Raw genomic sequence first — 57,671 nt, forward strand, 5'->3', positions numbered from 1 at the left:
GACGCTTAATCCGGCGGGCGCCTGCTGTTGTGTCGTGACACTGAGAGAATACCGGGTTGCGGGCTGCAACTCGTTGACGGCCACACAAATGACTTGGACACCCGCCGGGTATGCGCGTCCAGTCATTTCGATCTGCTCGTTGAACTGGTATCGTAACCGGCCAGCCCAGTTGGCATCCCAGCCGATCAGATCATTGCCCAGCCCGTCAGCGGCGAGTTTGTTCCAATTGCCGTCGAACCGTGCTCGAAAATCCCGCGGATTGGTGCCGTACAAGCTGCGGTTGCGCAGGGACAACGCCACGCCGACCACGCGCGCCTGCCGTGCTTCGCCGTCGCTACGGTCGGCGATGGCGCGGGCGACGGCGTCCCTGCACGACCCGTAGAATTTCGGCTTGTTGCCACTCCACGTGGATAGCACGCCGCTGCGCACCAATGACTGGTACGCGTGGTCGATTGACGCTTCGCCCCACCCTTGCGCGGGTGCGGCACCATACTGCTTGTTGTCGAACAGATACAAGGCGTCATTGTCCGGCATCGGTCCACCCGACCCTGATATTCCCGCCCCTTGTGATCCAATGCCCGCCATGGCGGTGCCAGACGGGATGATCATGGCCGCGACCAGCATAATGGCCACGGCGGCGACGAATCGAATTCGGTTCATCATTCCCCCAAATATCAACGAAAGCCTCAGCTTTCACTTGTTCCCCGATGGGCTTGCCCCGACCACGGCATGCTCCCCGCATGTCGGTTGAACGGTCTATACGCACAACATTTCCGCGTCATGCCTGCTAATCGGTACGCCAGCGCCCCTCCGGCTGAACCAGACAGTATCGGCAATCCCCATTGCCGAATAAGACCCTTCATTGCCAGCGTACCATACCGGTCCCACGCCGACACGACGGATACGATAATGCCGCCACACCAAGAGGTGTGACGGCATGCTGGTGGGCTTGATGGGATTCGAACCCACGACCTTCTGTTCCGGAGACAGACGCTCTATCCACTGAGCTACAAACCCGTGCGGCAATCCACTGTACAGACATGTCCAGACACGTATCCGGACAATGGACTGTCTGCGGGTTCCACGTACCGCTTCGCTCAGTACATCAGCGTCGCCAGCCGGCGGCGGGCGCGCTTGAGCCGCTCATCGCCCGACTCAGGAATAGCGAAATACTCCAGCAGACGCTTGCGTACCGGTTCAATCTGGTCGCGGTGCCCTGCGGCAAGATAATCCAGCAGACGTCCGAAAGTGTCTTCGATTTGCCCACCGATCATATCGATGTCCGCAACCGCCAGCTGGGCTTCGACATCATCCGGATGCGCTGCCGCGGTAGCACGCACAGCGCGGACATCGGCGTTGCCGGAACGGGCGAGCAGCAGCGCTTTGGCGCGTTCACGCGCGGCGAGCGCATCGTGCGGATCGGACTCCAAGACACGCTCATATGCCGCGGCGGCACCCGCATAATCGCCTTCCTGGGCGAGGCGGTGCGCTTCGGCATGCTCGGGCGGTACAGCGTCGGCGGCAGGGGTATCAGCGGTCTGTTGGGCATCCGGATCACCGGAATATGGTGCGGTACCGTTGACCCCGGCCTTATGTGCCACTTCAATGAGCTTAGGAATAACCTGGTCGACGATCTGCTGCTGTTCCTCGGCGCTTGGCAAGCCTTCAAGCAACGGCATCGGACGACCGCCAATCAGCCCGAACAATGCCGGGATTCCGCGCACTTGGAACGCTTGGGCGATGGTCGGCGACGCGCCGGCATCGATACGGACCAGCTGAATCTGACCGTTGAGCTTGTTCACCGCATCGGCGAGTGCGCGAGCCATCGGGAACAGGCGGTCATCGGTCGGCGTCCACAAGAGCAGCAGAATCGGGAATGTGGCCGAGGTCTGCACCATTGCTTCAAAGGTGTGCTCAGACACGTCGACCACGTACGCGCCAGCAGCGGGAGCGCCGCCAGCCTGACCGGGTTCGGCTTTCACCTGATGCTGCATCGATTCAAGATCAACGGCCCCGGCGAGGGAAATACCGGGATTGATTTTCTGGTCTGCCATGTCGCCTCCATAATCCTTTGACTAGCAATCCTGCGACTCTTTTCAACTTAGTGTGGCGGCCGGCCGTACGCGGCTGCTTCTCCGCGGAGCTAAAGCGCAGCGGCGGCCGTATCCGTACCGGCGGTCAAATCGCCTCGACTTTGACCGGCTGACGTTCCGCTCCGACCGCGGTGATTTTCTGGTGGGATCCGGCCGGCGGCACGTACAGGGCGATGACGTTGACATACGTGACTTTCATCGTGCTGGTTGCCGTACCATTGCCGAACAGCGCTTTCTCAGAGTCGGAAGCCGGCTGGGATTCACGCCCTTCACCGGCTTGGCGGGTCCACTCCGAGTTGATTTGCGCGACCACCAGATCACCGCCATCGCTCGAACGCATGACTTTGATTTGCCCGTTGACCGCTTCGAAGGTCTGCTGCTGGGTTCCGGCGTTGCGTTCCATACCTTCCTGAACGGTTTGGGAAAGTTTGGTCAACTCCTGACGGAAATAGTCGTCAGTGAATTTCGAAGCGTAGGGGCTGCTTGAACCGTTTTGCAGCACGTCCGCGTATTGGGTGACCGCTTGTTGCGGTGTGGCCACCAGTCCGGTGTCTTTGGCGGTGCCCATTTGCGCGCCGATGGAGGTGACCGGGAATTTCGGCAGTTTCGCACCTTGGAAAAGTCTGGCTACTCCCCACAGCTTGTAGTTGCTGTGCGCGTTGTCCTGCACCATGACCAGCAGGCGCTGGGACTGCTGATCTGAGGTGGTTGTGGTGATGGTGAATATCGAACGCGGCCAGCCTGAATCCGTGGGGATGACAGCCTGGGTCATCTTCGAAGGAATATTGGTTTTCGCGTCAAGCGCACCCGTGGTTTGGGCGATGGTGATTTCACTGGTGCGGATGGCCAGTTCGGGGCCTGACATGCGTTCGTCGAGTCCGTCAACGCTTTTCGCACCGTTCGCCGCATTGACGACCTTGAGTATCTTCGCGCGAATCCGCCGCTCTTGGGCCGCCGTCACATCCGGCTTGTCGGTATGTTCGGCGCTGGCGGCGGGTTGCGGGATCTGGCCTTCGCACCCGGCAACCGTCATCATGCATACTGCGGCGAGTGCAGCCGCTGCGATCCTGGTGATACGTGAGGTCATGCTACTCCTTGATGCTCTCCTGTTCGCCGCCGTCGGCCCCATCGTGTTCCTGCTGTGCCGCCCATCGTGCGAAATACGCTTGCAGTTCCTTGGGGTCGATCACCGAAGTCGCTTCGACATTGACCTGTGCGGGAGCGTGCGTGCGAGCGCTGCGCAATCCGGTGGACTGCGACGACGTGGGGTTGGCGGTCGCATCGTCTTGGGGTTGGGCTTCGGCAGCCTGCTTGGGCTCGTCGTTCTCGCCTGGCGTGTCCGCGGCGGCGGGTTGCGCACCCGCTTGGACGCTTTGGGCGCTGCCCGGATACCATGTTTCGTTGAGCGAAGCGTAGGAATGTGCGGCATCGGCGGATACCTGCCGATCGTGGTCGCCGGGATGCTCAGGGCGCACATGATGCGGGTGACGGCGAGGCTGATAGGCGGCCGGAGGATTGTCGCTCCCAGTTGTCTCGGCGTCGTCCGCCGGTTCGGCGGCATCATGCCCGGTATGGTCTGCGGATGCGGGTGATGCGTGTTCTTCTGGTTCGCCTACGGGTTGCGGTTGTTCGGCCGGTTGCGCCTGCTGGATGTCAGCCACCAGGTTGCGTGACAGCGGGTCGATGACGACCGGTGTGCCGGCATCATGCGTCTCATCGGCGTTCGACGCTGCGGTTTCTTCAACAGGGGTACCGGCGGCATGGCGCCTGCGCGGCTTGGAGCTTCGGCGCGGCGCCAACTTGTGTTTGAGCTGCCGCCAACTGCCGGCGAATGCTTCAGCAATGGTGATTTCTTCAGGCTCGACCGGCTTGGGTTCGCTGGCGCCCTTGCGTCGCTTGCTGATCGGCATCGCGAATACTGATGCGGAGAGCACCGTCATCACGGCGAGCAGGCCGGCGATGAAATACAGGGGGGTCGCGAAATCCGGAAGCTGTTCACGCACCCAATGGATGGTCACCGTTGATTTCGCTTTGGCCGATCCGGTATCGATCAACGCGATAACATCGGAGGTTGCAGCTGTCGCCGGCAAGGTCACATGCCCGTCGTCACTGCATGTGACCGACCGCCACATATCCGAGGATTCAAACGTCACCGACTGGTCATCCTGTATTGCGGTCCCCGAGGCCTTCTGACGGCTCGTCGTCAGCGTCTGCCAATCCGACATGCCGGTGATACGGGTGTACGTGTGGCCGGCCAGCCATCCTGCGGCGTCTTTTCGTGTCGCCAAGGCGACACAGGCACGGGTTTTCGCTGAACCGTTGTCGCGTACCACCAGTGTGGAGCGGCTGCTTACCATGGACAGCACTCCCGGGTCGGTCATCATATATCTGCCGGACACGTCCGCCGACGCGGCAATCTCACTCGATGGACGCCATACCGTGGCATTGAGCGCGCCGAATGCGACGCACGCAACGGCAAGCAGACCGAACACCGGTGCGACGATACCACGCATGATCCTGGCATGACGAGACGGCCGCTCGAATGCGACATGATCTTCGTGTGCTTCACGTGTTTTCGTCATAACCCCTATATTCTACAGGTACCTCCACACTTCACCTGCGCCCCGGGCGTACCTCCACCAGGCCGCCCCACCTCCACGGCGACACCCGTGCGCGAGAGCATTCATCATCTTGGGGGCATCCGGCGGCTTATCATGGTCGACGTCTACTGTGGTACGCATGCATATCTCACCAAGACTGCGTCATGCAACGGCGCGCATCGTCTCCATCGTATGTGTCGCCGGCCTGTGCCTCGGCGTATCAGCATGCGGTTCCGGCGATTCATCATCCTCCGCTTCCGCCTCATCATCGTCTTCGGCAAGCTCCAGCTCTTCGAGCTCCACCATGAGTCAGATCGCGGGCGTCACTGCAACCGGTGAGCCGGGTAAGAAGCCGACGGTGAAATTCCATACCCCGATGACCGTGCAAAACAACACGTACGCCGTCTTGCAGAAAGGCAACGGTGCCACCGTACAGGACGGCGACCGTCTGTGCACGCAAGGTACCGTGTACAACGCGAAAGATGGTTCCCAGACCATGAGCACGTGGGAAAAGAACACGCCGGACTGTTCCATCGTGCTCAATACGAATACGACGAACGAATCCTACTACAAGGTATTCGTCGGGCAGAAAGTCAACGCGACCATCGCTTTTGGCGTCAATGACCAGAATTCGTCCGGTACCTCGTATCTCATGGTGATGACCATCATCTCCCGTGCGAAGGCTTTGAGCCGGGCTGAAGGCAAGACAGTCACCAACATCCCGTCGAATCTGCCGAAAGTGACGCTCGCCAGCAACGGTAAGCCTTCCTTGGAGCTCAACGGCTACCAGCCTGACGGCAAGCTTGTCGTCCAGCCGCTGATCAAAGGTGAGGGTGCTGCCGTCAAGTCCACACAGACCGTCGATGCACAGTACACCGGCTGGTATGCGAACAGTGACGGCACATTGCACCAGTTCGACTCCTCGTGGGATCGCGGATCATCAGCGCAATTCTCACTGTCCCAGGTCATCACCGGATGGAAGAACGGCTTGACCGGGCAGACCATCGGCTCTCAGGTGCTGCTCGTCATCCCACCTGATCTGGGGTACGGGTCGACCGATCAGACTGACAGCTCGACCGGCAAGGTGACCATCCCGGCGAATTCGACCCTGTATTTCGTGGTCGATATCCTCTACGCCTACTGATTGCCGGCAATTCGCGAGGATCGGCGGTGGCGGTGACACCATTGCGCGCCGCCACCGACCCTTATATACCAACTGGTTACGCTGAGCGGGCGCTCAACGTAACCAGTTGGTATATATGGGGACTTAGAAGAGACGCAGAGTCCCGTCTTCCTGCCCCTTCATATCGTCATAATCCAAAATCAGGCATTCGAAGCCGCGCTCATGGGCGAGCGTGCGGGCTTGTGGAGTGATGGTCTGTGCTGCGAAAATGCCGCGAACCGGAGCAATCAGCGGGTCACGGTTGAGCAGTTTGCAGTAGCGTGTCAACTGTTCGACACCATCAATGCCGCCATGCCGTTTGATTTCTATGGCCACATGCGCGCCATTGCCGTCAACCGCCATGATATCGACCGGCCCAATAGCCGTAGGATATTCACGGCGGACAAGTTTCGCACCTTCGCCAATCCGCTCGATCTGCTCGGCCAGATAGCGCTGCAGGTGGTCCTCGACCCCGTCCTTGACCAGGCCGGGATCCTCGCCCAAATCGTACGTATGGTCAGCGTAGATATGCTGCAATGTGATCTCCAGCACGTCATCGCTTTTCTCCGCGCACACACGCAATACGCGTTCAGGAACCGGGGTATCCGGATCGTCATCGGCATCAGGCGGGTCGATCTGCCTGATCGTACATGGTGCCGCCATCCAGTTCAACGGCTTGTACGAGCCGAGTTCCGAGAAAATCAGCACACTGTTATCCGCTTTCACCAGCAGTACGCGCTTGGCCAATGGGAGCGACGCGTTGAGCCGTCCCGAATACTGCGCGCTGCAATCCGTCACAATAATTCTCACAACCGATAGCCTAACAGGCGTGTGAACGCAACATACCCGGCAGCCGCACCCAGCGGACAACGTACAAGGCCGCGGCATCATTCGAGATGATACCGCGGCCTTGTCGTATGCTTGACGCCGTCAGTTTTCGGTTCCCGGTGCGTCGCCTGCCGCACCCGGACCGGAAGTCTGGACCACGTCATGTCCGCGCTCAACCGCAACGGTGAGTTTGTTCGAATCGAAGGAAATGAATCCATCGGTGACATCGAAGGAATGCCGCACACCATCAGGGTCTACTACCGCGACCGTGCCGTCCTTGATGACGGTAAGCACCGGTTCGTGGTTCGGCAGGATGCCCATCCCGCCTTCGGACGCCGGAATGGTGACGGACTTCGCCGTGCCGGACCACAAGGGGCGGTCCGCCGCGACGATGTTCACCTGCATGGTTGTGCCCGCCATCAGTCGCCGTATTCCTTCTGCATGTCATGCCACTTCTTCTCGAGGTCATCGATACCGCCGATGCCGGAGAAGGCCTGTTCAGGAACGTCGTCATACACGCCGTCGCAGATGCGGGTGAAGGCCTCGATGGTCTCGTCCGCAGGGACATAGGAGCCCGGACGACCGGTGAATTTCTCCGCCACATAGAAGTTCTGGCCGAGGAACTGCTCGATCTTGCGGGCGCGGTTGACGATGGTCTTGTCTTCCTCGCCGAGCTCGTCGATACCGATCAGGGCGATGATGTCCTGCAGCTCCTTGTTACGCTGCAGAATCGCCTTGACACGGTTGGCGCACTCGTAGTGAGCCTGGCCGACATACCGCGGATCGAGGATGCGCGAGGTGGAAGCCAGCGGATCGACAGCCGGGTAAATACCCTTTGCTGCGATATCACGCGAAAGCTCGGTCGTCGCGTCCAAGTGGGCGAAGGTCGTTGCCGGGGCCGGGTCGGTGTAATCATCCGCAGGCACGTAAATAGCCTGCAGCGAGGTGATCGAGTGGCCACGGGTCGAGGTGATGCGTTCCTGGAGCGCGCCCATCTCGTCGGCGAGGTTCGGCTGGTAACCCACAGCGGAAGGCATACGGCCAAGCAGCGTGGACACCTCGGAACCGGCCTGGGTGAAGCGGAAGATGTTGTCGATGAACAGCAGCACGTCCTGGTTCTGCACATCACGGAAGTACTCCGCCATGGTCAGTGCGGTCAGCGGGACACGCAGACGCGTCCCCGGAGGCTCATCCATCTGGCCGAAGACCAGCGCGGTCTTGCTGAGCACGCCTGCCTCCGCCATTTCGCCGATCAGGTCGTTGCCTTCACGGGTACGCTCGCCAACGCCGGCGAACACGGACACGCCGCCGTGGTTCTGCGCCACGCGCTGGATCATTTCCTGGATCAGCACCGTCTTGCCGACGCCTGCGCCGCCGAACAGGCCGATCTTGCCGCCCTGCACGTACGGAGTCAGCAGGTCGATGACCTTGATGCCGGTTTCGAACATCTGGGTCTTGGACTCCAACTGGTCGAATGCCGGCGGATTGCGGTGGATTGGCCAGCGTTCCTTGATCGTGATGGTCTCGTCGGGCTTCTTGTTGAGGATATTGCCCGAGACATCGAACACATGCCCCTTGGTGACGTCACCGACCGGGACCTCAATCGGGCCGCCGGTATCGGTCACCTCAGCGCCGCGCACCAAGCCGTCAGTAGGCTTGAGTGCAACGGCACGCACGGTGGAGTCGCCAAGGTGCTGCTCCACTTCCATGGTGATCTGGTGAAGTGTCTCACCCTCCGTGTTGCCCACATTGTTGAGCTTCACGGTCAGGGCGTTGTAGATGTCGGGCAGGTGGCCTACCGGGAACTCGACGTCGATGACGGAACCCTGGACGCGCGTCACGCGTCCGACGTTCACCGCTTCGACGTCGGTTTCGGAAGCCGCTGTGGTCTGGTTCTCAGCCATATGCGTTCCTACTCTTCCTCTTTGTTCAGCGCGTCGGCGCTGCCGATGATTTCGGTAAGTTCTTGGGTGATCGATGCCTGGCGCGAGGCGTTGAGCTTGCGCGTCAGCTCGTCGACAAGGTTGCGTGCGTTGTCCGTGGCCGTATGCATGGCGTTCTGGCGGGATGCTGTTTCCGATGCCGCCGAAGTCAGCAGGCACTCGTGAATGCGCGACTGGATGTACTTCGGCATAATCGCGTTCAGCACCTTTTCCAGGCTCGGTTCAAAGGTGTACAACGGGGTCGCCTGCGCTGCGGTGGATTCGGGGATCGGGCCGGAATCCTGTCGTGCTTCCGGCACGACTTCGACCGGCAGCATGCGCAGAACACGAACCTTCTGCACAACCATGTTCACGAATTCGGTGAATACGATGTACAGTTCCGAGACTCCACCCTGATCCGCGGGCTTCATATACGCGTCCAGCAGGGTCTTGGAAATCGATTCCGCGACTTCCACGCCCGGCTTGTCGCTGTCGCCTTCCCACGAAGCCGCCACCTGACGGTTGCGGTACTTGTAGTAGGTGACGCCGCGGCGACCGTACACATACAGCTGCGGTTCCTTGCCCTTGTCCGCAAGACGGGCGAGCAGGGATTCCGTTTCCTTGATGATCGACGAGGTGTACGCACCGGCCATACCGCGGTCCGACGTCAGAGCCAGCACGGCGACGCGTGGGTTCTTCTCGTCGGACTTCACGATTGGATGGTCGATATGGGTGTGCTCCGCCAACGCTTGCACGGCATCGAAAATCGCATCGCTGTAAGGCTTGGCGTTCAGCGCCACCTCACGCGCCCTCGCGATGTGCGAGGACGCGATCATCTCCTGGGCGTTGAAGATCTTCTCCAACGACTGGGTTGAGGCGATTCTTGATTTCAATGCGAGTTGCGAGCCCATGGGTCACTTCTCCCCTGCGACGATCTTTTCCTGCTCGACCGGGGTGTCGGTCTTGGCGACGGGCTTCTTCTCGATAAGCGGCTTGCCGGCCTTCGTCACGTACGTGGCACGGAAGTCATCAACGGCCTGTTCAAGGGCCTTTTCCGTGTCGGCGGTGAAATCACCGGTGTCACGAATCGTCGTGAGGATGTCCGTGTTGTGGGCGACGTAGTCGAGCATGCCCTTCTCGAAGGGAAGCACGTCCGCAAGTTCGAGGTCGTCGAGCTTGCCATGCGTACCAGCCCAGATCGAGACGACTTCCTGTTCCATCGAGTACGGGGACATCTGCGGCTGCTTGAGCAGCTCGGTCAGACGCGCGCCACGGGTCAGCTGGGCCTTGGATGCGGCATCCAGATCGGAGGCGAACATCGCGAAGGACTCGAGCGACTTGTACTGCGCCAACGAGATTTTCAGCGTGCCGGAGACCTTCTTCAGCGCCTTCGTCTGTGCCGCACCACCGACACGGGACACGGAGATGCCGACGTCGACAGCCGGTCGCTGGCCAGCGTTGAACAGGTCGGACTGCAGGAAGATCTGGCCGTCGGTGATGGAAATCACGTTGGTCGGAATATAAGCCGACACGTCGTTCGCCTTGGTTTCGACAATCGGCAGACCGGTCATCGAGCCGCCGCCCAAATCGTCGGACAGCTTGGCGCAGCGTTCCAGCAGGCGGGAGTGCAGGTAGAACACATCGCCCGGGTAGGCTTCACGCCCCGGCGGGCGGCGAAGCAGCAACGAAATCGCTCGGTAGGCTTCAGCCTGCTTGGACAGATCATCAAACACGATGAGCACATGCTTGCCGTGATACATCCAATGCTGGCCGATTGCGGAACCCGTGTACGGCGCAATGTACTTGAAACCAGCGGAATCGGATGCCGGGGACGCCACGATGGTCGTGTACTCCATGGCGCCAGCCTCTTCAAGGCTCTGACGCACGGAGGCGATGGTGGACCCCTTCTGGCCAACGGCCACGTAGATGCAGCGCACCTGCTTCTTCGGGTCTCCGGACTTCCAATTGTCCTTCTGATTGATGATGGTATCGATCGCGATGGCGGTCTTGCCGGTCTGGCGGTCGCCGATGATCAGCTGACGCTGGCCGCGACCAATCGGGGTCATCGCGTCGATTGCCTTGAGGCCGGTGGACAGCGGCTCGTCGACCGGATGACGGTGCATCACGTCCGGAGCCTGCGCCTCGAGAATACGGCGGCCTTCGCTCTTGATCTCGCCGAGGCCGTCGATAGGCTGGCCCAGCGGGTTGACTACACGGCCGAGGTATCCGTCGCCGACCGGTACGGACAGCACTTCGCCGGTACGGCGGACTTCCTGACCCTCCTCGATGCCGGCGAAGTCACCGAGGATGACCACACCGATTTCGCGGGCGTCAAGGTTGAACGCCAGACCAAGCGTGCCGTCCTCAAAGGTCAGCAGCTCATTGGCCATGCAACCAGGCAGTCCCGTCACGTGCGCAATGCCATCACCACACGTCGCGACATAACCGACCTCCTGGGTCGGATTGTCAGACGGCTTGTAGGACTCGACGAAATCGTCGAGGGCCTTGCGTACCGCGGCGGGATCAATGGTAAGTTCTGCCATGATCACTCCTTATTGTTCTTGTTCATGTAAGTCTTTCGCGCTTTCACACGGAAACGACTCGTGCCACTACCCGTTCAGGCGGTGACCTGCACGCTGCGCTTGAGCTTGTTCAGCTGGGCGATTACCGTGTTGTCGTTGACCTCGTGGCCGATCTGCACGCGCATGCCGCCCAACACCGTCGGATCGACAACCGAGTTGATATGCACGGCATGGCCGGTGCGCTTGGTGTAGATCTTGGTCAGCCGGTCAACCTGCTCGTCCGACAGCGGGGCGGCGGTGGTCACGGTGACCATCGATTCGCCCATATGGCGCGACAGCTTGTTGATCAGCCACTGGATGGTGGCAAGGTAACGGCGGTGCCGCGGATTTTCCGTGGCATGCTCGGCAAGGCGCATGGTGACCTTGCTGATCTCATTGCCGGACAACACGTTGTGCAGCAACTCGACGCGCGCCTCTACCGTGGAATGCTCGTCGTACAAGCGGGTGCGAACCACCGGCATGTTGAGCAACGCCGAATGCAGCTCGGCGAGCTCCACCGATACCTTCATGGTGGTTCCGGTCGCGTCCGCATAGTACATCATCGCATCCACGCCGAAATCTTCGACCGCATTCGCGATATCATGCGGCTTGCTCCACCGGCGCTGCACCAGATCGTCAAGGATCTCGACGGTCATCGGATGGGCTTTGCCTCCAAGCAGCGTGTGTACCATGGTGGTCTTGTCGGCAGCGGGACGTGCGGGGTCGGTCAGCGCCCGTTCGACCTGGATATTGTGGTCGAGCAGATCGGTGACGGCGAACAGCTCGTTGCCCACACGCCAGGCATCCTCACCGGTCGCCTTCAGTTTCGGCGCCAGCGAGTCACGCGAGACGCGGTCTGCGATGCGTGATGCCTCTCCTCGCATGTAATCTCACTTCCTTCGCTTACTTGTTGCTGTCTGCATCCATCTCGTCGATCATCTTGTCAAGCATCTGCGTCTGAGTGGCGCTCGAGCTCAACTCCGATCCGAGAATCTTGCCTGCCAGAGCCGTAGCCAGCGTGCCGACCTCACCCTTCAAGCTCACCAGAGCCTGCTTTTGCTGGGATTCAATCGAGCGCTGCGCGTTTTCAGTGATCTGGGCTGCATCGGATTCAGCGCGCGAACGCGCATCAGCGATGATATGGGATGCTTCGGCACGGGCGTCGTCGCGGATCTTGGATGCCTCGACACGCGCCTGACTGAGCTGATCCTCATACTTCTTCTTGGCCTCGTCAGCGTCTTTCTGCGCTTTCTCGGCCTGTTCCATACGACCTTCGATCTTGGCCGCACGGGCGTCGAAGACAGCTTGGAACTTCGGCATGATGTACTTGTAGAAGCAGACCGCGATGACAACGAGAATGACCAATGACCACACGATGTCATACGTTTCAGGCAAAAACAGTGCAATACCGTTTTTCTCTGCCAGTGGCATGGGTGTTCTCCTTTCCTGCTCGGGTTTCTACTTGATGGTGATTCGTCCTATCAGGCCGAATCACATGGTCATGACGAATGCGACGAAGCCCAGCAGGCCGAGCAGCTCGATCAGAGCCAGGCCAATGAACATCAGGGTCTGGATACGGCCGGCGACCTCAGGCTGGCGAGCGGTGCTCTCCAAAGCCTTGCCGACCAGGATGCCCATGCCGATGCCAGGGCCGATGGCGGCGACGCCATAGCCCAGAACGCTGATGTTGCCGGCGACCTCGGCGAGAGTGATGATATCCATGTGTTGTCCTTTCTTACCGAAATGTGACATGGTATACGGCTCCGCGTCGCGGGGCCGAAGGTTGTGTCTTGCCCGGTGCTCTACAACACCGGTGCATTCGCTTCATTCAATTATGGCGCATCGTTCATCACGATGCCGGGCAGACACGGCCGCTATGGGCAGTCGCGTCTGGCACCGCTGCGATCCGTCACGTGACACGTATGGCGCGCCACGCATGTCGATCACTCGACTTCCGGATAGCTCTGGTTGATGTACACCGTCGAGAGGATCGAGAACACGTACGCCTGAAGCGCCGCGACGAACATCTCGAAGCACACGAACGCGAAACCGCCCAGCAACCACAGCACGCCGACAGGCTTGACAGCCCAGTTCGACGCCTCGATGAGATAGAACTGTGTGAACGCCAAGCAGGTCGCGACCAGCAGGTGGCCTGCGATCATATTGGCGAACAGACGGACGGTCAGCGAGAACGGACGAATAATCAGCGCCTCAAGCAGGTTGATCGGGCCGAGAATGATATCAATCGGCAACGGGACCCCCGGAGGCATGAGCTCGCCGCGCAGATATTGAAGGAAACCCTTCTCCCGGCAAGCGGCAATCCAGTATTGGACAAACGTCCATAGTGCGAATACCAGCGGCATGGTCACGGTGGCGGTCGCCGCCATGTTCATGCCCGGAATGATGCCACACAAGTTGAACACAAAAATCGTGAAGAACAGGGTGGTGATCATCGGTACATATCGGCGACCGCGTTCCTCGCCCATCACCTGATACACGATGTTGTCGCGGACGAACTCGAGCAGCGTCTCAATCAGTCCCTGCCAACGGCCAGGAACGAGTTTGGCACGCTTCGCCGTTATGCACATCACCAGCAACAGCACGATAGTGGCAACGATTCGGATGAGAATGATGCGGTTAATGGCGAACGGCGTGCCCTGGAACAGAATCGGATCGGGAAGAAAATCGTCGACCGAAGGCAGTTCAGGACCCGCTTTGGCCGCAAGCACGAGCTGCGTGCTGACTTGTGACACCATCTACGCCTCCTACTTCTCGTAACAGCTGTCAGTTTAGCCCAACGCCCTGAGCGAATGTGACCAACGGGTTACGGCACAAACGCGCACGGCGTGGCGAGGAGGTCGGACACCGACGGGGTCGGTGCCTGCCTTCGACTCCGAACGGCTATGTGGTGATTGTACGACGTTTTCCTGTGCCGTAGCGACATTTCTTTCACATTCTCAAACCGTTTTTAGATAAAACAGTTTGAATTGCCGAACGCTACGCAAGACGTTGCTATCCGGTATGTGGACACCGCCCGTATCGGAAGTCAGGCGTCAGAGCCGGCGGCTACAGGCCCTGCCGGCCTCGGCGATGTCGCGGACCGCACTCGTTCGTCCTGAGCATAATCACCCTCGATCAAACCATATCCGTCCGTGATCATCGGAGCGTACCCGTCGCGGCGCGGCGCGCCCGGAGCATGGCGGATCGACCGATCTGTACCCAGCCGCTTCTGCGCGCGCAATTGCGGAATCTCACGCAAATCGTACGGCGTGGTCTGATACACCCAGTTCAGCCAGTTGCGCCACAGCAGGTTCGCGTGTGCACGCCAGCTGAACAGCGGTTCGAGCTTGGGATCGTCATGCGGGAAATAGTTTTCCGGGAACGGCACGTTGGTCAACCCCTTGGCCATATCACGCTCGTATTCCTCAGCAAGCGTCATCTTGCCGTACTCCCAATGGCCCAGCGCGAACACTTCAGAAAAGTCGCGTGTCGCAATCAGGCCCGGGCCAGACTCAGGCCCCCACGTGAGCACCTGCAAATCAGGATTCGCCGCAATATCATCCTCATCCACGCCTGCAAGACGGGAATGCGGTTGCAACGCGATCTCGTCGAACCCGTTGGTCAGGAAGCAGTATTCGTCCTGCAGATATTGCGGGTAGACGCCGAACAGCTTTTGCGGCAGCAAATGTTTGCGCACACCGTACCGATAATGCAAGGCGCCCATCGCGCCCCAGCACAGGTACATCGTCGAGAACACGTGCGAACCAGCCCAGTCAAGAATCTCTTTGAACTCATCCCAGTAATCGACCTGTTCGAAGTCCAGATGCTCCACCGGCGCTCCGGTGACTACGAAACCGTCATAATAATTGTCGCGGAACGCGTCCAGGTTCTCGTAGAACTTGACCAGATGGTCGGCGCTGACATGCTTGGACTCGTGGGTCGAGGTTTTCATGAAATCGACCTCGACCTGCAGCGGGGACTTCGAAATCAGCCGCAACAGTTGGGTCTCGGTTTCAATCTTCTTAGGCATGAGATTCAAGATCACCAAGCGCAGCGGGCGCACGCGCTGGCGCTCAGCTTCGGGTTTCTCCAGCGCGAAAATGCGCTCGGAGTCAAGGATGGCACGTGCGGGCAGGCCGCTTGGAATCTTGATAGGCATGGTTCCATTATCCCCGTTGACCTGATATGTGTTTGGTGTCGGCTGAAATGTGACCGGGCGGGACGGACAGACCGTAATGTCGGGCCCGTTATGCCCGGCATCGGTCGTTGTGCGAGCGAATCCTCATACAAGCACCCCACGCGCCGCCAACCGGCTCCGGCGCATATCCGTACATTCGTGACAGCTGTCCCACACCATCCGCTCTGAGCTGAACGGCACGCCGATTTGACAATTCCCTGTCGTTCGATAAAGTAGATGACTGCTGCTTGAGGCAGCCGACGCGGGGTGGAGCAGCTCGGTAGCTCGCTGGGCTCATAACCCAGAGGTCCATGGTTCAAATCCATGCCCCGCTACGGAATCCTTCGAAAACCGTGATTCGACGCATGCCGGTCACGGTTTTCGCATATTCAGGCGATGGAACGGTCCAGGCACGCACCCGTCAACGGCACCAGAACGCAGATTCGCCGCGGATGTGCCACCAATAGCCAGACAGCAAAGGTAAAAAACATGGCTTTGTACCGACCGCTCCAACCGATGGCGCCGCTGATCGCACTCACGCTCGGATCACTGTCCGCCGTATCACTCGCACAAGGCATCGTCACCGTGTCATCACATGCCAGCACTTCCACAATCATGGAGATCATCGCCGGCATCATCGGCCTCACCTTGACCATGTGGGTCATCATCGCCATGCGCACCACCCCCGACGACGATGACGACGATGACACGTTCGACAACAGCGATGTCATCACCCGCGACGCCCACACTGACACCACCACTATCGAGCGGTAGGCGTCCCGCTTATCCGCGCACTTCGGGACGCCGGGAAAGACCCGGTATAACCGAAGCCATCCCGAATGCCCCGGCGCATGGCGGATTCCAAACGATTCGCGGGAGCACCCCGGATCGCGCGCATCGAATCCATACCACGCATACGGCGCAAGGTTGCAGCGCAGCAACCCGGAAGCGATACCGGCAGAATCAGACACGTCGGTGAGATGATGCGACTGCCTGGTACAACGCCGCGCTATCATTGCCATCAAACGTTTGACACAATCGAGGGGCGAACGCTTCCGCCAACGGCATTCCCGCCGCACCGATTCACGTGCGAAACCGGGAAAGACACGGCTCCTCCAACAGAAAACAGGAACGCAACACGATGGCAACACCACACCCCGGGCAGTCACCCGCACCAGCCAACCCCACGCCTCGAGCATCGGCAACGGCGGCAACCCCAAGCGCCCAAACAACCCAGGCGGTCGATAAAAGCGACGCCGGCTACGCCAAAGACCTCAAGCCGCGCCACATCCAGATGATCGCCATCGGCGGCTCCATCGGTACCGGCCTGTTCCTCGGCGCGGGCGGACGCCTCGCCCAAGGCGGCGCCGGCTTGACCATCGCGTATGCGGTGTGCGGCATTTTCGCGTTCCTCATGGTCCGCGCGCTCGGCGAACTGGCGATCCGACGCCCCTCCTCTGGCGCGTTCGTGTCCTACGCACGCGAATTTCTCGGCGAAAAAGGCGCGTACATCACCGGCTGGCTGTTCTTCCTCGACTGGTCCACTACCGTCATGGCGGATATCACCGCAGTCGCACTGTATTTCCACTACTGGCAGGCGTTCAAGGCCGTTCCCCAATGGGTGCTCGCCTTGTGCGCGCTCGCCGCGGTGTTCGCGCTCAACATGCTGAGCGTCAAGGCGTTCGGCGAGGCCGAATTCTGGTTCGCCGCCATCAAGGTATTCACGATTCTCGCGTTCATGCTCATCGCCATCTGGGCGATTATCACCGGCGCCCCGGTCGGACAATACCATGCCGGCCTGCATAACATCACCGAGCACGGCGGATTCTTCCCTGAAGGCATCGCCCCCGTGTTCGCGCTGACTCTCGGCGTGGTCTTCGCATTCGGCGGCACCGAAATGGTGGGTGTCGCGGCAGGCGAGGCGAAAGAAGCCCAGCAGGTCCTGCCCAAGGCCATCAATTCCATGATCGTGCGTATTTTCGGCTTCTACGTCGGTTCGGTCATTCTCATGGCACTCGTACTGCCATATACGGCGTATTCGTCAAATGAATCACCATTCGTCACCTTCTTCGCGGGTGTCGGCATCCCCCATGCCGGCGACGTCATCCAAGTCGTCGTGCTGACCGCCGCACTGTCGTCGCTCAACGCAGGCCTGTACGCGACCGGCCGCACACTGCGCTCGATGGCGATTGCGGGTTCCGGCCCGAAATTCGCCGCCCGCATGAACAAGAACCACATTCCGTACGGCGGTATCATCATCACGTCAGCGCTCGGCCTGATCGGCGTCATGCTCAACGCAGTGCTGCCCGCCAACGCCTTCGACATCATCATGAATCTTGCCGGCATCGGCATCGCCGGCACATGGTCGTCGATCCTGGTGACCCATCTCGCGTTCCTCAAACGCGTCAAAGCCGGCAAAGAGCAGCGCCCCGCATACCGGATGCCGGGAGCACCGTTCACGGATTATCTGGCGCTTGTGTTCTTCGCCATCGTCGTCATCTCAAATCTCACGAGTACGTCCGGCAGGTGGACACTTGCGATGTTCGCCGTGGTTGTGATCGCGATGGTCATCGGCTGGTATGCGGTACGCGGGCGGATCGACGGCAGTTTGATGGACGAAATCCTTGACAATGATGAGGATGAGGATTCCATCGAAGAGCTGAGCGACGATTTCGCCGCCGCTTGATTCCACGCGATCGGGCAAATCAGAATCATTCCGGCAATCAAGACAAGACGTAGGATACTCGAAGAACACGGCAGAACCGCAAGGAGACAGGATGCGTATTCATATCACCTATACCGGCGGCACCATCGGCATGATCGAATCCGACCATGGGCTCGTTCCCGGCGCCGACATGCGCGGATGGCTGCACCGCTTGCTCGGTGAAAGCGACGAGCTGAGCGATGGGGATGTTACTCTCACTGAACTTGACCCGCTGATTGACTCGTCGAACGCGACCCCGGAAAACTGGCAGTCGATGATCGACGATCTGTGGGCCCATCGCGACGAGGCCGACGCGTTCATCGTGCTCCACGGCACCGATACGATGAGCTACTCCTCTGCGGCGTTGTCCTATGCGCTCACCGGTTTCGGCAAACCGGTGATCTTCACCGGATCGCAGCATCCGCTCGGCAAAATCGAATCCGACGCGACCGCGAACATGACCGGCGCGCTTAACGCCGCGCTGAGCGGCCGCGCCACCGGCGTGTCTTTGTTCTTCGGTCATCACCTGTTCGCTGGCAATCGCGTGACCAAAGCCTCGAGCTGGGCATTCGAAGGGTTCAACTCCCCCTCCACCGGTATGCTCGCATGCACGGGCACACCGTGGCAGTGGGAATCGTTCGACAATCCAGGCGAAGGCTGGCCAAACCCCAAACCGTACACGCGGCATGATGTGGCGGTCATCGACACGGTTCCCGGCATGAGCGCCAAGCGGCTGGCCGCCATGCTCAATCCTCTACCCGAAGCCGTATTACTACGCGCCTACGGTGTGGGGAACATCCCCAGCCTTGAACCGGGATTTGCCGACGTCATCACGGACACACTCGACTCAGGAGTCCCCGTCATCGTCGCCTCGCAATGCGAACAGGCGAACGTGCTGCTCGGGCATTATGAAACCAGCAACGCCATCGCGCAGGCAGGTGCGGTCGGCACCGGCGATATGACGCTCGAAGCGGCATATGCGAAAGTGGTGTTCCTGCTGTCACAAGGGCTGAGCAGCTCTGAATTATCCGCATGGATGGGTCGTTCCATCGCCGGTGAAATCACCCTGCAACATGACTGAGCCGCCAATCCACTGCTTCCGCCGACGCTCAGCGCCCGCTCAGCGTCGGCGGAAGCAGCACGGCAACCATGCACCGTGTTTACGGGACACCCTGCGCAGACCGCGGCGGGAAACGCAACGAGACCTGAATTTCTAGGGAATTTTCCGCATGTTGCGCTTGTCAATCATGCACACGTAACGAAAACGTTCATACAATAGCGGTATGACCGAACAGAAGAAGGCAACAACAGCCGCTACGACAACAACAGCGGCGAACACCACTACATCACGCAAACGCACGACCCGAAGCAAAGCCGCCGCGACGGTTTCAACCGCTTCGGTGCACACCGCGACCAACAGCTTCGGCCGCATCGCGATTGTTGATGTCACCCCACACAGCGAAACCCCGGCACGCGTTGAACTTGGCGAACAATTCCATGTCAGCGCCCAACTCGCCGCCGAACAGGGACTGACACTCGCCGCCACCGCAATCGTACGCAACCCGCGTGGCAAGGAAACCATGCGCCGCACCATGACCTGCACCAACCCCGGTCTGAGCCGCTGGGAAGCCGACGTGCAGGCCGGTCAGCCAAGCGACGCCCGCCCATGGCAGTCCGGCTGGTCGGCAGTCAAACGCCAGCTGGGCGATTGGACAGTCAGCATCGAAGCATGGCTCGACCCGTACGACGTATGGCTCAAGCAAGCCAAAACGGCAGTCGATGCCCACGACGATGTCGAGAACATGCTCAATGCCGGCGCGACTCTGCTGCGCCGCTGGGCTTCGACCCGCGACGCACACCTGACCGCCAGCGAGCGCAGCACACTGAAGAAGGCCGCCGACACGCTGGATGACCGTGCACTGTCGGTTGTGGAACGTTTTGCAGCGGCCACTGGCGATGATGTCGTGGCGTTGTACGAGGCCAAGCCGCTGCGCGACGGTGTGTCGGAAAGCGCGCCGCGCACGTTCCACGTGGAACGTCCTGCGTCCAGTTTCACCGCTTGGTATGATTTCTTCCCGCGTTCCGAGGGTGCCGCGGATGATGATGCGGCCGGGTTCACGCGTCCCGGCACGCTTGCCACTGCAGTGTCCGGTCTGGAACGTGCCGCAGCTGAAGGCTTCGACACGGTATGTCTGCCTCCGATCAGTCCGATCGGCGTGACCGGCCGTCGCGGCCGTAACGGAGCCGCCCATGCCGGTGCCCACGATCCAGGTTCCCCGTACGCTGTCGGCTCGGCTGACGGTGCTGCGGACAGTGTCGACCCGGCGCTCGGCACGATGGATGATGTCCGAGCGTTCACGGCGAAGGCCCATGAGCTGGGTCTTGAAGTAGCTTTTGATGTGTCGTTGTTCGTGTCACCTGATAATCCGTGGATTGCCAAGCATCCTCAGTGGGTGCGCCGTAAGGCTGACGGCACGCCTGCTGCCCCGCTCGACCCGCAGGCGAAGCGCGACGATATGGTCCCGCTTGATTTCGATGCTGATCCTGACGGTATTGTCAAGGCGATTGTCCACACCTTGGACGTGTGGGTGAAAGCCGGTGTGACGGCGTTCCGCGCGGTCGAACCGTACCGTTGGCCGGCGCAGGCATGGCAGCGGATCATCGAACAGACCCGCCACACGCATCCGGAGGTGCTGTTCCTCGCGGAATCCTTCACCGCACCCGCGATGATGGGCGCGCTGAGCCGCGCCGGCTTCACCCAGTCGGACTGCTACTTCCCGTGGCGCAACACCAAGCGCGAGCTGGAAGAGTACCTGTTCGAGGCGAACAGTGATGCCGCGTACACACAACATGACACATTCTGGCCGTCCACGCATCGTATTCTCACTGATTATCTGCGCGATAACGGTATCGCCGGCTATGCGATCCGCGCGGTGCTCGCCGCGACGGGTGTGCCGAGCTGGGGCATCGCCAGCGGTTATGAGCTGGTCGAGAACAAACAGCAGCCGGGCACGCAGATGCCTGAGGACCCCGAGGAATACGAGATTCGCGTGCGCGACTGGAGCCAGGCCGGCAAGTACGGTATCGCGGAGCTGTTGACGTCGCTCAACGCGATTCGCAAGCGTCACCCGGCAGTGCGCAGCTATCATAATCTGACGATTCTGGACAGCCCGGATGCGAATATTCTCGCGTTCGCCCGCCATACGCCCGCCGAGCTCACGGCTGACGGCAAACCGGACACGTTGATCGTGGTCGTGAACCTTGACGGTCATGAGGCGCACCAGTCCATGATCCGTCTCGACCCGACCGCATTCGGTCTGCCCGCCGGCGAACCGTTCACTGTGGTGGACGAACTGACTGGACGCACGTTCACGTGGACGAATGACAACTACGTCTCGCTTGCCCCGTGGGCGGACGTCGCGCACGTGCTGAGCGTCAAGCGGTAATTCGGTGAGACATTCGACACTCGGTAGACGGCGCAATCCGTCTCGTATGACATACGTGCCGGGTACCGAGTATCCTGAATAACGGAAATCCTGCTGTCTATCAAGGAGATTCGAAATGGCAGAAACCTTCAATGTCGTTGTGGAGATTCCGCGCGGTTCCAAGAACAAGTATGAAGTGGACCATGAGACTGGCCGCATCTTCTTGGATCGTACGCTGTTCACTGCTATGGGCTACCCGGATGACTACGGCTACATCGACGGCACGCTGGGCGAGGACGGCGATCCGCTGGACGCGCTCGTGATGATCCCGAATTCCGTGTTCCCGGGCTGCGTGGTCGAGTGCCGCGCCGTCGGCCTGTACCACATGGTTGACGAGGCGGGCGGCGACGACAAGGTGCTGTGCGTGCCTGCCGACGTGCGTTTTGACGACATCAAGGACATCGACGATGTCAACGAATATCACAAGGCCGAAATCAAGCACTTCTTCGAGCAGTACAAGGCTCTGGAGCCGGGCAAGGAAGTCCTGCCGGGAGATTTCTGGGCTGGCGCCGACAAGGCTGAGGCTGAGATCAAGGCTGCGCGCGAGCGTCTCGCCGCTTCCGAAGCCAAGTGACGCATACGGTTCAGCTTTCGGTTTGAGGCTCAGGATCGGATGACAATCACCTAGGCTTCCTGCCGAATCGAACTTTACGCGCACGCTCTCAGGAAAGGGGCCGTCCCGATTGGGGCGGCCCCTTTCGTGTATCTCCGCACGCGTGATCCATGCCATTGAGACCATCCGCGTCATCCACAGTTGTCTTTCCGTGGCAAACGACTATACTTGACTGGGTAATTTCGACATGCGTACAGATTCACGGGAATTCAAAGCCGCCCCTACGCCGGCAGTCGCAATGTCGGACCGTAAGGCGTAGGCGGCACACCGTCGAGGCCCATCCGCGCCGCGGATGAACCCATGTAGTGACTATGACATCAGCTTCCTCTATCGCGGGAATTCTTCTTATCGCCGTATCCCTGTCCATGGACGCGTTCGCCGTGTCCATCGGCAAGGGTCTGACCGTACGCCGGGTGCGTCCGCTGGACGCGCTGAAAACCGCCCTGTGGTTCGGTGGGTTCCAGGCGTTGTTCCCGCTACTCGGCTATCTGGTGGCCGACACCTTCAGCGCATACGTGACGGCCGTGGATCATTGGATTATTTTCGGCCTGCTCGCGCTGATCGGTGGCAATATGATTCGCGAAGCGTTCGAAGAGGATGACGAGAACGCGCGCGAAACCCCGCAGTTTGATTGGCAGCACATGCTGCCGCTCGCCATCGCGTGCAGTATTGACGCGTTCGCCATCGGCGTGAGTTTCGCATTCATGAAGGTGAATATCGTGTGGTCGGTGCTGGTGATCGGCGTGGTGACCGGCACATTTTCAGCCGTCGGGCTGCATATCGGCCACGTGTTCGGCGCCAAATGGCAGAAGCCGTCGCAGATTGCGGGCGGCGTGATTTTGATCCTCATCGGCCTCAAGGTGCTGCTCGAGCATCTCGGCGTCATCGCTTGGTAGCGACAGGCTCGCGTCGACGGGCATCGACCGATAGCACCCCAACTCGGGGTTCCCGACCAACATCATGCCCGGGATATCCGAGACGGACCGGCACCCGCAACAAGATGCCGCACATACATCCCCAATCGCACGACGCTGCAGCGCACTTCACCCGGGATATCGAAGAAATCATCGCATCGTCCAGACGCCGGAGCAGCAATCACACGACACCCGGCATATAGAGCCGCTTCTCCGTAATCTTGCCTGAAATACCACTACGATTGCGGGAATCCGCCCCCGGAACATCCCGGCAACCGCGAGTTGCAAGCAAACTGCAACCGCCGCACACGGGAACCCCTAAAAAATCACTTCGCATCATCGGGGCCCGCAGTGGAAGAGCGCGAAAAATCAGCCCGCAATACCAAACTGGCACAACAACAACGCCAGCGTCGCCGCGAACGCCACCAACCCCAGCAGCATCACCGGCAGCAAAGCGATTCCAATCCACGGAGCCGGCACAGCGGGATCCGGGTCGAAATCCTTCAGCCAATGCCGCAACGCGACCACCATAAGCACCACCAACGCCAGTGCGACCACACACACCGCGTCAGCCGCCCAGAACCGCGCACCACCAAACGGATGCGCAGAAGCGGCAACCACAATAAACAGCCAGCCTGGCATACTCGCCATCGCCACCACACCAGTCAAGCTCTGCGACAACGACCGTACCAGATCCGTACGCTGCTCCCGAGCCATTTGACGGGCGAAACCAATCACCGTGAACGCCGCAAGCAGGAACACGTACACGCAAGCCCAACGGATAAGCGGGCCCGCAGCAACAGCCAACTTGCCGGTCGTGTGCAACGGCGGATACAGCACTCCACTGCCCAGCGCATTGAACGCGAACACGAACGAAACCAGCCCCGCAAGCACGCCAAGCATCCGGTCGACCCACGTGCCGCGGAACGGCCAAAACACAGTGAACGCAACCATCGCCACAACACACAGCGGCACTTCAAGGAACAACGCAAACTGACCGAGCAGACTTGCACCAATCAACAGCACCAGCGCAATAATCTGCACGGCAAGCACACCACCATACGGACGACGCGGAAGGGTGGTGTCAGATGAGGCCTGCTGTGTCATGGTATTCCTTCCGCCGACGGATGATCGTATCCCGCTGCGCATCGTCGCGCGCCGGGATGGCCCACAATGTTATGGGCATGTTACCGGCATGTGACATCGCAGCATGTGCAAAGCATCATTGTAGCCACAAGCTCCCCCATTCTCCGCCATATGAGAGCACGATGAGGAATCGAAACGGTTGCCATAACATTACAGCTGTAAACTGTGTGAAAACCACGATTCGACCGGAGGGATGCAACATGACTGATTTAACGTTGATGACCTCTGCCAGCGACCCGGCATCCGTTCTGCCTTCCCTTGCCCTACTGTCCCACAGGGTGCGTGTGCTGCCGATGGATGCGGCGAGCTTGGTGAAGATGCCTGAAAGCACCGTCCTGTTCCTGGACGCTCGAGACGATCTGGCCACGGCGAAAACCCTGTGCCGTCTGATCCATGCCTCCGGTCTGTCCACGCCGATCGTACTGATTCTCACTGAGGGTGGATTCACGGTCATCAACTCCCAATGGGGCATCGCCGACGTCGTTGTCGCCAACGCTTCCCCGGCCGAAGTCGAAGGACGCATCCGGCTGGTCACCGAACGCGGCAACATGCCATCAGGCATCCAATCCAACGACAACAGTCCGCAAGACACCGACGGTCTGATCCGCTGCGGCGATCTGGTCGTTGACACCAACGGATACACCGCCAGCCTGCACGGGCACCCGATCGACCTGGCATACAAGGAATTCGAACTGCTCAAATACCTGGTCCAACATCCCGGCCGCGTGTTCACCCGCGCCCAACTGCTGCAAGAGGTATGGGGCTACGACTACTACGGCGGCACACGCACCGTGGACGTGCATGTGCGACGCTTGCGCGCCAAACTCGGCGGCGAATACGAGCATGTCATCGGTACCGTACGCAACGTCGGCTACCGTTTCGACCCGCCGGAAGACGACAAGGACGATTCCGCGGCACGCGCGAACGCCACATCGAAAGCGGCGTAAACCCGACCACTTGGTATCCGCCATATGTGAGCCGATCCTCACACACCGGACGTTTCGGACACCCAACCCAGCCAAGTTCAGCCTCTCAACCGGTTGCTGTGTGAAGAAATCCTCACACAGAGCCCGTTTCACACCTTGGAAATCCCAATTCAGCCCATTCAAGCGGTCGTTGTGTGAGCCAATCCTCACACACCCGCCGTGCAACCGTCGCCACGGCATACGCTCCACGGGCCATTGCCGTCCCCACCACCCTGTCAGCCCCACTGCGCAGACAAATCCGCCATAGGCGTACGGGCCGCGGTTGGGCGGAGGGCCGCCATGCCTTATCATGCGGATATGGCCAGCGAAAGCAAACGACACCGTCTTCAACGCATGCACGACGAATACCGGATCCTGTGCGAAGAAATCCCCGCCCCGGCGTGCGCACTGCACTTCACGAACCCCTTCGAACTGCTGACCGCGACCATCCTGAGCGCCCAAACCACCGACAAACGAGTGAACACGGTCACGCCCGCGCTGTTCTCCCGCTACCCCGGCCCAGCCCAACTGGCCGCCGCACGGGTAGAGGATGTCGAAGACATCATCAGGCCGCTGGGCTTCTACCACGCCAAAACCCGCAACATCATCGCAATGGCGCATGATGTGCACGAACGGTTCGGCGATACCGTCCCGCACACCATGGACGAACTGACATCACTGCCCGGCGTCGGACGGAAAACCGCAAACGTGGTGCTCGGAAACGCGTTCGACATCCCCGGTTTCCCCGTTGACACGCACGTGATCCGCGTGACCGGACGCCTGCGCTGGCGCACCGACTGGAGAAGCACCCACCCCGACCCGGTACACATCGAACGCGAAATCACCGCATGCTTCCCACCCGAAGAATGGACCGACCTGTCGCACCGGCTGATTCTGCACGGCCGGGCGACATGCCACGCACGCAAACCAGACTGCGCCGCCTGCCCGCTCAACGCCACCTGCCCCAGCGCCGGCACCATCGGGTGAGTCAGACCGCGGTTCCAAGGTTCCAAGGCTCCAAGCAAACGCAACCAACATATCGGCACGGCGCACGGTAGACTCGAAGTATGACGAAGAAGAAGCATGGCGAGCTAAAACGTTGGGCGGCATTCCTTGCCATTGTGGCCGCCCTGTTTTCGCTCATCATGCTCGGCAAATCCGTCGCCCAGCGCAGCGGCGTACTCGAATCCACCGGGCTGATCGGATCAGGCCCATCCATTGACGTCGGTCTGCTCAACGCCCCAGCATCACTGGACATCCGCACCGAACCAGGCACGGCCATCGAACAGGCCCTGATCGGTAACGTCTACGAAACGCTCATCGGACGCGACCAGAACAACAGGCTCATCCCCGCGCTCGCCGACAGTTGGACGACCTCACAAGACGGCCTCACCGTCACCCTGCATTTGCGCGGCAACGTGACCTTTTCCAATGGCGATACGCTCGACGGCGAGGATGTCGTCTGGTCACTCAAACAGATCATCAGCGGCACATACGTGGGACATGAGCGGTTGAACGCCATCGCCGCCGTTGACAGCGACCGTGCGAACCGCGTCACCTTGACACTACGACAGCCGGATGCAACCCTGCTGCGCGCACTGTCCGGCCGCGCGGGCATCGTCTACGACCGGAACGCGAACATCGATTATGCAACGCAGGCGCTTGGTTCCGGCCCGTTCACCGTCGGCGCCTACCGCAAGGGGTCGAATATCACGCTCAAACGCAACGCCCACTATTGGGGCGCCCGCAAGGCAGCCAGCAATCAGGTCATGCTGCATTACTATCCCAATGAGTCAACGCTGATGAATGCTGCCGCCAGCAACGAAGTGGTTATGGCGCTGCCGCTTGAACACACAAGTCTGACTGATATCACCAAGAAAACAGGATTGAAAGCGGTCCAAGGTTCCAGCACGTCGAAAGTGATGCTTGTATTCAATTGCGGCACGGAATCCCCGATGTCCGACCTGCGCACCCGGCAGTCGTTCCGCTATCTGATCGACACTGCGGCGATCGCATCCTCGGCCACGGACGCGAAGCAGGCGCTCGGCGGGCCAATCGGGCCATTGGAACCCGGGTATGAGGACTTGACGGGGGTTTACCCGCATGATCAGGCGAAGGCCGCGCAGATGCTCACCTATTATTCGACCCGGTATTTCGGCGATCTGACGTTCCTGGTACCGCAGGAATACCAGACGCTTGGCGAGCAGTTGAACGAGTATCTCAAACAAGGCACTTCGACGCTGACGGCCATCAATCCGGATATGCAGGTGGTCGATGACGCGACACTCAACCAGCGGCTGGCCAGCGGCGATTTCAAGCTTGCGATCATGACCGTCAGCGGCACGGATAATGTGGACCTGTTCAACGGTGTGAACAACACGTTGCAATATCAGAACGGCAATGCGCAAGAAGCGTACCGTAACGCCGCCACCGCGACGACAAGCGACGCTTACGCCAACGGGATGAAACAGTTCGCGTCCATGGTCAGCCAGGATGCGGCCGCGGCATGGTTGTACGAGCGGGGCATCAACATGGCGGTCAGCGGCAGGCTGCACGGCTACCCGGTCAACATGACCGACGAGCTGCTGCCGCTCAAAGACGTGACGCTCGAAAAGTAATCCGGTGACGGTTCAGCCAAGCGCTGGCACAGCCACGGGTGCGCATTATCGTCTTCTTGCCGGATGCCCCGACCACGGCCCGGAAGTGCCGCAAAGTCCGCTTCCCCGTTGTCATAAACGCTCCCTAAACTAGCGGTTATGACTGATCAGGACAATACCATCACCGCGAACCTGACCCCGCTGCCTGACAAGGTGGGCGTCGACGGGCTCGAAGACAAGTGGCGCAAGACGTGGGATGAATCCGGCGTCTACAAATTCCGCAACACCCGCGACCGCAAGGCCGTCTATTCGATCGACACCCCGCCGCCCACCGTGTCCGGGCATCTGCATGTCGGCCACGTGTTCTCCTACACGCACACCGATATCATCGCCCGGTTCAAGCGCATGCAAGGCTTTGACGTCTTCTATCCGATGGGCTGGGATGACAACGGCCTGCCGACCGAGCGCCGCGTACAGAACTATTACGGCGTGCGCGTGGACACGTCCCTGAAGTACGATCCTGATTTCAAACCGCCGTTCGAAGGCACTGACGGCAAGAAGATCAACGCGAAGGACCAGGTGCCGGTCAGCCGCAAGAACTTCATCGAATTGTGTGAGCGTCTCACCAAGGAAGACGAGAAGCAGTTCGAGGAGCTGTGGCGTTCGCTCGGCCTGTCGATCGATTGGTCGCAGACCTACCACACGATCGGCGAGCATCCGCAGCGCGTAGCGCAGAAAGCGTTCCTGCGCAATCTTGCACGCGGCGAGGCCTATCAGAAGGACGCTCCTGGCTTGTGGGACGTGACCTTCCAGACCGCAGTCGCCCAAGCTGAGCTGGAAAGCCGCGAATATCCCGGCTTCTACCACAAGATTGCGTTCCGTTTCGAAGATGGCACGCCGATTTACATCGAAACCACCCGTCCGGAACTGCTCGCCGCGTGCGGCGCGTTGATTGCCAACCCGGACGACGACCGGTACAAGCAGTATTTCGGCCAGTATGTCTACTCCCCGCTGTTCAAGGTCAAGGTGCCGATTCTCGCGCATCCGGCCGCCGAAATGGACAAGGGCGCGGGCATCGCGATGTGCTGCACCTTCGGCGATGTGACCGACGTCGAATGGTGGCGTGACCTGAAGCTGCCGACCCGCCCGATCATCCAGCGCAACGGCCGCATCATCATGAGCGTGCCGGATTGGATCGAGGACCCGCAAGGCCGTGCGATCTTCGAGGAGACCGAGGGCAAGACCACGTTCTCCGCCCGCAAGATCATCGTCGACCACCTGCGTGAATCCGGTGATATGGACGGCGAGCCGAAGCCCACCACCCGTATGACGAACTTCTACGAGAAGGGCGACAAGCCGCTCGAAATCGTCACTTCCCGCCAGTGGTATCTGAAGAACGGCGGCACGGACAAGAAACTCAACGCCGAACTCATCGAGCGCGGCAACGAGCTGAACTTCCACCCGGACTTCATGCACGTGCGTTACGACAACTGGGTCAATGGGCTTAACGGCGACTGGCTGATCTCCCGCCAGCGCTTCTTCGGTGTGCCGTTCCCACTGTGGTATCCGCTCGACGCCAACGGCGAGCCGGATTATGAGCATCCGCTCACCCCGCGTGAAGACCAGCTGCCGATCGACCCGACCAACGATGTGCCGGAAGGTTACGACGAGTCCCAGCGCGACCAGCCGAACGGCTTCACCGCTGAGAAGGACATCATGGACACGTGGGCGACATCGTCGTTGACACCGCAAATCGTGACCCACTGGGCGGAGCCCGGCGAGGAGAACGAGGCGCTGTTCAAGGCGACCTTCCCGATGGATTTGCGTCCGCAGGGCCAGGACATCATCCGCACTTGGCTGTTCAGCTCCATCGATCGCGCGCATCTCGAAAACCACTGCCTGCCGTGGGCGAACGCCACCCTGTCCGGCTGGATTCTCGACCCCGATCACAAGAAGATGTCGAAGTCCAAGGGCAATGTCGTCGTGCCGAACAAGCCGATCAAGCAGTTCGGTGCAGACGCCGTGCGCTACTGGGCCGCTTCCGCGCGACTCGGTTTGGACGCCACGTATGACGAGGGCCAGATGAAGATCGGCCGCCGTCTGGCCATCAAGCTGCTCAACGCCACCAAGTTCGCGCTGGCCATCGGCCGCGAGGACGAGAACCATCATGTCGGCTCCCCTGCCGTCGCACAGTGGAATCCGGCTGATGTGACCGAGCCGCTGGATCGTGCGGTCATGGCGAAGATGGCGCTCGTGATCCGTCAGGCGACGAATGCGCTGAACGCCTATGAGCATTCGAAGGCGCTCGAAGTCATCGAAAGCTTCTTCTGGCAATTCTGCGACGATTACATCGAACTGGTGAAGAACCGCGCCTACGGCACGGCCGATTCGACCGGCAAAACCCCGAGCGAGGCGGCGGTCAAGTCCGCGCGCACCACGCTGGGACTCGGCTTGGACACCTTCGCCCGTCTGCTGGCCCCGTACCTGCCGTACGCGACCGAAGAAGTGTGGTCTTGGATGCACGAGGGCGAGGGTTCGGTGCACCGTGCCGCATGGCCGAAGCCGGAACCGTACGAGCAGGCCGCGTTCAAGGTCTCCCCGGACGTGCTGACGTATGCCGGTGAGGCGCTGGCTTCGTTGCGTAAGATCAAGTCCGAGGCGAAGGTCTCGATGAAGACGCCGATTCTGTCTGTCACGCTTGACGCGGTGGATGATGCGGCCGATTCCATCAAGGCCACGCTTGGCGATATCGCCGAGGCGGGACGCGTCGTCGGCAATATCACGCTGGTTCGTGCCGGCGCCGCCATCAAGGCTGTCAAGCAAACCGCTGCAGCTGCCAAGAACGCTATCGAAGATGCGAAGAATGAGGCTGACGCCGCGGTCTCCGTCATCGTCGAAAACAGCGAGCTCGGCGAGCCGCCGGCCAAGAAGCCGCGCAAGTAAGCGCTGGCTCTTCCCCAATACCCCACAATCTGGTGACGCTGAGCTCCCGCCCGGCGCCACCAGATTGTTTTTCTGCACAAACCAGCTACGGTAGACCGGCTCCTGGCGTCACCAGTTTGGGCAATTCACAGACCGGTGACGGTTACTGATGGATGGGGTTTGACAGATCACAGTTTATCGGTGACCATGAGGAAGCGGGCGCCGGCAGTGTGCGTGTTGACCGGGGTGACGACGTCCCGCGATACACCTTCGCGTCCGATACGCGAGGCCTCGAGAGCCCCCACTGAAGACTGCGCGTCAATGGGAGCCGCAACCTTGGCTTTGGCGGCGCGCGCCTCATCAATCGCCCGCGTCAACGCAGACGATGCAGACGCCTCGTCAGGCGCCAGCGTATCCACGGCATTCCTGATGATGTCGGCGGCAGTCTCCACGGCAACCACATCGTCCACTGTTCCCGACATATCCGATTCAAGGCCGCGCACCCGCCCTGACAGGCCATATAACAAACGCTCCGAGGCAACAGGTGCGACAAACGTCGTGGTATGCGTACCAGCAGCGGAATTTGCCCTGCCAGCAGAACCGGTGCCGGCACGATGCTCCGCAGCATTATCGGCATCATCGGCGGCGCCTCCGACGCGCGACTGCGAGACATAGGATGTCAAACCGGTCGCCGACACCGTCTTCCAATCCGCCGCCGCGCTTTTTGATGCCTCGGACGCATCACCGGTGCCGGATTTGGCGACCAGCGCGGCCAAAGTGAGCAGCATCTTGCCCTGCCCTTCACTGGCTTTCGCCGCCGCCATCGTATCCAGGGCCGCCTGGACCTTCTGATTGTCGGTTTTGAGGTTCTTATTCGAGGTGAATTCGTCGTTCGTCTGCTCAATCGCCTGCTGCGCGTACGTGGACGCGCCAGACGCCGTACCCCCGGTCATCTTGCTCAGATGGCGTGTATACGCGTCGGTATAGGCCATCGAAAACGGGATCATCGCATCGTGCATCATCTTCTGGCCGGTCTTGAAATCCTTGGCTGCGCGCGAGGTCTGCGAAGCCGCCTGTCGCTTGAGATCCGCCGCCAAACCTGTCGTCCCGCGCAGTTCGATCTGCCGAATGGTGTCATCAATCGCGTCTGCGGCACCCTGATGGGATCGGGCGGCGCTACGGTCATTGGTCGCATTGGAAATATTCGCAACAGCCCGTGCCACCGGCGTGTCGCTGTTCAGCTCGCCAGCCGTGCCCAGAAGCGCGCTCATCTGCGTACTGTCTCCGATAGAACCGCTCAGATGCCCGGTGTACGAGGTCACATACGCGGCCATGTAATCGTGGAAGGCCTGCTGGTAAGCCGGGTCCGCAGCGGCGATGGCGTGTTTCGCCTTGTCGCGTTCCCCATCGCGCATAGACTTGAGCCGGTTGAGCAGTTTCGTGTCATGTTTGCCGCCGCCGATGGCGATATCTGACAAATTCCCGGCCCGCATGGCGAGCGCGGTCATAGAACGGCTGAATTCTGCGGTATCTGAAGCCTCCACCGCGGCTACCGCCAACGGGCTCATCGAACAGTGCTTCGCAGTGAAGAAGAAGTCGAAGGATATGGTGCGGGCGGGTCTGCCGACTGCGATAACCAGCATATCCGTGCCTTTTTGGGTGACGAGTGTGCCGCTGCTGCCTGTGACCGCACCGGTGACTTTGGTCGGCACCGTGAACGCGATGATCGGGATTGTGGTTCTGGCGTAATCCGTGTCGGCAAGCGAATTCGGAGACACGGTCACGTGCAGGCCGACCAGGCCATTCGCTCCGCTGATTGCCGACGAATCGACATTCGGCCCGTTGAGGCTGTACTGTACGTGTACCGCCCATGGCATCGCTTTGAGACCGCTGCTGACCTTGGTCAGGGTATTGGTCGACGTGCCCGCGGCGTGTTCCCCCTTGCCCACGGTTTCAGCGACAGGCGCGCCTGCGCGGGTGACCCCGTAATCGATAACCATGCCTGACTGGTCGATCTGGAAATCGTTGGCGATATACAGTTCGCCGGAAATCGTCCCCTCGTGCAGAATACCGAACACATCCTGTGTTTTCGTGGCCACGGCGGTTCCGGAAGCATACTCTGTCTGGCGAGCGGGAGCGGCCCCTCCTGCCGCCGCAGCGAACATCATCGCGCATGATACCGTGATGCCGCATACTCTGGCGGCGATCCGTCCCGGATGCCTTCCACGCTTGGTACCGTGGGTCACCATCATCAGTGTCGTATTCTCCTTGATTCCATGTCTATCGTCTCCGGCTCACACCTCCGATCCGCGGCCGGATGCTGCGGCTTGGCACAATCGCCGCGCCACGCCCGTGCTCATGCGAAAATGTCAAGCACGCCGGGGTCTCCACCCGCGTCAGCGATACGCTGATGCCGTTTCTTGGCTTCCGTAACCACAAACTCCCGGTACATTTCCGCAATCTGCGGGTCAAGGCCAGCCTGTTCAGCCACCTGATGCAACCGCTTGATTTGCGCGTCCTCACGTTTCCAATCCGCCGGTGCAAAACCTGCCTGCGCTTTGAGCACGCCGACTTCTGACGTGCATTTGAACCGTTCCGCAAGCAGCGAGACGATAGCCGTGTCCACATTGTCAATGGACTGGCGCAACTCCTTGATTTTCCGTACCGCCTGCGCAACTTCCGGGTGCTCCTGCGCTTGGGCGGAGTCAATGGTCGTATCCTGCCAATCACCATGTTCGGAATCGTTCATACGCTCCAGATTATCAGTCTTGCCTTACCAACGTGGGGATTCACCGTCTCATACGAGAATGGCGGACCGCCAGCAGCGATCCGCCATGATGTCATCGTCAGCGTCCGAACCGGTCGGCACGCCTCTGGTTCCGTCAGTTCGAGGAGGATGATGATCCCGCACCCGACTGCTGTACCAGCGCCTTCAGGAAATCGCGGTTGCTCGGCGTCTTCTTGAGCCGCGGTACGAGCGCCTGATATGCCTGCTCGGGTTCAAGCCCGCCGAACAGTCGACGCAGACGGTAGATGATCGGCAGCTCCAGCGGCGGAGTAATCAGCTCCTCGCGACGGGTGCCGGACGCATTGATGTCCACAGCCGGGAACATGCGCTTGTCCGCCAGGTCGCGGCTCAACCGCAGTTCCATATTGCCGGTGCCCTTGAACTCTTCGAAAATCACTTCGTCCATCTTCGAACCGGTTTCCACCAGTGCGGTCGAAATGATGGTGAGCGAACCACCGTTTTCGATATTGCGTGCCGCACCGAAGAACTTCTTCGGCGGGTACAACGCCTGCGCATCCACACCGCCGGACAGGATACGCCCGGATGCCGGGGCGGCGATATTGTAGGCGCGCGCCAAACGGGTCATCGAATCCAGCAGCACGACCACATCCTGACCGAGCTCGACCAGACGCTTCGCGCGTTCAATCGCCAGTTCGGCGACCATCGTATGGTCGGAAGCCGGACGGTCAAAGGTCGAGGAAATCACTTCACCTTGCACGGTGCGTTCCATATCCGTGACCTCTTCCGGACGCTCGTCCACGAGCACGACCATAAGATGGACTTCCGGATTATTCACGGTAATCGCGTTCGCGATAGCCTGCAACGTGATGGTCTTACCAGCCTTCGGCGGGGAAACGATCAAGCCACGCTGACCTTTGCCGATCGGGGCGACCAGATCAATGATTCGCCCAATCAGCTTGTTCGGCGTGGTTTCCTGACGCAACCGCTCCTGCGGGTACAGCGGAGTAAGCTTGGCGAATTGCGGACGGTTCGCAGCCTCATCAATGCTCATGCCGTTGACGCTGTTAATCGCCTGAAGCGGCACGAACTTCTGACGCTGGGTGCGACGCTCGCCTTCACGCGGCGTACGAATCGTGCCCTGCACGGCATCGCCCTTACGCAGGCCATACTTCTTGACCTGTCCCATAGAAACATACACGTCGTTGGGACCGGGAAGATATCCGGACGTACGGATGAACGCGTACGAGTCCAGCACGTCGACAATACCGGCGACCGGGACGAGATCATCCGACTGGTCCTGTTCGCCGCGGCGATCATCATAATCACGACCGCCGCGCATACGACGGTTATTGCGCCGGTCGTTGCGATCATTACGGTCGGCGTGGTCACGTTCACCGCGGTCGTTACGGTCGTTACGATCATTACGATCGTTGCGATCCGCACGTTCGACACGATCACGCTCGACGCGTCCGGCACCACGACGATGGCCGAAAGCACGCTCGTCACCGGCATGCTCCTCGTTCTTCTGCGCCGGCAGGCTTGCCAGAATGTCATCCAGGTCGCGCACCGCTTCTTCCTCACGTTCCTCGACACTGGAATCGGCACGACCACCACGACGGTGCACGCCGCCACGGTCAACACCACGACGACGCATCCGCGGACTTTCACCGCCATCAAGATCAAGCTGGGCGAGCACTTCGTCTGCTGCGGCTTCCTCGGAAGCGCCACGACGGCGGGCGCGACGCTCATGCACGCGAGGCATCTGCAATTCACCCTCCATCGGAGAAATCGCCTCAGTGTGAGCGACAGGCACACGCACCGGTTCGCTTTGCGTCTGCTTCTCGGATTTCGCAGACTTCACCGGTGCGGCAGACGGCTTGTTCTCCGTCTCCGATGATGATTCGCGCACAGCAGGCACCGGTGCCTCGGTTTTCTTCACTGTTTTCGGTACACGCACGGTCACGCCGGCAGGCGCCTCCCCTCCGCTGCGAGCCGCCTGCAACGTTGCGAGCAGCTGGGGCTTACGCATGGTCGATGTGCCGCGAAGACCCATCTGCTTGGCAAGCTCCCTGAGCTCAGGCAGCTTCATATCCTCAAGATTTTGGCTCATTGCCTAATGTTGCCTTTCCTTGGCTTCTACCGACACTACGCCGGCGAGCTGTATGACAAGATGCGGAAAACACCCGCGATGAACGCCTGATTATCACGGTTTTGAAAACCTTATCAGACGTTCCTCACTGTACAACGGAGGCCTGACCGATGCAACACGCCGCCCACAATACGGCAGTACCGGCACCGCTTGGCATGCGCTTGCCATCATGCCTGCAACAACAGCGACGGCCCGCCATCCACTTTGGGATGGCGGGCCGTCGCAACCGGAAGCTGCTACTTCTTCTCGTGATAGGACTTATCGGTGTTCACCGACCACACGTTACGCTTCGACGTCTTGCCGGACTTGATATTGCCGACAGCCTCAATCGCCGTAGCCATCGAATGGTCCATATTGTTGTACCGGTGCTGGCCGTTGCGACCCACGCAATACAGGTTGCCGAAGGAGTCAAGATATTCAATCAAATCAGGCATCTGGGCGTATGTATCGAAATACGCCGGATACGCTTTCTTGACACGCTCACGATGCGCGTCAAGCACGTCCTGCGGACCGTTGATCACGCGCATGCGGGTCATTTCCTCGATGGCGAACTTCTTGGCTTCCTCTTCGGACATGTTCCAGAAGTCGTCGCCTTCCTTGCAGAAGTATTCGAGGCCGATCCACACCGTGTCGTCGACATCCTTGACCAGGTACGGGCTCCAGTTGTTGAACACCTGGATACGGCCGACCTTATAGCCCGGATCCTGCACGTAAATCCAGCAATCCGGCACAATCGGCGGGTTGCCGAGCGTTGGGATGTCGGTCGTGTTTCTCAAACGAAGATGCTTGACCAGCAAGCCGACCGTCACAAAGTCACGGTACGGCAGGCCCTCGGCCACGGCGGTCATATCCTTGGGAGCGGGAGTGTCCGACGCGTCAATCGCCTCGACCAGATCCTTGACCGGCATGGATGAGATGAACTGATCCGCAGCCAGCTCGGTACGCTCACCGGCGGCGTTCTGATACACCACGGAGGAGATATGCCCCTCCTGCTGGCGGACTTCCACGACCTTCGCATCCGTAACCACCTTGACACCGGCGTTCTCGCACCGGCGTTCCACGGTTTCCCACAGCTGACCCGGACCGTACTTCGGATACCAGAATTCCTCAATCAGGGAGGTTTCGACCTCTTGGTTGCTGCGCTTCTTCGGCAGCAGTTTCTGGAACGCGTTCTTCAGCACTTCAAGGATGCTCAGCCCCTTGACACGCTGTGCGCCCCAATCAGCGGAAATCTGGCTGGGGTGACGGCCCCACAGCTTCTCCGTATAGCCTTCGAAGAACATCGAATACAGTTTGCGGCCGAACCGGTTGATATAGAAGTTTTCCAGATTCGTTTCCGGCAGCTTGTGGAACACGGACTTCAAATAGCTGAACCCTGCCTGCATGGTGAGTTTGAAGCCCATCGCCTTCAGCGTGTTCGGCGACAAGGAAATCGGGTAATCGAAGAAATGATGGTTCCAGAAGATACGGGAAACACGGTGACGTTTGAGCATCACTTCGTCGGTGGTCTCAGGATCCGGTCCGCCGGGCTCCAGGTCATGGTGACGGCCGAGCTTCTTGTCATCATAGGAGGGGGCGCCTTGCAGCGGCAGCACATCCTTCCACCAATCCATGATGCGGTCATCCTTGGAGAAGAAGCGATGACCGCCAATATCCATGCGGTTGCCGTTATGCTTCACGGTACGTGAGATACCGCCGAATTCGCGGGTCTCCTCAAGCACGGTCACGTCGTACTGCTCGGCGCCGCCTTCCTTCACCAGTTCCCACGCGGCAGTAAGACCCGCGGGGCCACCGCCGATAATCACGACGGACTGTTTGTGTGCCACAATGACCTCCTGAACAATACAACAAATCGGTGAAACTCTACACGCTTCAGCGCATCATGAACACCAAAGCAAACAAACATACACGAATAAACCGCAAGCCATGCTATCACCCAGCCCGCCCACCGTACCGACGTATCCGTACCGACGTATCACGGTACGGTGGGCGGCGGAGCGTCATGTCAGGGAATCAGGGATATCAATATCGGTTTTCTGCACCTCTTCGACATTGACATCCTTAAACGTGACGATACGCACGCTTTTGACGAACCGGGAGGAACGGTAGACATCCCACACCCACGCATCCGTCAGCTGCACGTCGAAATACACGTCCTGTCCGGCGGAACGCACGTTGAAATCAACCTTATTCGCCAGGTAGAAGCGGCGCTCCGTCTCCACCACGTAGGTGAACAGTTTGATGACGTCACGGTATTCCTTGTACAAGGCCAGTTCGGCGTCGGTCTCATAGTTGTCAAGATCTTCCGCACTCATACGTTACCTTCCGTCCTGCGTTCACGTTTGCGTCCGATAGTACGCCACCACGCCTGCTTCGACGGCTGACGGTCATGCGAACTGTGCGGCCAATGCTCTTCACCTTCAAGGGTGTGATGGCTTTGCTTGCCTGACTGATCGGCGTCTTCGGCGGCTATACTTGCCGCCAGTGCGGCAACAGGCGACAGATCCGCTTGCACGGCCGCGTCAGCAGTGACGACATGCGCAGATTGGGGTTCTTGAGGTTGTACGACAGGCTCACTCCCAGGCGTTTGAACGGTGTCACCCGCAGCCGGCGTACCGGCATCATCGGCAGAATGCGCATGCTGGCGGATTGCCAGCGAGTGTTCACGCGCACTCAACGCCTCTTTGACACCTGGATTGTCTTCGAACACGTGCATGCCGAACACTTCAAGCGAATGAATCGGGTCATACTCGTCGGTGAGCATATCCATGACGATGAGATCCTGATACTTATTGTTTTCGGCATCCCACAATGCGTCACGCGACGTGCCGGACGGGATGAACCCGAGCGACTGGTACACGGACAGTGAGCGCGTGTTCTTTTCCGGCACCGCAACCCAGATGCGATGCATGCCCAAGCCTGCCGGGCGAGGCGCGAAACCGAACGTCATGACGCGTGGCATCGCGTCACGTGAGTAGCCGCGGCCACGGTAATCCTTGCCGAGCACCACTTGGATGCGTGCGGAACGCGACCATCCGTCAATATCGATGAGGAAAATCATGCCGATGACATTGTTGGTCGCCTCAGCGTCGACGACACCATCGCCATCACGGTCGGCGTCGGTGAGAATCGCCCATGCGATAGTCGGACGGGATTCGGGGTCGCCGACACCGGGTTCAGCAGACGCACGTCCTTCGGACCATGCGACCGAGCGACGCACCCATGCGTTGACGGCGGCGCGTTCGGATGCTCGATCCTTGCCGGTGATGCCGGATGCGTTGTAAAACGCGTCGAGCTGGTCAAGACGTTCCAAATCGTCAAGCACCGCCGGACGCAGATGCACCATTTCGCCGCGAATCGATGGAATAGTGATCCGGGGCGGCAATACGCGGCGTTCATCGCCGTCTGCTGCGCTGCCCACCACAGACTCAGTTTGTTCAGACATTCGCTTTCATCCTCATAAGCGGAACCAATACGGTCCTATTCTAGCGAGGTACGCAACAATTTGCAGGATTTGGGGTGAACCTGTACGGAACATGCGAATACATGCCCCTCGCGATGCCCCCAAACGCGCCATGCCCCCGGTCCGCACCTTCTGCCGACGCTCAGAAGTGTCCCAGCGTCGGCAAAAGCAAAAGCTCAACCTTCTGCCAACACTGAGGGAAGCGCAAGCGTCGGCAGAAGCAGAGACAAAACCCACTACCGACGCTCACCCGTCAGTCAGCGTCGGCAGAAGCAGAGAGGGGTCGGCGGGTACACGACAGCCCCACAGAGTGTTGGCTCTGTGGGGCTGTCTTTGGTGATGTCAAGCGGCTGCACAACCATGCTCATTCAACACGCTCAGCGCGGTCGCTCAACCCGATCCGCTCAGTGCAGCTTCTTCATGACCAGCCCGCTGACCGCCTTGGCGTCAGCCTGGCCCTTCGTCGCACGCATCACGGCGCCGATGATCGCACCCATCGGCTTCATATTGCCGCTCTTGAGCTTCTCCACGATGTCCGGATTGTCGGCGAGCGCCTGGTCGACCGCGGCTTCGAGCGCGCCCGTATCTTGGACGACCTCGTAGCCGTGCTTCTTGACGACCTCGTCCGGAGTGCCTTCGCCGGCGAGCACGCCGGAAACGGTCTTCTTCGCGAGCTTGTCGTTGAGCTTGCCGGAAGCGATGAGCTTCTCGACTTCGGCGACATCGGCCGGGGTGATCGGCAGTTCCTCAAGCGAAACGCCCTGGGCGTTCGCTTCGCGGGACAGTTCGCCAAGCCACCACTTCTTCGCGCCGGAAGCGGACGCACCGGCCTTGACGGTGTCCTCGATCAGGTCGAGCGCGTCGGCGTTGATGACGTCACGCATCTCAAGATCGGAGAACTTCCATTCCTTCTGCAGGCGGTTGCGACGCTCACGCGGCATCTCAGGCATATCCTTGGCGATGCGCTCGATGTGCTCCTTGGTGATATGCAGCATCACCAGGTCGGGATCCGGGAAGTAGCGGTAATCGTCGGCATCGGTTTTGACACGACCGCCGGCAGTGGTCTGCGTGGCCTCGTCCCAGTGGCGGGTCTCCTGCAGCACTTCGCCACCGTCGGTCAAGAGCGCCGCCTGACGACGGATCTCGTAGACGATGGTCTTCTCGATGCCGCGGAAGGAGTTCACGTTCTTCGTTTCCGAACGCGTACCCAGCGGGTCGGTGGGCTTGTTGCGCAGCGACACGTTGACATCGGCACGCATGTTGCCCTGTTCCATACGGGCGTGGGAAATGCCCAGGGCGCGCACAATATCGCGCAAGGTGCGCATATACGCGCCTGCGATTTCGGCGGCGCGCTCGCCCGCGCCTTCGATCGGCTTGGTGACGATCTCAATCAGCGGGACACCGGCACGGTTGTAGTCGACCAGCGAATGGTCAGCACCTTCGATACGGCCGTCGGCACCGCCCACGTGGGTGTTCTTGCCGGCATCGTCCTCAATGTGCGCGCGTTCGATCGGCACGCGGAAAATCGAGCCGTCATCCAGTTCGACATCCAGGTAACCGTTGCCGTTGGTCGGCTTGTCATACTGCGAGATCTGGTAGTCACGCGGCATGTCCGGGTAGAAGTAGTTCTTGCGGGCGAACTGGCTCCATTCGGCGATTTCGCAATGCAGGGCGAGGCCCAGCTTGATGGCGAAATCGACCGCGGTCTCGTTGATCACCGGCAGGCTTCCCGGCAGGCCGAGGCTCACCGGGGTCAGCTGGGTGTTCGGTTCGCCGCCGAACTCGATATGCGCCGGGCAGAACAGTTTGGTGTTCGTGCACAGTTCGACGTGGGTCTCCAAGCCGATCACCGGGTCGAACCGCTTGACGGCTTCAGAGAATTTCATCAGTTTTTCAGCCATTTGTCTTCGTCCTCCGGTTTCAGGCGTTCAGCCACGGCGTGGCCATCTTCGTGAGGATATTACCGCCCCACTGCTCTTCCAAAGCCGCTTCAAGCGCGGCGGCAGGCTTGTACATGGCCTCGTCGTGGCGCTGCGGCGCGAAGAACTGGAAGCCGACCGGCATGCCGTTATCCGACAGGCCGCACGGGATGGACATGGCGGGCACGCCGGCCATGTTCGCAGGGATGGTCGCCACATCGCCCAAATACATGGACAGCGGGTCGCTGGTCTTCTCGCCGAAGTGGAAGGCGGTGCTCGGGGCGGTCGGGGACACGAGCACGTCAACCTGTTCGAAGGCCTTGTTGAAGTCGTCGATCACCAGGGTGCGCACCTTCTGCGCGGAACCGTACCAGGCGTCGTAGTAGCCGGCGGACAGCGCGTACGTGCCGAGGATGATACGGCGCTTGACTTCGTCGCCGAATCCGGCTTCACGCGTATAAGCCATCATGTTGGCGGAGGTCTGTGGCACGCCGGCCGGCGGCATGACGCGCAGGCCGTAGCGCATGCCATCGTAGCGGGCCAGATTGGAGCTGACTTCGGACGGCATGATGATGTAGTACGCGCTCAGCGAGTACGGCAGATGCGGAAGGCTGACTTCCTTGACTTCGGCGCCCATGGATTCCAGCAGCTTGACCGCTTCGTTGAACCGGGCGGCGACGCCGGCTTCGAAGCCTTCACCGCCGATTTCCTTGATCAGGCCGACGCGTACGCCCTTCAGGTCACGCTTCAAGCCTTCACGGGCCGCAGCGGCGACCGGCGGGACCGGGGCGGGGATGGACGTGGAATCACGGCGATCGTTGCCTCCGATAACCTCGTGCAGCAAAGCGGTGTCCAGTACAGTGCGGGCGCACGGGCCAATCTGGTCAAGCGAGGACGCCATGGCGATGGCGCCGTAGCGGCTCACACCACCGTACGTGGGCTTGACGCCCACGGTTCCGGTGAACGCGCCCGGCTGGCGGATGGAACCGCCAGTATCAGTGCCGAGGGCGAGCGGCGCCTCATAGGAACCGACCGCAGACGCGGAACCGCCGCCGGAACCGCCCGGCACGCGGGTCGCATCCCACGGGTTGTGGGTGTTGCCGAACGCGGAATGCTCGGTCGAAGAGCCTTGCGCGAACTCATCAAGGTTGGTCTTGCCGAGAATCGGCATGCCGGCAGCCTTGATCTTCTCGATAACCGTGGCATCGTACGGCGGCACCCAGCCTTCGAGAATCTTCGAGGCGGCGGTCGTGGGGATGCCCTTGGTGACGATCATGTCCTTGATCGCAATAGGTACGCCGGCAAGCTCCGGCAGGCCTTCCGTGTCGCCCGCGGCGAGCTTCTTGTCGAAGGCGTCAGCCTGAGCGAGCGCCTCCTTGCCGGAGACGTGCAGGAAGGCGTTGACCGTCGGCTCGGCGGCCTCGATGACATCAAGATGCGCTTGGGTCAATTCGCGGCTGGAGACTTCTTTGGAACGGATTTTCTCCGCCATCTGTGCGGCGGACAGTTTCACGAGTTCAGCGTTGCTCATCATCACTCTCCCAGGATCTGCGGGGCGACGAACATGCCCTGATCGGTCGCAGGGGCGCCGGCGAGCGCCTCCTCTTGCGTCAGCGGGGTCACGGCGACGTCGGGGCGCAGGTACGCCTCAAGCGGGACCGGGTTGGCGGTCGGCGGGACATCGTCCGTAGCCACCTTCTGGACTTCGTCAATCGCGTCGGCGACAGCGTTGAGTTCGCTCTGCATACGGGTGATTTCCTCATCCGTCAGGGCGATTCTGGCCAAATCGGCCAGATGCTCGATTTCTTCACGTGTGAATGTTGCCATGCCCTCCACTATATGAGCCGAGTGTGACGTAGGGGTGCATGTGGCGATGCAGGAAAACCTTCGCCGAATGAGCCGCGGGACGCCACTCGTACATACGCCAAGGGCCTTGTGCCGAAACCAGGGTATGGTTCCGACACAAGGCCCTGAGCGGCACTGTGCACACGTTCAATCTGCAGCCATGAACACCGGCATGCGATCACAACGCACAATCACAACGTGGCATCACACCGCCCGATCACACAGTCGTGTTTCGGCGCGAACGCACAATCACGATCACGCCTGCGGTGCCGAGCAGCGCCACCGGTGAGCGGCAGTTGCGCGATGCTGTGCACATTCTCGACAGTCAGCGAATTGCTGCCCTTGCTGTCCACGGCAGTCGGGGTGACCAGGCCATACGGGTCGGATGCTTCCCCGATCACCGGTATCGTGCTGCATCATAGTCTTCGTCTGGGTTTAGCGATGGACCGTCGCTGATGAGCCGCTTTCCGACGCTGCGCCCGGCCCATCGATCACCGCATGCTGGGCGACCCAGCTGTGCATCGCAACGGCCGCGGCGGCACCGGCATTGATTGAGCGGACCGAACCGAACTGGGAAATATACACGACATCGTCCGCTTGGTCGAGCGCCGCCTGGGACAGGCCGGGGCCTTCTGCGCCGAACAGCAGGAGGCAGCGTTCGGGGAATCGGTATCGTTCCATTGGTACAGCGCCGGGAAGAATATCAAGCGCGATGATTTTCGCGTGGTGTAGGGTGTCCAAGCGGTGCGCCGACTGGGTTTGCTGGCGCTGCTCGTCAGCGGACAACGGCCGATGCCGGCTTTGCGCACGGATGATGCGGGCGTTGACGCGGGCTTGTTCGGCGGCAATTTCACCGGCGATCCGATACCGCCAGGATGCTGCCAGTTCCCGGATGGACGGATGATAGTCGACATGCTGGTACAGTTCGGTCATCAGCGCGCCTTTGCGATTCCACTTGTGCGGGCCGACGATGTGGACGCGGGAGGCGCCGAACGCGTTGGCGCTGCGGACCGCGGAACCGATATTGAAATCGTGGGTCCAGTTTTCGACGGCGATTTCATACGGGTATCGGCTGCGGGCGTCAAGATCAGCTTTGATTGCCGCCACGGTCCAGTATCGGTAACGGTCAAGCACGTTGCGGCGGTCACCGTGGTCAAGGAGCTCGGTGTCATACCGGGCGTCGAAGGTCGGCGTGCCGGGGATGTCCGGCCGCGGCTCACCCGGGTGCTCTTCATTCCACGGACCGACACCGATTTCGCGGAATATCGGCTCGCCTGACTGTTGCACTTGCTTGGTGTATTCGCTTGGTTCGTGCACCTGTTGCCTGCCCTCGCTGTTCTGTCGCCGCCGTAGCGTACCGTCCGCTCCCTCCGTTCGCTGTACAGTGCGGGAAGTGCGGCGCGGGGTACGCGATGTATTATTCGGCTCTCAACTCACGTTCGTCAAACACCTGGATCAGCGGCAACGTGGTGTGTTCTGAGGTGACCGGGTTGATGACTTCGATATGCTGTCGCTCTCCGGCGACATGATCGGCATCGCCGACCCCGCCGATCAGTGAGGCGACGGCGATGACCTTGGCGCCCTCATGTTCGACGATGCTGAAATCGAGACTCAATTCATTGCCGTTGCGCAGAGTGACCAGCGAGGAAGTCTGTACGTACGATTTTTCGGACAGCCAGGCGTCCAACAGGATCACGCGTTTGCCGGCGATGGATGGGCCTTTTACGGACGGGTAGACGAAATCCATGACGAAACCGTCGAGGTCTTCTCCGCGTGAGGCGGCCGCAAGAATCACCGCGGATACCAGCGGGACAGCGGCGGCGGTCAGTGCGCCGACCGCGTCGAAATCATCGACCCCATAGCCTTGTTCTTCCAGAGCGTCGAGCAACACATGACCGACGGTCGCAGCGGTACGGTGGTCGAAAGCCACCGCATACAGCTCGCTGAAGGGTTTGCCGCTCACCGCCTGGGTGAGGACCTGCCGCAGCTGTTCACGCGGTTCGAGCATGGCGAATGATGCCGCGTCATGCGCAGCGGCGTTGCCGGCACTTGTCTCGGTGGCGCTGCCGGTGGATCCCGTGCGTCTGAACGTCTGGTTCTCGCTGTTCTCAGTCATACTGCTACTCTACCTACGCTTCCGTACGACGCCGTCAGCTTTCACTGCTGTCAGGTTGGACTTCGGGGGCGGTCAGTTCGCGGACATCGGCTTTGTCGGGTTCGATGGGCGTCACGGCGGCGATGACTTTGTTGCCGTCGATCTTCTGCAGTTTGCGGGCGGTGACCAACACACGTGATTCCAGCGAAGCGGCGAATTGGTTGTATGCGCCGACCGTTCTGGTGATGGCGGAACCGAGCTTGTTGGCTTTGTCTCCGAGTGTGGAGAAACGCTCATACAGCTCGCGGGACAGGTCGAACAGCTCTTTGGCGTCATCCGTCAGGCTTTGCTGCTGCCAGGCGAAGGCGACCGATTTCAGCACCGCCCACAGCGTAACCGGTGAGGTCAATGCGACTTTCTGCGCGAACGCGTCGTCGAGTAGGGTCGGGTCCGCTTGCAACGCGGCTTGAAGTAGGGACTCGTTGGGAATGAAGGCGATTACGAAATCCGGCGTGGTGTCAAAAGCGTTCCAATAGGCTTTGTTGCCCAGTGTTTTGACATGCTCGCGCAGCGCTTTGGCGTGAGCCTGCAACAGCTGATCTCGGCGAGCAAGCTCCTCCGAGGATGCGGTGTCGGGGATGGCGCAAGCACGCTGGTAATCCGCGTAGGGGACTTTCGCATCGATCGGGATGCTTTTGTTGCCCGGCAGGTGAATCACCATGTCCGGACGCTGCGTGGAGCCGTCCGCCCCGTCCACCACGACCTGTGTATCGAAGTCGACGTGCTCGAGCAGGCCAGCGGACTCCACAATATTGCGCAGCTGTGCCTCGCCCCAGGCGCCTCGCACCTTGTTGTCACGCAATGCGGCGGACAGGGAGCTGGTTTCTTTGTCGAGCCGCGCCTGCTGGTCACCCAACCCCTTGAGCTGCTCGCCGAGCGCCCCCATCTCGCGTTTGCGGCCTTCTTCGATATCGGCGACCTTTTGCTGCAACGCATCGAGATTCTTCTGCACGGGAGCAAGCGCGGAGAGCACTTTGCTTTGCTCGGTCAGGTTTTTCGCCTGCTCTTGGCGTTTGCGGTCCTCTTCGGTCTGGGCTCGCTCACGCTCACGCTGGATGCGGATCTGCTCGGCCTGTTGAGCTTGGGACAGCTGGGATTTCACGAATTGCAGCTGTTCTTGCAGACCGCCGATTTGTGCACGATACTGTGCTACCTGTGCTGTGAGCTCGCCGATCTGCACGCGCGCGGATTCAACGTCGCCGCGGGCGGCGTCGAGCTCCTGCCGGTTCGCCCCACGGGCGTCCTGCTGTCCTTTGCTGCGGCCTATCATGAACCCCGCCACGGCCCCCAGAACCGCGACGACGATGACCAGCGCCAGTACCTCAACCACATTATCGAACATATGTTCTAGTCAACAGCAAGCCATGGACGCGACGGGGCGACACGGTTATTTCACGAGGCGAGACACCGCTTCAGAGACTTCCTGGAGTTTGGCATCCGCCACTTGGCCACCCTGTTCGACCGCTTCGCGCACGCAATGGTCGAGATGGTCGTCCAGCAGCAGCATGGATACCGATTTCAATGCGGATTCCACTGCGGCGATTTGCGTAAGAATATCGATGCAATATCTGTCGTCATCCACCATGCGACCGATTGCTTTGACTTGCCCTTCAATGCGATGCATTCTCTTCTGGATGTTCTTCTTGTCGCCCGCATAACCGTTCATCACGCCGCCTTCCGTTCCGTTATCCCGAGGGCTGAATACTCTTGTTCAGTATACCCCATATGGGTATATATCAAAGTGTTTGCCAACAGTGCAGACACGACCCACGTGCCAGACACGCCGGGCCGGTGGCAGATTGCCGCCATCTTCGCCAGCCGGTCACCACCGACTGCAACGATGAAAGACAACACAAGGAGGAGGCGCATGGGATTCGATCTGTTTATCGCCGCGACCGCGGTTGTGCTCGCCATCATCGCGACATGGCTGACACTACGATTCTTCTTCGCCAAGCGCGAAGGCACTGCGGCAAAGCAGGAGCAAGGCATGCAAAGCGCCGACATCATCGTCAAAGGCGGGTATGAGCCGTCCCTGATCACCATGAAACCCGGCGTGCCGATCACTCTGCATTTCGACCGCCAAGAAACCGGGGAATGCACCTCACACGTCGTGTTCTCCGACCTCGGTCTTGACGCCATGCTGCCCGGCAATGCGCACACCGACGTGCATCTGCCAGCGCTCGCCCCCGGCGATTACCCCTTCGCATGCGGCATGAACATGGTTCACGGCATGCTCCGTGTCGAGGATGACGGCAAAGACCACAGCGCAATCCAGCACAACGGTCAAACATCAGCCGCAGTTGCAGCGCCCGCACTGAACGCCGTGGACGCATTGGACAACGAGCGCAAGGCGGCGGACGAACGCCGCAAGGAAATCAAGCAGCTCGGCCGGCTGGTCGCCATCGGCACCGTGCTGACCCTGCCGGTGTTCATCGTCTCCATGCTGTCCATGGCCGGGCATGCCGACATGCCCGCATGGCTGACCAATCCATGGCTGCAAGCCGTACTCATCACTCCAGTCATGTTCTACTGTGGCGGCCCCATCCACAAGGTCGGCTGGCCAGCGCTCATCCACCGCTCCCCCGACATGAATTCGCTGGTATCGCTCGGTTCTACCGCCGCATACCTGTACAGCCTGATCGTATGCATCGCGGGGCCGGCGCTGCCGGCAGGATCGCGCGAGCCGTATTTCGAATCGGTCGGCGTGGTCATCACCTTGGTGCTTGTCGGGCGTCTGCTGGAAAGCAAGGCGCGTGAAGGTACCGGCAAAGCCGTGCAATCACTGATCAAGCTGCGTCCCCGCAACGCACAGACCATCAGCCCCGATACGCTCGACCAAGGTGAACACGCCTGGCACGACCCGAACAACCAGACCACTATCGGCGTCGATGACCTGAAGGTCGGCGACCTGGTGGTCGTCAAAGCCGGCGAGCGCATCCCCGCCGATGGCGAGGTCGTCGCTGGCACGCTGGATATCGACGAATCGATGATCACCGGCGAATCCGCGTCCGTGCACAGCAGCACGGGCAGTACCGTCACCGGAGCGACTATCGCGCTCAAAGGCAACGCGGTTATCCGGGTCAGTCAGGTCGGCGGCGACAGCATCCTCGCGCAGATCATCGCGATGGTCGCCCGGGCGCAGGCCACCAAGGCCCCGGTACAGCAGCTCGCGGACCGCATCGCGCGGGTGTTCGTGCCCGTGATCATCATCATCGCCATCTGGACCTTCGCGATCTGGGTGTCTTTCGGCCCCCAGCCACGGCTCGCGCACGCGTTGATTACGGCGGTCAGCGTGCTGATTATCGCCTGCCCATGCGCTTTGGGCCTTGCCACGCCGCTGTCCGTCACCGCGGCGACGGGGCTTGGCGCCACCAACGGCGTGCTGGTCACGTCGGCGAAAGCGTTGGAGCAGGCGCGCAATATCCGCACCGTTGTTTTTGACAAAACTGGCACGATTACCCGTGGCACCGTGGATGCGGGCGCCGACCCCGATCATCCCTCCTACACGTCGGATACCGTCAAACCTGGCTCGCAGCAAGCGGTTGCGGCATTACGCAAGGCCGGTGTGCGCACCATCATGCTCAGCGGCGACAAGGCTGAAGTGGCGGGCCGTATCGCCAAGCAGGTCGGTATTGACACGGTGATCGCACAAGTGCAACCGGATGGCAAAGCCTATTGGATTGAGCAATTGCAACACCAGCGCAACGCGGACAGCACGAACAGCGAGCTGATCGCCATGGTCGGCGACGGCATCAACGACGCCCCTGCCTTGGCGCAGGCCGATCTTGGCATCGCCATCGGCACCGGCACGGATGTGGCCATGCAGTCGGCGGATGTCACGCTGATGAGCGGCGATTTGCGCGGCGTGTTGAAACTCATCAACCTGTCGAACGCGACCATGCGCAATATCCGTGAGAACTATGCGTGGGCCTTCGGATACAACGTCATCGGCATCCCGATCGCGGCAGGTGTGCTCTACCCGATCACCGGATGGCTGCTCAGTCCAATGATCGCGGGTCTCGCCATGGCGTTGTCCAGCGTGTGCCTCGTGCTCAACGCGAACCGGTTGCGGCATGTGCGCATCGGCGATGATTTGGCTGCCGGATCCGCAGATACCGCCTCGCCGGCTACAGAACCCACCATCATCATCGACGAGCACACTACGCTGAGCCGGCCGTCTAACGCCGGTCATGGTCACCCCACCAATCACCCCACCAATCACACTGTCAACCACAAGGAGAGCACCATGGATATGCATCATATGGGCCAGATGGCCGAAGCGAACCCCGCCGACGGCAACACCGCGACCGATCCGGTGTGCGGCATGAGCGTCGCCGTGAACGACGAGGCGATCACCCGCACCTACAACGGCACCACCTACTATTTCTGCGGCGAGCATTGCGCCACGAACTTCAGCAAGGCACCCGAACTGTTTCTCGAGAAGTAACCCGCGTTCTGCTTCTGCCGACGCTGACGGTATACTCAGCGTCGGCAGAAGCAGAACGCGGCCAGATGCCGACAGCTCGCAATAGCAAAACGGCTGCCCGTGCAAACCATATCAAGGTTTGCACGGGCAGCCGTTTCGTATTCAGGAAGCCGTCACTTGTCTTCTTGCACGCCTTCGACAGTCACGCCGGACAGCGGATCCTCAGGCATGTCGGTGAGCTCGAGGTGCTCACCACCGGTCTGGTCGACGAGCACGGTGTCACCATCATGCACCTTGCCGGCCAGCAGCAGACGCGCCAGCTGGTCGCCGACCTCGGTCTGCACGAGCCTGCGCAGCGGGCGGGCGCCGTACGCCGGATCGTACCCGGTGTTGGCGAGCCATTCGCGGGCCGCATCCGTAACCTGCAGCGAAATCCGGCGTTCGGTAAGTCTTGCGGCCACTTGACGCACCTGCAAATCGACGATATTGCCGAGCTCCTGACGGGTCAACGGGTGGAAGATGACCAGCTCGTCAAGACGGTTGATGAATTCCGGCTTGAAGTGCGCATGCACGGCATCCATCACGGCCTTCTGCTTGGCTTCCTCATCCAAATCAGGCTGCACGAGGAACTGCGAGCCAAGGTTCGATGTCATGATCAGAATCGTGTTCTTGAAGTCCACGGTCCTGCCTTGGCCGTCAGTCAGGCGGCCGTCGTCCAGCACTTGCAACAGCAGGTCGAAGACTTCCGGATTCGCCTTCTCGACCTCGTCGAACAGCACCACCGAGTACGGACGCCGACGCACAGCCTCGGTCAGTTGACCGCCTTCCTCATACCCGACGTAGCCCGGAGCGGCACCGATCAGGCGGGACACGGAGGCTTTCTCCATGTACTCGCTCATATCGATGCGGACCATGGCCTTCTCGTCGTCGAACAGGAAGTCGGCGAGCGCCTTGGCGAGTTCGGTCTTGCCCACGCCGGTCGGCCCCAGGAACAGGAACGATCCGGTCGGACGGTTCGGGTCGGAAATGCCGGCACGCGAGCGACGCACCGCGTCGGAGACCGCGCGAATGGCGTCCTTCTGACCGATGACACGCTTGCCGAGGTACTCCTCCATGTGCAGGAGCTTCTCGTTCTCGCCTTGCATCAGGCGTCCAACGGGGATGCCGGTCCATTCGGACACGATTTGCGCGATGGAATCCGCATCGACCTTGTCGGGGACCATCGGGGTCTCCTCGGCGCCGGTTTCCTTGGCATCGCGTTCCTCCTGTTCGGCGGCGGCGATTTCCTTCTGGATGTGCGGGATCTCGCCGTAACGGATTTCCGAGGCCTTCGCATAGTCGCCGTCGCGTTCGCAACGTTCGGCTTCCACTTGCAGCTCGTCGAGCTTCTTGCGCAGGTCACCGACCTTGTTGTGGCCGCTTTTTTCCATGTTCCAGCGGGCGTTGAGGCCATTGAGCTTCTCCGTCTTGTCGGCGAGCTCCTTGTCGAGGTCGGCGAGCCGTTCACGGGACTTCTCGTCCAGCGAGTCCGCCTTCTTCTGCTCAGCCTTGTCATCCTTCGGATTGCCCAACAGATAAGCGCGTTCCATCTTGAGCCGGTCCACCTGACGCTTGAGCTCATCGATTTCCTCAGGCGAGGAGTCAAGTTCCATGCGCAGGTGTGCGGCCGCCTCATCGACCAAATCGATGGCCTTGTCCGGCAGCTGACGCCCGGTGATGTACCGGTTGGACAGCTGGGCTGCGGCTACGAGTGCGTCATCGCCGATGGTCACCTTGTGGTGGGCCTCGTACTTGGGTGCGATGCCGCGCAGGATCGCGATGGTGTCCTCGACGCTCGGCTCACCGACGAACACTTGCTGGAAGCGGCGTTCGAGCGCCGGATCCTTTTCGATGTTCTCACGGTATTCGTCAAGCGTGGTGGCGCCGATCAAGCGCAGTTCACCGCGCGCAAGCATCGGCTTGAGCATGTTGCCCGCGTCCATCGAGCCTTCTGCAGCACCGGCTCCGACGATGGTGTGGATTTCGTCGATGAAGGTGATGATCTGCCCGTTCGCATTCTTGATCTCATTGAGCACGGCCTTGAGGCGTTCCTCGAATTCGCCGCGATACTTCGATCCGGCGACCATGGAGCCCAGATCAAGGCTGATGAGTTTCTTGTTGCGCAGCGTGCTCGGTACATCCCCGGCAACGATGCGTTGGGCGAGACCTTCGACGACGGCGGTTTTGCCGACGCCCGGCTCACCGATCAGCACCGGGTTGTTCTTGGTGCGGCGGGACAGGATCTGGATGACACGGCGGATTTCCTGATCACGGCCGATCACCGGGTCGAGCTTGCCTTCCTTCGCGGTGGCGGTCAGGTCGGTCGAATACTTTTCGAGCGCCTTGTAATTGCCTTCCGCGTCCGCGCTGGTCACGTGGGCGCCACCTCGAATCTGCGGCAACGCTTTGCGCAGGGATTCCGCGGTCACTCCGTTGGCTTCGAGGATGTCCGCGGACTTGTTCGGTTTGCTTGCGGCGATGGCGATGAGCAGGTGTTCGGTGGAGATGAAATCATCCCCGAGCTGCTTCATTTCCTGTTCGGCTTGGACGAGCGCCGCTTCGAGCTGGCGGCTGGGTTGCGCCTGCGTGGTGCTTGACCCGCTGGCGCTCGGCAGGTTGACCAACCCGTTGCGTACGGCCACGCCGATGGCTTTGATATCTCCGCCGGCCGCTTTGACGAGGCTGGGGACGACGCCGTTCTGCTGGCGAAGCAGTGCATCGAGCAGGTGCAGCGTTTCGACTTGGGCGTTGCCCGCGGCGGACGCGCTCTGCACGGCGTCACTGATGGCTTCATGGGCCATATTGGTGAATTGTGCTTGCATGGTTCCTCCATTCGCGGCCCTTGGGCGGCTTCACCCGTGGGACGCTTTGTTGTCTGTGTCTGCTGTATCCAACCGTTTTTTCCGCCGATTATTCCAAACTTGAGCCAACCACACTCAAGTTTTGAACGCTCTTGATGATGAGCGCGGACACACCGCCTGCGCGAAGCCACAACGCTATGTTGGAACCCGCCGCCGCTACGATGGCACTGGTTGACGGAAGGAACACACCCCATGAATATCGACATCATCGCCCCCGGACGCATCAAGGAACGCTATCTGCGCGACGCAATCGACGAATATTCGAAACGTCTGTCGCGCTTCTGCAAGCTGAACATCATCGAAGTGGCAGACGAGAAAACACCGGAGCATGCCACACCCGGCACTGACGAACTCATCAAACGCAAGGAAGGCGAGCGCATCGCCAAGCACATCAAAGACGGCGCGTATGTCATCGCCCTGGCCATCGACGGGCAGATGCTCGGCTCGGAGCGTTTCGCGGCGAAGCTCGACGACCTCGCATTGCATGGTGCAAGCCACATGCAGTTCATCATCGGCGGTTCGCTCGGTCTTTCCCCGGACATCCTCGCGCGGGCCGACTGGAAGCTCAGCTTCTCCCCCATGACTTTTCCCCATCAGCTCATGCGTGTGATCCTGCTCGAGCAGATTTACCGTGCGTTCAAAATCAACGCGCACGAGCCGTATCACAAATAAGAAAGGACACGGTACGGCGCACCGGCGAGCCAACGGCGGGTGCCGAGGAGATACCAGCGAAACGCGAGATACCAGCGAAACGACAAGGGCTGCCAACCCGTATACCCGGATTGACAGCCCTTGTATCCAACTAGTAGCCGATCAACCTTGCACCACAACATTGCGCAGGCTGCCGATGCCCTCCACATGGACAATCGGCTCATCCCCCGGCTTGAGGCTACCGGACGCGTTCGGCGTGCCCGTCATGATCACGTCGCCCGGCAGCAACGTGGAGAAGCTTGAAATCGCAGCGATCTGCTCCGGAATGCCGTGAATCAGCTTCGCGGTCGTACCACTCGCCTCCGGCACATCCTTGCCGTTAAGTGTGAATGAGATCTTCGCGTCTTTCCAGTCCAGGTCGGTCTGGATCCACGGGCCGAGCGGGCACGCGGTATCAAAGCCTTTCGCGCGCGTCCACATCGGGTCGGCGCCCTGCAAGTCACGCAGGGTCACATCGTTGACGCACGTGAAGCCCAGCACATAATCCATGGCTTTCTCGACCGGCACATTCTTCGCGATTCGGCCCATAATAACCGCGACTTCCGGTTCGAAATTCATGTCGTGGGAGAATGGCGGAATGACAATCGGATCGTCAGGGCCGATGACCGAAGTGCTCGGCTTGGAGAAAATCACCATATCCTCCGGCGCGTGCGCGATGTCACTGTGCCCTGTCTCATGCATGAACTGGGCGTGCGCCTCGTAGTTCTTCGCCAAGCCGTAAATCTTTGAAGGGATCACCGGGGCAAGCAGACGCAAGCCATCCGCGTCGAGCGGAAAACGCTCGCCGGTCGGTTCCACTGGCTGGGCGCCGAATGGGTAGCCGCTGAGCACCACGAGATAATCTTTGCCGTCCTGCTCATCCTTCTGTACGAAGGCGTATTGCGGGGTCTTGTCGTCTTTGGTGAAACGTGCGATTCTCATATCCCACATGATACAAGCCGCCATTGCCACAACCGTTACGCCGGGCGCGCATGCGGCGACAAGCCCGGCTGACAGGCGCGGTCACACGGTAGTGCGTGGTTTGCCGAGCGACCGCAGAATCCGAGCCTGCAACGGCACGGTCACGATGAAGGAGATGATGTCGGAAACCGATTGCGCAGCTTGCACACCCGGTACACCGAAAAGATGCGCAAGGATCAGCACCGCCGGGGCGAGGAACAATCCAAGTCGGCAGACCGCCACGAAGGAGGCGATGATCGTCTTGCCCATGGTCTGCTGCATCATATTGGACATCATCGCGAATCCGTTGAGGGGTACCGTGCAGCATTGGATGCGCAACGCTACGGTGCCGACGGCGACCACCTGTGGATCGGATCGGAACAGGGCGATGATATCGGGGGCAAGCACCGCGGCGAGCAGCGCGATGACCATAAGCATGATGGTAGACAGGCGGACGCAGAACCAGTAGCCGTCCTTGACACGCCGGTACAGCCCGGCACCGTAATTGTATCCGCACACCGGTTGGAAGCCTTGCCCCAGACCGACAATGATGGAATTGATGGCAAGCATGACGCGCATCACAATCGCCATGGCGGCGATAACCGCATCACCAAAGGGGTTGGCAGCGAGATTCACGCATGTGGTCGCGAGTGAACCGGCGCCTTGCCGCAGCAACGATGGCATGCCGCCACCGATTATCTCACGCACGAGCAGCATGTCCGGCCGGCTGTTGCGCACGTCAAGTGTGACGACACCGCGACGGACGGCAAACGTGACCAGCAGGATGAAACTGATGGTCTGGCATATCGCGGTGGCGATGCCGGCGCCGGTGATGCCGAGTCTGACAACAAAAATCAAGAACGGCGCGATCAGAAAGTTCAACAATGCGCCGGTGACCAGACCGATCATGCCGTATAGGGACAATCCTTGGTAGCGCAGCAGACCGTTGAGCGCGAACGATCCGCACACCATGGGAGCCGCGAGAAGAATCGGCGTGAGATATGCGATGGCATACGGTGCGATGGTCGGCGTCGAACCGAGTACGACCACCAGACGAGGCAAGGTGACCAGACCGATGACGGCGAGCACGCATCCGCCCAACACCGCTCCGCAGAAGCCGACCGCGAGCAGGCGCGCGGCACGCTCGGTATTGCGTTTGCCCAGTTCCCGGCTCATGGAATTGCCGGAACCATTGCCGAAGAAGAAGCCGAACGCTTGGAATACCGTCATTATCGAGTAAGCAATGCCGATTGCGCCGGACTGCGAAGTGCCCAGACGACCGATGAAATACGTGTCCGCGAGATTGTATGCGGTGGTGACCAAGTTTGAGATGACCGCCGGGAGACACAACGCGAGGATCAGGCCGCGAACCGGGGCGCCTGTCATACGGCGGTATTGTGCGTCGGCGCTCGCACGGCGTGGTGCGGTTTCGCCTGCGGACGCCGACGCGGCATCTGATACCGCGCCTGGCGCCGACGGGGACGACGGCATACTCTGCCCGTGCCCATGATCTGATGAATTCCCTGTCACTCGATTCATCCTAACCGTGGGTGGTGTCGGAAGACGAACGGTTTGTACGCGTCTGGAGTCACTGCCGCCGGCAACTCCAGACCGCGCCAATCCTCTACGGTTCAGTCCCGCAAGAGAATTTCCGTCAACGCGCCAATCACCGCGTCAGGCATTCCGTTCGCCGCGAATAATCCGCCGCCAAAAGCGGGTGCCGTTGTGAAGGTACGCAAAGCGCCAATCGCACGCACGCCCTGCTCATATATCGCCTGCATTGCGTGTTCCTTGGAACTATACGGCATCTGCGCGTGCATGAGCACCTTGAGCGCATCGGACTCAATCGGGTTGTCTGCGATGCGCAGCCCTCCCTTGATTGCCATGGTCATGCCCGCAGAAGACGGCACCCGAGGCACGGTGATCGACAGGCTCAACGTCGGCGCATCATAGGAGATTTCCACCTTGTCGCAGACGGTGTTGTCGATGTTGACGCTGATATCGGCAGGATTGACGTCGGCGACGCCGCGGAACACAATCGTCCAGTCGCGTCGCGACGGTACCGCGTCTGCCTTGCCCTCAACCGGGGCGATGGTGAACAGCGAACTGCAGCCGTCGCCCGAGGCCATCCGGCTGGTGTCGCTCCAGTTGAACGCCATGCGCGTAGTCGCAGTGTGCTCCCCTGATTCGCCGACCGGTGCGGATTGTGCAGACGGCGCAGACAGCACAGACGGCACGAATACTCCATCATCCTCGATCATCGCGAAACGACCATCCGCACCGGGGAATACCAGTACGCGCAGGGATTGCGGATTATCCAGGTTGTTGACGGCATCGCCATCGCCGAGCTCCTGCAATGGCACGATGCCTCCCGCTCGGGCGAACACAGGAATGCGATCGATGGCACGCCAGACTTCCAGCCGTCGCCCGGACGGATTCGAGGAAGCGTACCGACGACCGTCGAAGAAGTCATACCATTCGCCTTGCGGCAACCATGCTTCAGTGCGACCGAGGCGGGCGGAATCGTCGTCATCCGTGACGATCGGCGCCACCACCAGCTGCGTGCCGAAACGGAATTCATCCGGGACTTCATATGCCTGCGGATTATTCGGGTCAGCCCAATACATCGGCTCGACAAGCGGCATGCCTTCGAACGCCGCCCGGTAGTTCATGGTGTACAGGTACGGCAGCATCATGTGACGCAACCGCAGAGCGTCCACCATGGCATGACGTACATCTGCGGAGAAATTCCATGGCTCTTTGCCCATGAACTGCGAGTTGCTGGAATGCAGACGATTGATCGGGCTGAAAGCGCCAAGCTGATACCAGCGTGCTTCCAGATGCTCGTCTCGATACCCGCACATATGCCCGCCGATATCGTGGCTCCACCATCCGTAGCCGATATTCGATGCCGTCGCGGTGAAATACGGCTGGAATTGCAATGATTTCCACGTCACGACGGTATCTCCGGAGAATCCGACCGGATACCGGTGCGATCCCGGGCCCGCATAACGCGAGAAGGTCAGCGGCCAGCCATGGTCACGGCCTGAATCCAGATAGTGCACGTGGTTCAGCGCCCACAACGGGTCGAGTCCGGGCTGACGGGTCACACCGCCTTGCTGCCAGTCGAGCCACCAAAAGTCAACGCCTTCGGACTCCAAGCGATGATGCATGTCAAGATATGCGCTGATGAAATCAGGATTCGTCAGGTCGAATTCCACCGCCTCTTCGGTTGTGGGATCAATGCCGACCCGTTCGGCCACTTGCCGGTAATCATCTTCAAACGCGCGCACACCGTCTCGAGGATGCACATTCAACGTGACTTTGAGCCCACGCTGGTGCAAATCGCGCAGCAACGCCTTGTGGTCGGGGAACAGTTGCCTGTTCCACGAGTATCCGGTCCAACCGGAGCCATACTTCGGGTCGATGTCGTCGACACGATGCCAGTCCATGTCGATCACGGATGTGGTGAACGGAATGCCTTCGCGTTTGAACCGGTCCATGAGATTGAGATATTCGTCTTGGGTATACCGGTAGTAGCGGCTCCACCAGTTGCCGAGCGCGAAACGCGGCAGCAGCGGCGTCGGCCCGGCGAGTCGGTAGAGGTCCTGTACTGCTTCGGTGTAGCGTCGACCATAGCCGAAGAAGTACAAGTCGGTTTCCTGATGGTCTCGAGGCGTGATCCATGCGCCGAGAGGATTCGGCTTGCCGTTAGCCTCATCCGTC

General features: G+C 60.4%; 46 protein-coding genes and 2 tRNA genes (1 of these 48 running past the window's edge). 14 read left to right on the plus strand and 34 right to left on the minus strand.

Annotated features, from left to right (window positions below):
* The 5 genes from BBOU_RS07935 to BBOU_RS08935 all read right to left on the minus strand — a co-directional run.
* Positions 1 to 663: hypothetical protein (locus tag BBOU_RS07935; protein WP_035142650.1), on the minus strand; the 663-nt coding region annotated here is incomplete at its 3' end.
* 278 nt (positions 664 to 941) lie between these two features.
* A tRNA-Arg gene (locus BBOU_RS07940) sits at positions 942 to 1,017 on the minus strand.
* Between the two features lie 80 nt (positions 1,018 to 1,097).
* Positions 1,098 to 2,054, minus strand: coding sequence for a tetratricopeptide repeat protein (locus BBOU_RS07945; RefSeq protein ID WP_026503178.1), 957 nt, complete (start codon positions 2,052 to 2,054; stop codon positions 1,098 to 1,100).
* Positions 2,055 to 2,178: 124 nt separating this feature from the next.
* Complete coding sequence (locus tag BBOU_RS07950; protein ID WP_026503179.1) at positions 2,179 to 3,180, minus strand: DUF8094 domain-containing protein; 1,002 nt, start codon at positions 3,178 to 3,180, stop codon at positions 2,179 to 2,181.
* Between the two features lies 1 nt (position 3,181).
* A complete protein-coding gene (locus BBOU_RS08935) occupies positions 3,182 to 4,675 on the minus strand; it encodes a hypothetical protein (protein WP_051616834.1) in 1,494 nt (497 codons plus the stop codon).
* Between the two features lie 157 nt (positions 4,676 to 4,832).
* On the opposite strand from BBOU_RS08935, the gene BBOU_RS07960 reads away from it, so the two are divergent.
* Positions 4,833 to 5,837, plus strand: a complete 1,005-nt coding sequence (locus BBOU_RS07960; protein WP_152595588.1) for an FKBP-type peptidyl-prolyl cis-trans isomerase — start codon at positions 4,833 to 4,835, stop codon at positions 5,835 to 5,837.
* A 123-nt stretch (positions 5,838 to 5,960) separates the two neighbouring features.
* Here the strand turns inward: BBOU_RS07960 and nucS are convergent, their stop codons facing one another.
* The 10 genes from nucS to BBOU_RS08010 form a co-directional block, all read right to left on the minus strand.
* A complete protein-coding gene (nucS, locus tag BBOU_RS07965) occupies positions 5,961 to 6,665 on the minus strand; it encodes an endonuclease NucS (RefSeq protein ID WP_026503181.1) in 705 nt (234 codons plus the stop codon).
* Between the two features lie 120 nt (positions 6,666 to 6,785).
* Positions 6,786 to 7,103: a F0F1 ATP synthase subunit epsilon gene (locus BBOU_RS07970; protein ID WP_026503182.1), complete on the minus strand. Its 318-nt coding sequence runs from the start codon at positions 7,101 to 7,103 to the stop codon at positions 6,786 to 6,788.
* On the minus strand, positions 7,103 to 8,587 hold the full coding sequence (gene atpD, locus BBOU_RS07975) for a F0F1 ATP synthase subunit beta (protein WP_026503183.1): 1,485 nt from the start codon (positions 8,585 to 8,587) through the stop codon (positions 7,103 to 7,105). Before atpD ends, BBOU_RS07970 begins: the two co-directional genes overlap by 1 nt.
* Positions 8,588 to 8,595: 8 nt before the next feature.
* Positions 8,596 to 9,516, minus strand: coding sequence for a F0F1 ATP synthase subunit gamma (locus tag BBOU_RS07980; protein ID WP_026503184.1), 921 nt, complete (start codon positions 9,514 to 9,516; stop codon positions 8,596 to 8,598).
* 3 nt (positions 9,517 to 9,519) lie between these two features.
* Positions 9,520 to 11,148 carry a F0F1 ATP synthase subunit alpha gene (gene atpA / locus BBOU_RS07985; protein WP_026503185.1) on the minus strand — a complete coding sequence of 543 codons (1,629 nt, stop codon included), beginning with the start codon at positions 11,146 to 11,148 and terminating at the stop codon, positions 9,520 to 9,522.
* A 74-nt stretch (positions 11,149 to 11,222) separates the two neighbouring features.
* Positions 11,223 to 12,050 carry a F0F1 ATP synthase subunit delta gene (locus tag BBOU_RS07990; RefSeq protein WP_026503186.1) on the minus strand — a complete coding sequence of 276 codons (828 nt, stop codon included), beginning with the start codon at positions 12,048 to 12,050 and terminating at the stop codon, positions 11,223 to 11,225.
* Between the two features lie 19 nt (positions 12,051 to 12,069).
* Positions 12,070 to 12,597 (minus strand): F0F1 ATP synthase subunit B, encoded by a 528-nt coding sequence (locus BBOU_RS07995; protein WP_026503187.1) that lies wholly within the window; start codon positions 12,595 to 12,597, stop codon positions 12,070 to 12,072.
* Between the two features lie 60 nt (positions 12,598 to 12,657).
* Positions 12,658 to 12,888: an ATP synthase F0 subunit C gene (gene atpE / locus BBOU_RS08000; protein WP_026503188.1), complete on the minus strand. Its 231-nt coding sequence runs from the start codon at positions 12,886 to 12,888 to the stop codon at positions 12,658 to 12,660.
* A 221-nt stretch (positions 12,889 to 13,109) separates the two neighbouring features.
* Positions 13,110 to 13,922: a F0F1 ATP synthase subunit A gene (gene atpB / locus BBOU_RS08005; RefSeq protein WP_026503189.1), complete on the minus strand. Its 813-nt coding sequence runs from the start codon at positions 13,920 to 13,922 to the stop codon at positions 13,110 to 13,112.
* Positions 13,923 to 14,212: 290 nt separating this feature from the next.
* Positions 14,213 to 15,325: a homoserine O-succinyltransferase gene (locus tag BBOU_RS08010; RefSeq protein WP_026503190.1), complete on the minus strand. Its 1,113-nt coding sequence runs from the start codon at positions 15,323 to 15,325 to the stop codon at positions 14,213 to 14,215.
* Between the two features lie 279 nt (positions 15,326 to 15,604).
* Between BBOU_RS08010 and BBOU_RS08015 the strand changes: the two genes are divergently transcribed.
* The 7 genes from BBOU_RS08015 (at position 15,605) to BBOU_RS08045 (ending at position 23,041) form a co-directional block, all read left to right on the plus strand.
* Positions 15,605 to 15,678, plus strand: a tRNA-Met gene (locus BBOU_RS08015).
* Between the two features lie 154 nt (positions 15,679 to 15,832).
* Positions 15,833 to 16,117 carry a hypothetical protein gene (locus tag BBOU_RS08020; protein ID WP_026503191.1) on the plus strand — a complete coding sequence of 95 codons (285 nt, stop codon included), beginning with the start codon at positions 15,833 to 15,835 and terminating at the stop codon, positions 16,115 to 16,117.
* A gap of 367 nt (positions 16,118 to 16,484) precedes the next feature.
* The gene (locus BBOU_RS08025; RefSeq protein WP_033490114.1) at positions 16,485 to 18,029 is read left to right on the plus strand and encodes an amino acid permease; all 1,545 of its coding nucleotides are present in this window, start codon (positions 16,485 to 16,487) and stop codon (positions 18,027 to 18,029) included.
* A gap of 91 nt (positions 18,030 to 18,120) precedes the next feature.
* Positions 18,121 to 19,128 carry an asparaginase gene (locus BBOU_RS08030; protein ID WP_026503193.1) on the plus strand — a complete coding sequence of 336 codons (1,008 nt, stop codon included), beginning with the start codon at positions 18,121 to 18,123 and terminating at the stop codon, positions 19,126 to 19,128.
* Positions 19,129 to 19,330: 202 nt separating this feature from the next.
* Complete coding sequence (locus BBOU_RS08035; RefSeq protein WP_051616835.1) at positions 19,331 to 21,493, plus strand: maltotransferase domain-containing protein; 2,163 nt, start codon at positions 19,331 to 19,333, stop codon at positions 21,491 to 21,493.
* 115 nt (positions 21,494 to 21,608) lie between these two features.
* Positions 21,609 to 22,106, plus strand: a complete 498-nt coding sequence (locus tag BBOU_RS08040) for an inorganic diphosphatase (RefSeq protein WP_026503194.1) — start codon at positions 21,609 to 21,611, stop codon at positions 22,104 to 22,106.
* 350 nt (positions 22,107 to 22,456) lie between these two features.
* Complete coding sequence (locus BBOU_RS08045) at positions 22,457 to 23,041, plus strand: manganese efflux pump MntP (RefSeq protein WP_026503195.1); 585 nt, start codon at positions 22,457 to 22,459, stop codon at positions 23,039 to 23,041.
* A 387-nt stretch (positions 23,042 to 23,428) separates the two neighbouring features.
* Here BBOU_RS08045 and BBOU_RS08050 read toward each other — a convergent pair whose 3' ends face one another.
* A complete protein-coding gene (locus BBOU_RS08050) occupies positions 23,429 to 24,166 on the minus strand; it encodes a hypothetical protein (RefSeq protein WP_051616836.1) in 738 nt (245 codons plus the stop codon).
* Between the two features lie 239 nt (positions 24,167 to 24,405).
* Between BBOU_RS08050 and BBOU_RS08055 the strand changes: the two genes are divergently transcribed.
* The 4 genes from BBOU_RS08055 (at position 24,406) to valS (ending at position 30,710) form a co-directional block, all read left to right on the plus strand.
* The gene (locus BBOU_RS08055) at positions 24,406 to 25,152 is read left to right on the plus strand and encodes a winged helix-turn-helix transcriptional regulator (RefSeq protein WP_033490112.1); all 747 of its coding nucleotides are present in this window, start codon (positions 24,406 to 24,408) and stop codon (positions 25,150 to 25,152) included.
* A gap of 336 nt (positions 25,153 to 25,488) precedes the next feature.
* Positions 25,489 to 26,157 carry an endonuclease III gene (gene nth / locus BBOU_RS08060; protein ID WP_026503197.1) on the plus strand — a complete coding sequence of 223 codons (669 nt, stop codon included), beginning with the start codon at positions 25,489 to 25,491 and terminating at the stop codon, positions 26,155 to 26,157.
* An 80-nt stretch (positions 26,158 to 26,237) separates the two neighbouring features.
* The gene (locus tag BBOU_RS08065; protein ID WP_026503198.1) at positions 26,238 to 27,788 is read left to right on the plus strand and encodes an ABC transporter substrate-binding protein; all 1,551 of its coding nucleotides are present in this window, start codon (positions 26,238 to 26,240) and stop codon (positions 27,786 to 27,788) included.
* Between the two features lie 138 nt (positions 27,789 to 27,926).
* The gene (gene valS, locus BBOU_RS08070; protein ID WP_026503199.1) at positions 27,927 to 30,710 is read left to right on the plus strand and encodes a valine--tRNA ligase; all 2,784 of its coding nucleotides are present in this window, start codon (positions 27,927 to 27,929) and stop codon (positions 30,708 to 30,710) included.
* Between the two features lie 167 nt (positions 30,711 to 30,877).
* Here valS and BBOU_RS08940 read toward each other — a convergent pair whose 3' ends face one another.
* From BBOU_RS08940 to BBOU_RS08140, 14 genes are all read right to left on the minus strand, one after another.
* Complete coding sequence (locus tag BBOU_RS08940) at positions 30,878 to 32,941, minus strand: hypothetical protein (protein ID WP_051616837.1); 2,064 nt, start codon at positions 32,939 to 32,941, stop codon at positions 30,878 to 30,880.
* A 104-nt stretch (positions 32,942 to 33,045) separates the two neighbouring features.
* The gene (locus tag BBOU_RS08080; RefSeq protein WP_026503200.1) at positions 33,046 to 33,438 is read right to left on the minus strand and encodes a chorismate mutase; all 393 of its coding nucleotides are present in this window, start codon (positions 33,436 to 33,438) and stop codon (positions 33,046 to 33,048) included.
* Between the two features lie 133 nt (positions 33,439 to 33,571).
* Positions 33,572 to 35,548: a transcription termination factor Rho gene (gene rho / locus BBOU_RS08085; RefSeq protein ID WP_026503201.1), complete on the minus strand. Its 1,977-nt coding sequence runs from the start codon at positions 35,546 to 35,548 to the stop codon at positions 33,572 to 33,574.
* 275 nt (positions 35,549 to 35,823) lie between these two features.
* A complete protein-coding gene (locus tag BBOU_RS08090) occupies positions 35,824 to 37,413 on the minus strand; it encodes an NAD(P)/FAD-dependent oxidoreductase (RefSeq protein WP_026503202.1) in 1,590 nt (529 codons plus the stop codon).
* Between the two features lie 174 nt (positions 37,414 to 37,587).
* Positions 37,588 to 37,902 (minus strand): DUF2469 domain-containing protein, encoded by a 315-nt coding sequence (locus BBOU_RS08095; protein ID WP_026503203.1) that lies wholly within the window; start codon positions 37,900 to 37,902, stop codon positions 37,588 to 37,590.
* Positions 37,899 to 39,032 carry a GNAT family N-acetyltransferase gene (locus BBOU_RS08100; protein WP_051616838.1) on the minus strand — a complete coding sequence of 378 codons (1,134 nt, stop codon included), beginning with the start codon at positions 39,030 to 39,032 and terminating at the stop codon, positions 37,899 to 37,901. The genes BBOU_RS08095 and BBOU_RS08100 overlap by 4 nt, the downstream gene beginning before the upstream one ends.
* Positions 39,033 to 39,454: 422 nt before the next feature.
* Positions 39,455 to 40,951: an Asp-tRNA(Asn)/Glu-tRNA(Gln) amidotransferase subunit GatB gene (gene gatB / locus BBOU_RS08105; protein ID WP_026503205.1), complete on the minus strand. Its 1,497-nt coding sequence runs from the start codon at positions 40,949 to 40,951 to the stop codon at positions 39,455 to 39,457.
* A 19-nt stretch (positions 40,952 to 40,970) separates the two neighbouring features.
* Entirely contained in the window at positions 40,971 to 42,503 is a 1,533-nt protein-coding gene (gene gatA / locus BBOU_RS08110) for an Asp-tRNA(Asn)/Glu-tRNA(Gln) amidotransferase subunit GatA (RefSeq protein ID WP_026503206.1), read from the minus strand.
* The gene (gene gatC, locus BBOU_RS08115; protein ID WP_026503207.1) at positions 42,503 to 42,796 is read right to left on the minus strand and encodes an Asp-tRNA(Asn)/Glu-tRNA(Gln) amidotransferase subunit GatC; all 294 of its coding nucleotides are present in this window, start codon (positions 42,794 to 42,796) and stop codon (positions 42,503 to 42,505) included. Before gatC ends, gatA begins: the two co-directional genes overlap by 1 nt.
* Before the next feature lie 209 nt (positions 42,797 to 43,005).
* Positions 43,006 to 43,215, minus strand: coding sequence for a hypothetical protein (locus tag BBOU_RS08120; RefSeq protein WP_026503208.1), 210 nt, complete (start codon positions 43,213 to 43,215; stop codon positions 43,006 to 43,008).
* A 34-nt stretch (positions 43,216 to 43,249) separates the two neighbouring features.
* Complete coding sequence (locus BBOU_RS08125) at positions 43,250 to 44,131, minus strand: TrmH family RNA methyltransferase (protein ID WP_026503209.1); 882 nt, start codon at positions 44,129 to 44,131, stop codon at positions 43,250 to 43,252.
* Between the two features lie 100 nt (positions 44,132 to 44,231).
* Positions 44,232 to 44,930, minus strand: coding sequence for a type I phosphoribosyltransferase (locus tag BBOU_RS08130; RefSeq protein WP_026503210.1), 699 nt, complete (start codon positions 44,928 to 44,930; stop codon positions 44,232 to 44,234).
* Between the two features lie 34 nt (positions 44,931 to 44,964).
* A complete protein-coding gene (locus BBOU_RS08135; protein WP_026503211.1) occupies positions 44,965 to 46,311 on the minus strand; it encodes a DNA recombination protein RmuC in 1,347 nt (448 codons plus the stop codon).
* Between the two features lie 45 nt (positions 46,312 to 46,356).
* Complete coding sequence (locus BBOU_RS08140; RefSeq protein WP_026503212.1) at positions 46,357 to 46,635, minus strand: metal-sensitive transcriptional regulator; 279 nt, start codon at positions 46,633 to 46,635, stop codon at positions 46,357 to 46,359.
* Between the two features lie 201 nt (positions 46,636 to 46,836).
* On the opposite strand from BBOU_RS08140, the gene BBOU_RS08150 reads away from it, so the two are divergent.
* Positions 46,837 to 49,416, plus strand: a complete 2,580-nt coding sequence (locus BBOU_RS08150; RefSeq protein ID WP_026503214.1) for an HAD-IC family P-type ATPase — start codon at positions 46,837 to 46,839, stop codon at positions 49,414 to 49,416.
* Between the two features lie 152 nt (positions 49,417 to 49,568).
* Here the strand turns inward: BBOU_RS08150 and clpB are convergent, their stop codons facing one another.
* A complete protein-coding gene (gene clpB, locus BBOU_RS08155) occupies positions 49,569 to 52,256 on the minus strand; it encodes an ATP-dependent chaperone ClpB (RefSeq protein WP_026503215.1) in 2,688 nt (895 codons plus the stop codon).
* A gap of 231 nt (positions 52,257 to 52,487) precedes the next feature.
* On the opposite strand from clpB, the gene rlmH reads away from it, so the two are divergent.
* Positions 52,488 to 52,967 carry a 23S rRNA (pseudouridine(1915)-N(3))-methyltransferase RlmH gene (rlmH, locus tag BBOU_RS08160; protein ID WP_026503216.1) on the plus strand — a complete coding sequence of 160 codons (480 nt, stop codon included), beginning with the start codon at positions 52,488 to 52,490 and terminating at the stop codon, positions 52,965 to 52,967.
* Positions 52,968 to 53,108: 141 nt separating this feature from the next.
* Here the strand turns inward: rlmH and BBOU_RS08165 are convergent, their stop codons facing one another.
* From BBOU_RS08165 to BBOU_RS08175, 3 genes are all read right to left on the minus strand, one after another.
* Positions 53,109 to 53,927, minus strand: coding sequence for a fumarylacetoacetate hydrolase family protein (locus BBOU_RS08165; protein WP_026503217.1), 819 nt, complete (start codon positions 53,925 to 53,927; stop codon positions 53,109 to 53,111).
* 81 nt (positions 53,928 to 54,008) lie between these two features.
* Positions 54,009 to 55,331, minus strand: coding sequence for an MATE family efflux transporter (locus BBOU_RS08170; protein WP_026503218.1), 1,323 nt, complete (start codon positions 55,329 to 55,331; stop codon positions 54,009 to 54,011).
* A 245-nt stretch (positions 55,332 to 55,576) separates the two neighbouring features.
* A protein-coding gene (locus BBOU_RS08175) for a glycoside hydrolase family 31 protein (protein ID WP_420885350.1) crosses the window boundary here: on the minus strand, positions 55,577 to 57,671 show its 3' portion. The gene runs 437 nt beyond the window's last position; the window shows 2,095 of its 2,532 coding nt (coding positions 438–2,532); its start codon lies beyond the right edge, outside the window — the gene reads right to left on this strand; it ends in the stop codon at positions 55,577 to 55,579.

Origin of the sequence: Bifidobacterium boum, assembly GCF_000741535.1 — a bacterium.
Lineage (GTDB): Bacteria > Actinomycetota > Actinomycetes > Actinomycetales > Bifidobacteriaceae > Bifidobacterium > Bifidobacterium boum.

Bases quoted from the DNA above. Each gene is read 5' to 3' on its own strand.
- BBOU_RS08130 (WP_026503210.1), bottom strand. From the start codon at position 44,930: ATGACTGAGAACAGCGAGAACCAGACGTTCAGACGCACGGGATCCACC.
- BBOU_RS07990 (WP_026503186.1), bottom strand. From the start codon at position 12,050: ATGCGAGGAGAGGCATCACGCATCGCAGACCGCGTCTCGCGTGACTCG.
- BBOU_RS08940 (WP_051616837.1), bottom strand. From the start codon at position 32,941: ATGATGGTGACCCACGGTACCAAGCGTGGAAGGCATCCGGGACGGATC.
- gatC (WP_026503207.1), bottom strand. From the start codon at position 42,796: ATGGCAACATTCACACGTGAAGAAATCGAGCATCTGGCCGATTTGGCC.
- BBOU_RS07980 (WP_026503184.1), bottom strand. From the start codon at position 9,516: ATGGGCTCGCAACTCGCATTGAAATCAAGAATCGCCTCAACCCAGTCG.
- nth (WP_026503197.1), top strand. From the start codon at position 25,489: ATGGCCAGCGAAAGCAAACGACACCGTCTTCAACGCATGCACGACGAA.
- BBOU_RS08065 (WP_026503198.1), top strand. From the start codon at position 26,238: ATGACGAAGAAGAAGCATGGCGAGCTAAAACGTTGGGCGGCATTCCTT.
- BBOU_RS07970 (WP_026503182.1), bottom strand. From the start codon at position 7,103: ATGGCGGGCACAACCATGCAGGTGAACATCGTCGCGGCGGACCGCCCC.
- BBOU_RS08055 (WP_033490112.1), top strand. From the start codon at position 24,406: ATGACTGATTTAACGTTGATGACCTCTGCCAGCGACCCGGCATCCGTT.
- BBOU_RS07950 (WP_026503179.1), bottom strand. From the start codon at position 3,180: ATGACCTCACGTATCACCAGGATCGCAGCGGCTGCACTCGCCGCAGTA.
- BBOU_RS08040 (WP_026503194.1), top strand. From the start codon at position 21,609: ATGGCAGAAACCTTCAATGTCGTTGTGGAGATTCCGCGCGGTTCCAAG.
- atpE (WP_026503188.1), bottom strand. From the start codon at position 12,888: ATGGATATCATCACTCTCGCCGAGGTCGCCGGCAACATCAGCGTTCTG.
- BBOU_RS08140 (WP_026503212.1), bottom strand. From the start codon at position 46,635: ATGAACGGTTATGCGGGCGACAAGAAGAACATCCAGAAGAGAATGCAT.
- BBOU_RS08100 (WP_051616838.1), bottom strand. From the start codon at position 39,032: ATGTCTGAACAAACTGAGTCTGTGGTGGGCAGCGCAGCAGACGGCGAT.
- gatB (WP_026503205.1), bottom strand. From the start codon at position 40,951: ATGGCTGAAAAACTGATGAAATTCTCTGAAGCCGTCAAGCGGTTCGAC.
- BBOU_RS08935 (WP_051616834.1), bottom strand. From the start codon at position 4,675: ATGACGAAAACACGTGAAGCACACGAAGATCATGTCGCATTCGAGCGG.
- BBOU_RS07945 (WP_026503178.1), bottom strand. From the start codon at position 2,054: ATGGCAGACCAGAAAATCAATCCCGGTATTTCCCTCGCCGGGGCCGTT.
- BBOU_RS08020 (WP_026503191.1), top strand. From the start codon at position 15,833: ATGGCTTTGTACCGACCGCTCCAACCGATGGCGCCGCTGATCGCACTC.
- BBOU_RS08025 (WP_033490114.1), top strand. From the start codon at position 16,485: ATGGCAACACCACACCCCGGGCAGTCACCCGCACCAGCCAACCCCACG.
- BBOU_RS08080 (WP_026503200.1), bottom strand. From the start codon at position 33,438: ATGAACGATTCCGAACATGGTGATTGGCAGGATACGACCATTGACTCC.
- BBOU_RS08095 (WP_026503203.1), bottom strand. From the start codon at position 37,902: ATGAGTGCGGAAGATCTTGACAACTATGAGACCGACGCCGAACTGGCC.
- BBOU_RS08045 (WP_026503195.1), top strand. From the start codon at position 22,457: ATGACATCAGCTTCCTCTATCGCGGGAATTCTTCTTATCGCCGTATCC.
- BBOU_RS08135 (WP_026503211.1), bottom strand. From the start codon at position 46,311: ATGTTCGATAATGTGGTTGAGGTACTGGCGCTGGTCATCGTCGTCGCG.
- BBOU_RS08150 (WP_026503214.1), top strand. From the start codon at position 46,837: ATGGGATTCGATCTGTTTATCGCCGCGACCGCGGTTGTGCTCGCCATC.
- rho (WP_026503201.1), bottom strand. From the start codon at position 35,548: ATGAGCCAAAATCTTGAGGATATGAAGCTGCCTGAGCTCAGGGAGCTT.
- clpB (WP_026503215.1), bottom strand. From the start codon at position 52,256: ATGCAAGCACAATTCACCAATATGGCCCATGAAGCCATCAGTGACGCC.
- gatA (WP_026503206.1), bottom strand. From the start codon at position 42,503: ATGATGAGCAACGCTGAACTCGTGAAACTGTCCGCCGCACAGATGGCG.
- valS (WP_026503199.1), top strand. From the start codon at position 27,927: ATGACTGATCAGGACAATACCATCACCGCGAACCTGACCCCGCTGCCT.
- BBOU_RS08010 (WP_026503190.1), bottom strand. From the start codon at position 15,325: ATGCCTATCAAGATTCCAAGCGGCCTGCCCGCACGTGCCATCCTTGAC.
- BBOU_RS07995 (WP_026503187.1), bottom strand. From the start codon at position 12,597: ATGCCACTGGCAGAGAAAAACGGTATTGCACTGTTTTTGCCTGAAACG.
- BBOU_RS08030 (WP_026503193.1), top strand. From the start codon at position 18,121: ATGCGTATTCATATCACCTATACCGGCGGCACCATCGGCATGATCGAA.
- BBOU_RS08050 (WP_051616836.1), bottom strand. From the start codon at position 24,166: ATGACACAGCAGGCCTCATCTGACACCACCCTTCCGCGTCGTCCGTAT.
- BBOU_RS08170 (WP_026503218.1), bottom strand. From the start codon at position 55,331: ATGACAGGCGCCCCGGTTCGCGGCCTGATCCTCGCGTTGTGTCTCCCG.
- atpD (WP_026503183.1), bottom strand. From the start codon at position 8,587: ATGGCTGAGAACCAGACCACAGCGGCTTCCGAAACCGACGTCGAAGCG.
- BBOU_RS07960 (WP_152595588.1), top strand. From the start codon at position 4,833: ATGCATATCTCACCAAGACTGCGTCATGCAACGGCGCGCATCGTCTCC.
- BBOU_RS08035 (WP_051616835.1), top strand. From the start codon at position 19,331: ATGACCGAACAGAAGAAGGCAACAACAGCCGCTACGACAACAACAGCG.
- atpA (WP_026503185.1), bottom strand. From the start codon at position 11,148: ATGGCAGAACTTACCATTGATCCCGCCGCGGTACGCAAGGCCCTCGAC.
- rlmH (WP_026503216.1), top strand. From the start codon at position 52,488: ATGAATATCGACATCATCGCCCCCGGACGCATCAAGGAACGCTATCTG.
- BBOU_RS08165 (WP_026503217.1), bottom strand. From the start codon at position 53,927: ATGAGAATCGCACGTTTCACCAAAGACGACAAGACCCCGCAATACGCC.
- atpB (WP_026503189.1), bottom strand. From the start codon at position 13,922: ATGGTGTCACAAGTCAGCACGCAGCTCGTGCTTGCGGCCAAAGCGGGT.